Source organism: Streptomyces altiplanensis (genome assembly GCF_053591575.1).
The window spans coordinates 1-50765 of the sequence record NZ_JBSFUB010000049.1 but is presented as its reverse complement, the minus strand read 5'-3'; the positions used below and the strand labels follow the sequence as shown (position 1 = coordinate 50765).

49 protein-coding genes and 5 pseudogenes are annotated in these 50765 nt (G+C 70.3%); 26 read left to right on the top strand and 28 right to left on the bottom strand.

All coding sequences use genetic code 11. From position 1 onward, the window contains the following. Positions 1-494: 494 nt before the first annotated feature. Both ACWD0Y_RS21455 and ACWD0Y_RS21450 read left to right on the top strand, forming a co-directional pair. Positions 495-806, top strand: coding sequence for a hypothetical protein (locus tag ACWD0Y_RS21455; protein WP_450261926.1), 312 nt, complete (start codon positions 495-497; stop codon positions 804-806). Between the two features lie 206 nt (positions 807-1012). Further along, positions 1013-1531, top strand: coding sequence for a DUF2716 domain-containing protein (locus tag ACWD0Y_RS21450; protein WP_450261925.1), 519 nt, complete (start codon positions 1013-1015; stop codon positions 1529-1531). Positions 1532-1725: 194 nt separating this feature from the next. On the opposite strand, the gene ACWD0Y_RS21445 is transcribed toward ACWD0Y_RS21450, so the two are convergent. Continuing rightward, positions 1726-2109, bottom strand: a complete 384-nt coding sequence (locus ACWD0Y_RS21445; protein WP_450261924.1) for a VOC family protein — start codon at positions 2107-2109, stop codon at positions 1726-1728. A gap of 281 nt (positions 2110-2390) precedes the next feature. Further along, entirely contained in the window at positions 2391-2756 is a 366-nt protein-coding gene (locus ACWD0Y_RS21440; RefSeq protein ID WP_450261923.1) for a hypothetical protein, read from the bottom strand. Between ACWD0Y_RS21440 and ACWD0Y_RS21435 the strand changes: the two genes are divergently transcribed. Further along, entirely contained in the window at positions 2749-3219 is a 471-nt protein-coding gene (locus ACWD0Y_RS21435; RefSeq protein WP_450261922.1) for a MarR family transcriptional regulator, read from the top strand. The two genes, ACWD0Y_RS21440 and ACWD0Y_RS21435, sit on opposite strands and share 8 nt — an antisense overlap. Positions 3220-3855: 636 nt before the next feature. Next, positions 3856-4050, top strand: coding sequence for a hypothetical protein (locus tag ACWD0Y_RS21430; RefSeq protein ID WP_450261921.1), 195 nt, complete (start codon positions 3856-3858; stop codon positions 4048-4050). A 930-nt stretch (positions 4051-4980) separates the two neighbouring features. Here ACWD0Y_RS21430 and ACWD0Y_RS21425 read toward each other — a convergent pair. The 3 genes from ACWD0Y_RS21425 to ACWD0Y_RS21415 all read right to left on the bottom strand — a co-directional run bounded on the left by ACWD0Y_RS21425 (position 4981) and on the right by ACWD0Y_RS21415 (position 7925). Further along, the gene (locus ACWD0Y_RS21425) at positions 4981-5946 is read right to left on the bottom strand and encodes a LysR family transcriptional regulator (protein WP_450261920.1); all 966 of its coding nucleotides are present in this window, start codon (positions 5944-5946) and stop codon (positions 4981-4983) included. A 497-nt stretch (positions 5947-6443) separates the two neighbouring features. Beyond that, positions 6444-7148: a type 1 glutamine amidotransferase domain-containing protein gene (locus ACWD0Y_RS21420; protein ID WP_450261919.1), complete on the bottom strand. Its 705-nt coding sequence runs from the start codon at positions 7146-7148 to the stop codon at positions 6444-6446. A 363-nt stretch (positions 7149-7511) separates the two neighbouring features. Next, on the bottom strand, positions 7512-7925 hold the full coding sequence (locus ACWD0Y_RS21415; protein ID WP_450261929.1) for an arsenate reductase ArsC: 414 nt from the start codon (positions 7923-7925) through the stop codon (positions 7512-7514). Positions 7926-8020: 95 nt separating this feature from the next. On the opposite strand from ACWD0Y_RS21415, the gene ACWD0Y_RS21410 reads away from it, so the two are divergent. The 4 genes and pseudogenes from ACWD0Y_RS21410 to ACWD0Y_RS21395 form a co-directional block, all read left to right on the top strand. Further along, the gene (locus ACWD0Y_RS21410; RefSeq protein WP_450261918.1) at positions 8021-8329 is read left to right on the top strand and encodes an ArsR/SmtB family transcription factor; all 309 of its coding nucleotides are present in this window, start codon (positions 8021-8023) and stop codon (positions 8327-8329) included. After that, positions 8326-9441, top strand: coding sequence for an ACR3 family arsenite efflux transporter (gene arsB, locus ACWD0Y_RS21405; protein ID WP_450261917.1), 1116 nt, complete (start codon positions 8326-8328; stop codon positions 9439-9441). Before ACWD0Y_RS21410 ends, arsB begins: the two co-directional genes overlap by 4 nt. Further along, positions 9438-9578, top strand: a complete 141-nt coding sequence (locus tag ACWD0Y_RS21400) for a hypothetical protein (protein ID WP_450261916.1) — start codon at positions 9438-9440, stop codon at positions 9576-9578. The genes arsB and ACWD0Y_RS21400 overlap by 4 nt, the downstream gene beginning before the upstream one ends. 91 nt (positions 9579-9669) lie before the next feature. Then, positions 9670-9922 (top strand): annotated as a pseudogene (locus tag ACWD0Y_RS21395) (MerR family transcriptional regulator); the annotation flags it as partial. A gap of 77 nt (positions 9923-9999) precedes the next feature. Here the strand turns inward: ACWD0Y_RS21395 and ACWD0Y_RS21390 are convergent. The 4 genes and pseudogenes from ACWD0Y_RS21390 to ACWD0Y_RS21375 form a co-directional block, all read right to left on the bottom strand. Then, the gene (locus ACWD0Y_RS21390; RefSeq protein ID WP_450261928.1) at positions 10000-10485 is read right to left on the bottom strand and encodes an N-acetyltransferase family protein; all 486 of its coding nucleotides are present in this window, start codon (positions 10483-10485) and stop codon (positions 10000-10002) included. Positions 10486-10542: 57 nt separating this feature from the next. Next, on the bottom strand, positions 10543-10917 hold the full coding sequence (locus ACWD0Y_RS21385; RefSeq protein ID WP_450261915.1) for an ArsR/SmtB family transcription factor: 375 nt from the start codon (positions 10915-10917) through the stop codon (positions 10543-10545). 43 nt (positions 10918-10960) lie between these two features. Next, positions 10961-11086, bottom strand: a complete 126-nt coding sequence (locus tag ACWD0Y_RS21380; RefSeq protein ID WP_450261914.1) for a hypothetical protein — start codon at positions 11084-11086, stop codon at positions 10961-10963. Positions 11087-11410: 324 nt separating this feature from the next. Next, a pseudogene (locus tag ACWD0Y_RS21375) lies at positions 11411-11683 on the bottom strand (FAD-dependent oxidoreductase); the annotation flags it as partial. Positions 11684-12136: 453 nt separating this feature from the next. Between ACWD0Y_RS21375 and ACWD0Y_RS21370 the strand changes: the two are divergent. From ACWD0Y_RS21370 to ACWD0Y_RS21355, 4 genes are all read left to right on the top strand, one after another. Continuing rightward, positions 12137-13540 (top strand): NAD(P)-binding domain-containing protein, encoded by a 1404-nt coding sequence (locus tag ACWD0Y_RS21370; protein ID WP_450261913.1) that lies wholly within the window; start codon positions 12137-12139, stop codon positions 13538-13540. A 1006-nt stretch (positions 13541-14546) separates the two neighbouring features. Continuing rightward, positions 14547-14831, top strand: a complete 285-nt coding sequence (locus ACWD0Y_RS21365) for a polyprenyl synthetase (RefSeq protein ID WP_450261912.1) — start codon at positions 14547-14549, stop codon at positions 14829-14831. Continuing rightward, positions 14809-15876, top strand: coding sequence for a polyprenyl synthetase family protein (locus ACWD0Y_RS21360; RefSeq protein ID WP_450261911.1), 1068 nt, complete (start codon positions 14809-14811; stop codon positions 15874-15876). Before ACWD0Y_RS21365 ends, ACWD0Y_RS21360 begins: the two co-directional genes overlap by 23 nt. Positions 15877-15902: 26 nt before the next feature. Beyond that, a complete protein-coding gene (locus ACWD0Y_RS21355; RefSeq protein WP_450261910.1) occupies positions 15903-17066 on the top strand; it encodes an oxygenase MpaB family protein in 1164 nt (387 codons plus the stop codon). Positions 17067-17337: 271 nt separating this feature from the next. Here the strand turns inward: ACWD0Y_RS21355 and ACWD0Y_RS21350 are convergent, their stop codons facing one another. Next, a complete protein-coding gene (locus tag ACWD0Y_RS21350; RefSeq protein WP_450261909.1) occupies positions 17338-18318 on the bottom strand; it encodes an alpha/beta fold hydrolase in 981 nt (326 codons plus the stop codon). A 42-nt stretch (positions 18319-18360) separates the two neighbouring features. Between ACWD0Y_RS21350 and ACWD0Y_RS21345 the strand changes: the two genes are divergently transcribed. The 6 genes and pseudogenes from ACWD0Y_RS21345 to ACWD0Y_RS21320 all read left to right on the top strand — a co-directional run bounded on the left by ACWD0Y_RS21345 (position 18361) and on the right by ACWD0Y_RS21320 (position 23845). Beyond that, a complete protein-coding gene (locus tag ACWD0Y_RS21345; protein ID WP_450261908.1) occupies positions 18361-19161 on the top strand; it encodes an inositol monophosphatase family protein in 801 nt (266 codons plus the stop codon). A 273-nt stretch (positions 19162-19434) separates the two neighbouring features. After that, entirely contained in the window at positions 19435-20130 is a 696-nt protein-coding gene (locus ACWD0Y_RS21340) for a L,D-transpeptidase (protein WP_450261907.1), read from the top strand. A gap of 152 nt (positions 20131-20282) precedes the next feature. After that, a pseudogene (locus tag ACWD0Y_RS21335) lies at positions 20283-20627 on the top strand (class II glutamine amidotransferase); the annotation flags it as partial. A gap of 1015 nt (positions 20628-21642) precedes the next feature. Then, positions 21643-21855, top strand: a complete 213-nt coding sequence (locus tag ACWD0Y_RS21330) for a hypothetical protein (protein WP_450261906.1) — start codon at positions 21643-21645, stop codon at positions 21853-21855. 190 nt (positions 21856-22045) lie between these two features. After that, positions 22046-22685 (top strand): annotated as a pseudogene (locus tag ACWD0Y_RS21325) (hypothetical protein); the annotation flags it as partial. A gap of 8 nt (positions 22686-22693) precedes the next feature. Then, the gene (locus ACWD0Y_RS21320) at positions 22694-23845 is read left to right on the top strand and encodes a hypothetical protein (RefSeq protein WP_450261905.1); all 1152 of its coding nucleotides are present in this window, start codon (positions 22694-22696) and stop codon (positions 23843-23845) included. A gap of 653 nt (positions 23846-24498) precedes the next feature. On the opposite strand, the gene ACWD0Y_RS21315 is transcribed toward ACWD0Y_RS21320, so the two are convergent. From ACWD0Y_RS21315 to ACWD0Y_RS21235, 17 genes are all read right to left on the bottom strand, one after another. Beyond that, positions 24499-27219 (bottom strand): fumarate reductase/succinate dehydrogenase flavoprotein subunit, encoded by a 2721-nt coding sequence (locus ACWD0Y_RS21315; protein WP_450261927.1) that lies wholly within the window; start codon positions 27217-27219, stop codon positions 24499-24501. Positions 27220-27255: 36 nt separating this feature from the next. Then, positions 27256-28011 (bottom strand): ABC transporter ATP-binding protein, encoded by a 756-nt coding sequence (locus tag ACWD0Y_RS21310; protein WP_450261904.1) that lies wholly within the window; start codon positions 28009-28011, stop codon positions 27256-27258. Next, on the bottom strand, positions 28008-28904 hold the full coding sequence (locus tag ACWD0Y_RS21305) for an ABC transporter permease (protein WP_450261903.1): 897 nt from the start codon (positions 28902-28904) through the stop codon (positions 28008-28010). The genes ACWD0Y_RS21310 and ACWD0Y_RS21305 overlap by 4 nt, the downstream gene beginning before the upstream one ends. Beyond that, on the bottom strand, positions 28901-30253 hold the full coding sequence (locus ACWD0Y_RS21300; protein ID WP_450261902.1) for an ABC transporter substrate-binding protein: 1353 nt from the start codon (positions 30251-30253) through the stop codon (positions 28901-28903). Before ACWD0Y_RS21300 ends, ACWD0Y_RS21305 begins: the two co-directional genes overlap by 4 nt. A gap of 14 nt (positions 30254-30267) precedes the next feature. After that, positions 30268-30495 carry a 4Fe-4S dicluster domain-containing protein gene (locus tag ACWD0Y_RS21295; RefSeq protein WP_125741086.1) on the bottom strand — a complete coding sequence of 76 codons (228 nt, stop codon included), beginning with the start codon at positions 30493-30495 and terminating at the stop codon, positions 30268-30270. A gap of 63 nt (positions 30496-30558) precedes the next feature. After that, positions 30559-31326 carry a GntR family transcriptional regulator gene (locus ACWD0Y_RS21290; RefSeq protein ID WP_450261901.1) on the bottom strand — a complete coding sequence of 256 codons (768 nt, stop codon included), beginning with the start codon at positions 31324-31326 and terminating at the stop codon, positions 30559-30561. A 631-nt stretch (positions 31327-31957) separates the two neighbouring features. After that, positions 31958-32416, bottom strand: a complete 459-nt coding sequence (locus tag ACWD0Y_RS21285; protein ID WP_450261900.1) for an RrF2 family transcriptional regulator — start codon at positions 32414-32416, stop codon at positions 31958-31960. A gap of 82 nt (positions 32417-32498) precedes the next feature. Then, complete coding sequence (locus tag ACWD0Y_RS21280) at positions 32499-33398, bottom strand: TauD/TfdA dioxygenase family protein (protein ID WP_450261899.1); 900 nt, start codon at positions 33396-33398, stop codon at positions 32499-32501. A gap of 15 nt (positions 33399-33413) precedes the next feature. After that, on the bottom strand, positions 33414-33563 hold the full coding sequence (locus ACWD0Y_RS21275; RefSeq protein WP_450261898.1) for a hypothetical protein: 150 nt from the start codon (positions 33561-33563) through the stop codon (positions 33414-33416). Beyond that, the gene (locus ACWD0Y_RS21270) at positions 33560-34921 is read right to left on the bottom strand and encodes an LLM class flavin-dependent oxidoreductase (protein WP_450261897.1); all 1362 of its coding nucleotides are present in this window, start codon (positions 34919-34921) and stop codon (positions 33560-33562) included. Before ACWD0Y_RS21270 ends, ACWD0Y_RS21275 begins: the two co-directional genes overlap by 4 nt. Before the next feature lie 92 nt (positions 34922-35013). Continuing rightward, the gene (locus ACWD0Y_RS21265; protein WP_450261896.1) at positions 35014-35955 is read right to left on the bottom strand and encodes an ABC transporter permease; all 942 of its coding nucleotides are present in this window, start codon (positions 35953-35955) and stop codon (positions 35014-35016) included. Then, positions 35952-36800: an ABC transporter ATP-binding protein gene (locus ACWD0Y_RS21260; RefSeq protein ID WP_450261895.1), complete on the bottom strand. Its 849-nt coding sequence runs from the start codon at positions 36798-36800 to the stop codon at positions 35952-35954. Before ACWD0Y_RS21260 ends, ACWD0Y_RS21265 begins: the two co-directional genes overlap by 4 nt. Before the next feature lie 3 nt (positions 36801-36803). Next, entirely contained in the window at positions 36804-37850 is a 1047-nt protein-coding gene (locus tag ACWD0Y_RS21255; RefSeq protein WP_450261894.1) for an ABC transporter substrate-binding protein, read from the bottom strand. 218 nt (positions 37851-38068) lie between these two features. Then, positions 38069-38152 (bottom strand): putative leader peptide, encoded by an 84-nt coding sequence (locus tag ACWD0Y_RS21250; protein ID WP_106972604.1) that lies wholly within the window; start codon positions 38150-38152, stop codon positions 38069-38071. A gap of 178 nt (positions 38153-38330) precedes the next feature. Continuing rightward, a complete protein-coding gene (locus ACWD0Y_RS21245) occupies positions 38331-39560 on the bottom strand; it encodes an acyl-CoA dehydrogenase family protein (protein ID WP_450261893.1) in 1230 nt (409 codons plus the stop codon). A 13-nt stretch (positions 39561-39573) separates the two neighbouring features. After that, positions 39574-40119 (bottom strand): winged helix-turn-helix domain-containing protein, encoded by a 546-nt coding sequence (locus ACWD0Y_RS21240; RefSeq protein WP_450261892.1) that lies wholly within the window; start codon positions 40117-40119, stop codon positions 39574-39576. A gap of 291 nt (positions 40120-40410) precedes the next feature. Beyond that, on the bottom strand, positions 40411-41445 hold the full coding sequence (locus tag ACWD0Y_RS21235; RefSeq protein WP_450261891.1) for an amino acid ABC transporter permease: 1035 nt from the start codon (positions 41443-41445) through the stop codon (positions 40411-40413). Between the two features lie 688 nt (positions 41446-42133). On the opposite strand from ACWD0Y_RS21235, the gene ACWD0Y_RS21230 reads away from it, so the two are divergent. From ACWD0Y_RS21230 to ACWD0Y_RS21195, 8 genes are all read left to right on the top strand, one after another. Further along, a complete protein-coding gene (locus ACWD0Y_RS21230) occupies positions 42134-43285 on the top strand; it encodes an LLM class flavin-dependent oxidoreductase (protein ID WP_450261890.1) in 1152 nt (383 codons plus the stop codon). Further along, on the top strand, positions 43282-43818 hold the full coding sequence (locus ACWD0Y_RS21225) for a GNAT family N-acetyltransferase (protein ID WP_450261889.1): 537 nt from the start codon (positions 43282-43284) through the stop codon (positions 43816-43818). Before ACWD0Y_RS21230 ends, ACWD0Y_RS21225 begins: the two co-directional genes overlap by 4 nt. After that, a complete protein-coding gene (locus tag ACWD0Y_RS21220; protein WP_450261888.1) occupies positions 43815-44771 on the top strand; it encodes an ABC transporter substrate-binding protein in 957 nt (318 codons plus the stop codon). The genes ACWD0Y_RS21225 and ACWD0Y_RS21220 overlap by 4 nt, the downstream gene beginning before the upstream one ends. Before the next feature lie 22 nt (positions 44772-44793). Continuing rightward, a complete protein-coding gene (locus ACWD0Y_RS21215) occupies positions 44794-45822 on the top strand; it encodes an amino acid ABC transporter permease (protein WP_450261887.1) in 1029 nt (342 codons plus the stop codon). Continuing rightward, on the top strand, positions 45819-46604 hold the full coding sequence (locus tag ACWD0Y_RS21210) for an amino acid ABC transporter ATP-binding protein (protein WP_450261886.1): 786 nt from the start codon (positions 45819-45821) through the stop codon (positions 46602-46604). Before ACWD0Y_RS21215 ends, ACWD0Y_RS21210 begins: the two co-directional genes overlap by 4 nt. 37 nt (positions 46605-46641) lie before the next feature. Continuing rightward, on the top strand, positions 46642-47625 hold the full coding sequence (locus tag ACWD0Y_RS21205; protein ID WP_450261885.1) for an ABC transporter substrate-binding protein: 984 nt from the start codon (positions 46642-46644) through the stop codon (positions 47623-47625). A 98-nt stretch (positions 47626-47723) separates the two neighbouring features. Then, complete coding sequence (gene ssuE, locus ACWD0Y_RS21200; RefSeq protein WP_450261884.1) at positions 47724-48290, top strand: NADPH-dependent FMN reductase; 567 nt, start codon at positions 47724-47726, stop codon at positions 48288-48290. A gap of 36 nt (positions 48291-48326) precedes the next feature. Then, the gene (locus ACWD0Y_RS21195) at positions 48327-49454 is read left to right on the top strand and encodes an MsnO8 family LLM class oxidoreductase (RefSeq protein WP_450261883.1); all 1128 of its coding nucleotides are present in this window, start codon (positions 48327-48329) and stop codon (positions 49452-49454) included. Between the two features lie 399 nt (positions 49455-49853). Here the strand turns inward: ACWD0Y_RS21195 and ACWD0Y_RS21190 are convergent. Then, positions 49854-50681 (bottom strand): annotated as a pseudogene (locus tag ACWD0Y_RS21190) (alpha/beta hydrolase); the annotation flags it as partial. Positions 50682-50765 lie beyond the last annotated feature (84 nt).

Genomic DNA, 50765 nt, shown 5'->3' with positions numbered 1-50765 from the left:
CGGTCTGGAGATCGTCACCGCGGTGTGCGAGGGCTTCGAGGCGCAGCGCGAGCCCTCCGGCAAACGCGTCAAGGCCCGAGTCCCCATCGGGCCCGCGGCCGGCTAGGGCATACCGCCGGTCATCCGTCTCTCGGCAGGCGGTGTTGGTTCGTTCGGCTGAGGTGACAAGGAGCGCCGGGTGTATCCGCCGTGGTGGGGCAGGAGATGGAAATGAGTTGTGGTCCTCGAAGTGGTGCGGCGGGGTGTCCGGAACGGGTGTGGCGTCAGGGGCGTGTCCGCACCGACCGGCCCGGCCCCCGGCGACGCCAAGCGCGAGGAGCTTCTCACGCCCGGGCGGCGGAAGCGGCCCGGGCCCGTACCGAAGACCGCGGACCGACCGACGGGGACGTACAGCGGATCGCGTTCGAGGAGCTCTCGCTCCTGCTCGATCCCCGACAGGCCCGGGCTGCTCTGTGGGAGCACAGGGCGGCTTGGCACGAGAAAAGGGAGTCTGCATGACCACCTACGTCATCTCCATCCCGGGCACGTTTCTGCACGAAGTCACCGAGACCCAACGGACTGCTGTCGTACGCCATCTGCGTCCGGCCGATCCCCAGCACACCGTGCTGGGCCAGTCGGAAGACCTGGACATCCTCACGGTCAATGACAACGGCACGTTCAGCATCCGCCTGGAGGTGGAAGCCGACGACAGCCACGGCGCGGAACAGCACGCCAAGCAAGTGGCCACCACCGCTCTGCGCGAGGCCGGCATCACGGAGGACGATGCCCCGCTGGGCCCGACCGCGGTGACCGGCATCGACACCTAGCCTTCGCGGCGTCCCCAGGGGCAGCCCCCGGCAGGCAGGTGCCACATGCGCGGTTCCCCGGCCCGGCCGACAGCCCGTCCCCGGCTGTCGGCCGGGCCGCTTGGCGTCCCGGTGAGAGAGCCTGAGGGGCTGTATGAATCTGGTTCTGTCCGCGCTTCCGTGAACGATCTCTCAGTGTCCATCGGGCGAATCGATAGGATCGCGACATGATGGAAGTTCCCGTGGCCGCGCTGGCAGAGGCTGAGTACCAACGCGTATGGGACCGCTTCTACGAGGATTTCATCTTCCGGCCGAGTATGAGTTCGTTCATGTGGCCGGCCATCAAGGAGCCCGGCGCGTCGGTGACCTGGAGCCTTGCTGCACTTGACGACGATTCGAGCTACGAGCGTCTGGACCGCCTGGTTGCGGTGGTCGAGCAGGGGCTGTCTTCCTGCGTTGGCCCGACGGACACGCTGCTCGCCCTCGACTGGCAGCACACGTCGTATCGCTTCGCACCGCAGGAGGTCGGCGGCCCCGGGCAACCGGCTTGGCCACTGAGCCCGTACCCCGACGGGGACTACTGCATTTTCCTCGCGGAGGACTTCCGCTTCGGCAGCTTTGGCCACCCTTGGGAAGAGTCCCTCTGCCTGTTCGGTGAGGAACTCCTCCACGTCGCGTCCACGGAAGTCGGCAAGGTTCTTGGCCCGCCGATCCGCAGGTCAGGAAAGGCGGCAGACCCGGCCTGAGCCCGGGCCCGGACTCAGGGCCTCGCGAGAATACGCGCTCGCAGCAGGGCGAGATCCTGCAGCAGGAGGCTGCCGAACGATCGGGCGGCTCCGATCGTGGACTGCCCGGCCTCTTGGATCCATGGGCCGAGCATCGTCTGGCGGCGATGCCGCGCCGTGCCTCACGGGAAAGTGCCTGCGGACGGACACCCCTGTCACAGGGGCTTGAGCCGGGTGTGCAGGAGGCAGAACTCGTTGCCCTCGGGGTCGGCCAGGACGTGCCAGTTCTCGGTACCGGTCTGGCCGATGTCGACGGGCCTCGCACCGAGAGCGAGGAGTCGTTCCAGCTCGGCATCCTGGTCGCGGTCGGTGGCGTTGACATCGATGTGCAACCGGAGCTTTCCCGTCCGGGGGGCACTGGTCGGGCTGAGGATGAGGGTGGGCTGCGGGCCGCCGAAACCGACGTCGGGCGGGCCGATCTCGATGCTTCCGTCGCTCTCCCGGCCGAGTTCGACGTAACCGAGGACGTCGCTCCAGAACGCGGCCAGTCGGTCGGGGTCCGCGGCGTCGATGACCAGTTCACTGATTCGGCATGCCATGGCCGTCACTTTACGAGATGACGTGACGGGCTTGGCCGCTTCGGGAGGACTGGTAAAGGTCACAGTCCTCCCGAAGCGGTGCCTCCAGCACTGCGGGAGCGCGAGCGGCAGCCGCGTCCCTTTGCAGTGAGCGGGGCGGTGGGCTTCCGGTCGCCGACGTGCTTCTTCAGGGCCTGGTTCTCGTGGCAGAGGTTCGTGATCACCGAGGTTTACGGTCGCCGTCGCGAGGGTGCCGAGCCTGTCGTTCAGTTCGGCGATCGAGACGAGACGGGAGCGTGGCCTCACGTGATCACGGAGTTGCGGCAGCGGCCGGGCTGACCGGCGCCCATCAGCGGTGCCCGGCCCCGTTGGCCGACCGGCAGCTCGTTCTGGCGCTCGGCCTGCGGAGCGTCGAACATGCAGTGGTCGACGGCCCCGGTGCAGGTGGGGAACTGGGCGGCGAGCAAGGCGGCTTCGGCTCGTCCGTCGGCAACCCGGGCCTGCGGGACGGAGCCGTCGTCCATGGCCGAAATGACCCGGTCGAGGTCTGCGTGGAGACGTTCGGCGCCAGGCCCGCCCGCGAACTCTCTTGATCTCAAGCTGACTTGGGGTTTTACGGTGATCACGTTCCAGCGGTTCTCGAAGTCTTGAAGGAGGCGCATGAGCATGGCAATCAAGGTGTACTCGCACGAGGAACTGGCCGCTCAACCCATCGGGGCGTGGAGCGGCGAGGCATACCGGCAGGTGGTCGGGGCCCTCCGCGGCCAGTTGGCAGTGGAGGATCTGACGCAGCCGCATTGGTGGACGCTCAACCATGTGGCCGGGAAACCTGGGGCATGGACGCGTGCCACGCTGACGGAGCGGCTGGCGTCGTACGACGACCTGGGCATCGACTTCGACGGCGTCTTCGACGACCTGGTCGCCCGTGGCTGGATGACGGAGGAGGCGGGGGCGGGGGCCATGACGTTGACGGAGGCCGGAGAGGCCGGCCGCCTGCGGGCCAGGGAACGTAACCTGCGTGTCCACGAGCAGATGCATGAAGGCATTGATGCGGCCGACTTCGTGACGACGGTCAACGTCCTGCGTCGGATGGTCGCGAACCTGGGCGGCAACGGCGGCCTGCCCGACTGAAGGGTGTCGGGAGGCCCCTGGGACACCCCACCGGGCACCGGGCATCAAGCGCCCCCTTCCCTCAGGTGCGTTCCTGCCTGTTCAGCCCGGTGACCGGCCCCAGGACGGCCCGGCGCCCAGGGACCGGTCGCCCTCGGTACGGCGCAGGTTCCCGGCAGGGGCGGTCTTCGACGGAGGACGACCAGGCGCCATGACCTTCGCGAGGACCGTGCGCTGGTGCGCTCCGGCCGGAGCACGCCCCTCTCCGAGGGGGCAGTGGTGCGTTCCTCCCTGGCGCCGGCGGGATCGCGGACTGTCTCGGAGAAGCCGGTCGGCAGGTGCTTCCCTCCCAGGGCGAGCCCACCGCGTGGGCCGGTGGTGAGGCCGGGCCGCGCTTCAGTCGGAGGTGCTGCCGACTGGTTGACGATGTCGGGCAGTCCCGTACGGTGCGCGACCGAGGACGACAGCCGGCGCCTGCATGAGGCGGTGGTGGAAGCCGTACGAACGGGCGCTGCGGCCGGTGTGCCGGCGCCCGACCGGCGAGCGCCCCTGAGAGTCTCACCGAGTGCGGGCCGAGGGGTGCGAGAGCAAGATGAGCGTGAAGAGCCTCCCGGGAACCGCCATGCTGCCGGGACGCACTACCAGCGAGGAGTGACGATGAACGAGCCCGACAAGCGGGAGAAGAGCGGCGAATCACCTCTGGAGCGGGTTACCGGTGAGAAGGACATGACACCGGAGGAGGAGCGCCGGGCATCGGAGTCCGGCCGGCGAAGCCGTGCGTCCGAGAGGAAGGGCGACGTGGACCCGGGAGCGGAAGGCGCCGAGGGCACGCGCCCGCCGAGGTCCTCGTAGCCCCTTTCCGCCGGGTGCCTGGCCGGCATGTGCCTGGAAGCGGTCGGCGCACCGCGTCAGGCACAGCGCCGGCCCGTTCCTGCTGCACTCCGGACGGAGGAGGTACGCGCCGGCGGGACAGCCTCTGTCCGGCAGCTGACTCCCGCTTTGTTGCCCTGGCACCGTCTCGTACCGATGCCGGGACGGACGGGGCCGGCCTGGGCTTCTGCCGCCACGGGGTGAGAAGCATCTGCACACCCCGTTGGGAAAGCCCGGGCCCCGGAGCTGGTGTGAGAGCCGGCAGCGCGGCGGCAGACCGTTCCCCGGCGGTGAATCCGTGTCCGGCCGGCACAGACCCTTTTCATCCTGGGCGGACGAAGCCGCCCAGGATGCCGAGTTCCTCGGCCTGGTGCTCAGGAGGGCCAGTGTGGCGGCCCGTAGCCGTGTTGCCGCCTCTTCCACTGACATGCGGTCCCGCCCTGTCTTCGTCGCCTGCTGCGTGGCCGAGAACGGTGACTGCGGCCACCGGCCGGGTGAATGGCTCCGCGGGGGCGAACTCGCCTGACCCCTTACCCTCCTCGATCAGTCGGATGAACCGGGCTGTGACGGGCTCATGCTGGACTCATGCCGGGCCAGGGCGGTGTCGGCGCCGACGCGGGTGCTTCCGAGCCGGAGGAGCACCGGGTTACGTTCGAACAGCCGCCGGTCGCCAGCCTGCAGCCGCAGTAGCGCGTCCTGGGCGGAACCACTCTTCTCTTCCGCTACGAGAAGACCGCAACCGTCTGCCTGGCCGGACCCCACATCGCAGGCTGCGGTCGTCGTCGACTCAGCGGGTGCCGTTCGTCGCGACCGCATGTGGACGTGCGGTGGCCTGCGTCACGGCGGCAGCGAGCCGCGGTCGTCAGCGGCATGACGTCCGCCACGGCATCCCGGCGGGGCGGGGGGACGCGGTCACAGGCTGTTCCAGCTGCGAGCTGCCTGCTGGAGTTGGTCACACAAGACGGTGACAGCCGGATTCCCCGGAGCGCCGCGCCGGACGGTCAGGTACAGAGTGTTCAGCGGTGCGGCCTGGGGGTGATGCAACTGCACCACCTTCCCCGTTTCCAGTGCGGGGGCGGCGATGTAGTGCGGCAGGACCGACAGCCCGGCGCCCGCGATCACTGCTTCGAGGACGGCTCGAAGGTCGGTGACGGTCATCGCCACGGGGTTCGGCGGACGTCGCCCGAATTCGCTGCGCCAGTATCGGCGCACTATGGGCAGGTCCGAGTTGTATGCCACCACGGGAAGGTGCGCCAGGGCGGCTACCGGGTCGGTCCGCAGCCGTTCGGCATCGATGGTGTGAGCCAGCGCGGGGCAGGCGATCAGGACGAACTCCTCGTCGACGAGTGTCTGTGCCACGACAGCCGCGAGCTTGGGTCTGACGGCCGAGACGACGACGTCCAGGCGGTCGGCGGCCAGCGCGGACAGCAGGTCGTCGGCCAGCCCAAGGGTGACATCCACCCGAACCCCCCGCCTGGTCAGATGGGCCAGTGCCGGCATCACCCGCAGAGTCATCAGCTCGGCGGCTCCGCCGATCCGCACTGTGCCCGCCAGGAGTGGTTGCGCGTCCCCGGGGGTCACCGCTTCGCGCAGTCCGTCCACGTGCACGCCGACGCGTGAGGCGAGCACCGCTGCCCGTGCCGTTGGCGTCACCCCTTTCGAGCTGCGCACGAAGAGCGGCTCTCCGAGCTGTTCCTCCAGTCGCGCGAGCTGACCGCTGACAGCCGGCTGGGTCACCCCCAGGCGCTGAGCCGCCGCTGACAGGGACCCTGCCCGGTAGACCTCCAGGAACGTCAGCAGCAGATCAAGTCTCGGCGCACTGACACGTTTCTCGTTGATCACTCGCAAAGAAAACCACGCAGTGGACCACAGCAGCACCGCGCCCTGTGCTACGAGCCTCAGATGACCGGCCCAGGCCGGTACCAGCTGCCGACGGGCGTTGTCCGGGGCGCCCGCCGGTGGGGCTGTCGCATCCCGTGGGCCCGATGCCGGGTCTGGCCACGCACCCGCGGGAGCGGCTGTCGGACAGGCAGGCGGTGGTCCTGATCCGGTGTTGCCTGACCACCCGGTCAGTGGTCGCACGGCCTGCCCATGACAGTCCGGCGGCGGGCTTTCCTCCCGGCGCGTGCGAGTGACCGCCCGGTGCACGCCCCGCGCTCCGCTCCTGCGCGAAGCGGAACCCCGGGCCGCAGGTGTGAACTCCACCGAGGTGCCGAGGTCGCGGGCGCGGATGGCGATGCGGTCGAGCCCCTGGTTCAGGGCGTGGCGGTCAGCGGCAGAAAAGAGAGGCGGCAGAAAAGAGACACCGTGCAGGAGCTGCGCCGCGAGGGGCGCATGCAGCCATGCGCCCCTCGCGGTGATGGTGCCCGGGGGCCTCAGCGGTCCGCGAGGGCCTTGAGGACCCTCTGGGCGGTGGAGGTGCTGGACTGCGGGTTCTGGCCGGTTATCAGGTTGCCGTCCGCGACGACCGTGTCGCTCCATGCGGCACCGGTCTCGACGACGGCCTTCCGCTCGCGCAGCCGGCTCTCCACGAAGTACGGGGTGTTGTCGCCCAGGCCGCCCTGGCGCTCTTCTTCGTCGGTGAAGGAGGTCAGAGCGCGACCGGCGAACGTGAAGGAACCATCCGGCCCGGCGGCGCTCAGCAGGGCGGCGACTCCGTGGCACAGGGCCGCCACGGTCCGGCCCTGCGCGTCGGCGTCGTTCAGCAGCCGGCCGAGGTCGGCGTCGTGCGCGAGGTCGGCCATCGGGGCGTGCCCACCGGGGATGTAGATGGCGTCGTAGTCGCCTGCCCGTACCTTCGCCAGGGACAGCGGAGTACCGAGCTGGCCGGCGATGCCGTCGAGGTAGGTGCGAAACCGCTGCGCGTCGCTCGGGGAGACGCCGCCGCGCTCGTCGAGGCTGAGCGCGTCGACGGTCGGCGGTACACCGCCCGGCGTCGCGATCACCACCTCGGCTCCGGCGTCGGTGAGGACCTCATGGGAGGTGGCGACCTCCTCTGCCCAGTAACCGGTGGGGTGGGCGGATCCGTCGGCCAGTACCAGGCTGTTCGCGCCCGATACGACCATCAAGACCTTCGGCATGAGTTTTCCTCCTGAACGGGAAGGTGCGGCGCTCGGCGCCGTGGGCTCCGCGGCGGAAGACCGCGGTGCCGGGACAACACCAGCATCGATGAGGAATAGTTCAGCAGCGCAGGCTTCACCATAAGATTTCTTATGGGCAGGAGGTGGGCGTGGATGCCGAAGTGTGCCGGGTCCGGCGCGGCAGCCGGCCTGCGCCAAGGCCGTCATCCGCAGGTCACGCCGGGATGCCTTCCCACGTCCGGTTGCTCTCCTTGCCCCGGTGTCGACCCGTGTGGTGGAGCGGTTCTCACCTCGCGGGCGGTGGAGAGAGTGCCGGTGTGTCCGGCGGGGCCGGAGCCGATGGTGAGACCTCGCGTATCTCGCTCACACCGTCTTCTCCGGGGCGATCCCGGCGATCAGGTCCTCGACCAGGGTCTTGATCTCGTCGCGGATCGGGCGTACGGCCTCGACGCCTTGGCCGGCCGGGTCCTCGAGCTTCCAGTCCAGGTAGCGCTTGCCGGGGAAGACCGGGCAGGTGTCGCCGCAGCCCATGGTGATGCAGACGTCCGACTCCCGGACTGCGTCGATGGTGAGGATCTTCGGCGTCTCGGCGGAGATGTCGATGCCGACCTCGGCCATGGCCTCGACGGCGGCCGGGTTGACGGCAGTGCCCGGGTTGGAGCCGGCCGAGCGGACCTCGACGCGGTCGCCGGCCAGGTGGGTCAGCCACGCGGCGGCCATCTGGGAGCGGCCGGCGTTGTGGACGCAGACGAACAGGACGGACGGCTTGTCGGCCATGGTGATCGTTCTCTCTCGTCGCATGGCGGAACCCGGCCGCCCATGACTTCGGCTCCCGCTGGTATCAGCGGGCGATGATGTGAGAGTATCAGTGCATGCTGACTTCAGTCGATCCTGATGTGATCCGGGTGCTGGGCGATCCGCTCCGCCTGAAGATCGTGACCCTGCTGGCGCGCGAGACGCTCTGCACGACGCACCTGGTCGAGGAGACCGGAGCCAAGCAGACCAACCTGTCCAATCACATGAAGGTGCTGCGCGAGGCGGGGCTGGTGGAGACCGAGCCGTGCGGCCGGTTCATCTACTACAGGCTCAAGCCGGAGGTCCTGGCCGGCCTGTCGGAGCAGTTCGCCGAGCTGGCCGCCTCCGCCCGTACCGCCGCCGAGAACAAGAGGGCCTGCCCGTGACCTCCGCCGAGCCCATCACCGCCGCCCCCGGTCCGGCCGGCGGCGGGGACGACTCGATCGTCAAGAAGCTCTCCACTCTCGACCGTTACCTCGCCGTGTGGATCCTCATCGCCATGGCCGTCGGCCTCGGGCTCGGGCGGATGATTCCCGGCCTGAACGACGCGCTGGCGAAGGTGGAGATCGGCGGGATCTCCCTGCCGATCGCCCTCGGCCTGCTGATCATGATGTATCCGGTCCTGGCGAAGGTCCGTTACGACAAGCTCGACGCCGTCACCGGCGACCGCAAGCTGATGATCTCTTCCCTGGTCATCAACTGGGTCCTCGGACCCGCGGTGATGTTCGCGCTGGCCTGGATCTTCCTGCCGGACCTGCCCGAGTACCGCACCGGGTTGATCATCGTCGGCCTGGCCCGCTGTATCGCCATGGTCATCATCTGGAACGACCTCGCCTGCGGCGACCGGGAGGCCGCGGCCGTCCTGGTGGCGCTCAACAGCGTCTTCCAGGTCGTCGCGTTCGGCCTGCTGGGCTGGTTCTACCTCGACCTGCTGCCCGGCTGGCTGGGCCTGGGCGACGGCGAGCACCTGGACATCTCGATGGGGGAGATCGCCCTGAACGTGGTGTTCTTCCTCGGCGTCCCGCTGCTGGCCGGCTTCCTGACCCGCCGGGCCGGTGAGAAGAAGATGGGCCGTGAGGGCTACGAGCAGCGCTTCCTGCCGAAGATCGGTCCGTGGGCGCTGTACGGGCTGCTGTTCACGATCGTCATCCTCTTCGCCCTCCAGGGCAGGACCATCACCTCCCAGCCGCTGGACGTCGCCCGGATCGCGCTGCCGCTGCTGGTCTACTTCGCGGTCATGTTCTTCGGCACGTTCCTGCTCGGCAAGGGCCTGGGCCTGGCCTACGACCGCACCACGACCCTGGCGTTCACCGCCGCGGGCAACAACTTCGAACTGGCCATCGCCGTCGCCATCGCCACCTTCGGCGTCACCTCCGGGCAGGCCCTGTCCGGCGTCGTCGGACCGCTCATCGAAGTCCCGGTGCTGATCGGACTGGTCTACGTCGCGCTTGCCTGGCGCAAGAAGTTCGGTCCCGCATCCCTGGCCACGGCCCCGTGACGCAGTACGTGGATGTGGTGGTGGCCGGTGGCCGGGCGGAGCTCGCCGCCGGCCACCACCTGCGGCGCCAGGGCCCCGGCTTCGCCGTTCTGGACGCCGACCCGGCGCCGGGCGGGTCCTGGTGGCAGTACATGTAGGGCTCGCTGCACCTGCTCTCCCCGGGGGAGCACCCCTCGCTGCCCGGGCGGCTCATGCCCGCCCAGCGGCGAGGTCACCGCGCGCACCGAGCTGTCCCTGCGTACCGTCCGGCACCGTGAGGAGACCGGCCTCGTCGCCCCCTCAGCGCACTTCCAGGGTGGTTTCCGTCTCTGCACCGAGTACGACGGCCGCCCGCCCCATGGTCGTCCGGCGTGTGGAGCCGCTCGGCTTCGCTGAGTGCGTGCGCGGGTACGAGCAGAGCGCGGCGGAGCAGGCGGAGAAGCTGCGCGTGCGGCTCTCCCGCGCCGAGGACTTCGCCGCCACGCTGCGTGCCCGGCTGCCGGCTGCCCGAGCGCGTGCCGGCCCGTCCCTGACCGTGCGGGCGCCGGCGGGGCTGCCTCCGGTGGTCCTGTGGGCGAGTCAGGTGACGGCAGGGCTGCGGCGCTCGACAAGGACGACGTCGCGCCAGACACCTCGATGGCGTCCGATCCGTTCCCGCGTGCCGATGATCCGGAATCCGGCCCGCTCGTGGAGTGCCAGGCTCGCGGTGTTCTCGGGGAAGATCCCGGACTGGATGGTCCAGATCCCGGCCGCCTCCGTGGAGTCGACCAGCGCCTTCAACAAGGCGGCTGCGACGCCGCGACCGCGCGCAGCGGGGTGGACGTAGACGGAGTGCTCGACCACGCCCGTGTACGCGCACCGGTCCGAGACCCGGCTCGCGGCGGCCCAGCCCAGCACTGTCCCCTGCTCGTCGAGGGCGGCGAAGCGGTGCTCGGGCAGCTTCGCGGCGTCGAACGCCTCCCAGGACGGCGGGCTGGTCTCGAAGGTGGCGTTTCCCTCGTCGATGCCTGCCTGGTAGATCGTCAGGACCTGCTCGGCGTGGACCGCCGTCAGCGGCACGACCACCCCACTCCACGTCCCACTCGCCACTGCTTCCCCCTTTCCCCTTTGTCCGTCCGGGCGTCAGGATGCGGCCGGCATGGCCAGCAGTTTGCCCATCGCGGCGAGGACCGACGGCTCGACCCGGTAGTACACCCAGGTGCCGCGCCGCTCGGAGGTCAGCAGACCGGCCTCCTTCAGCTTCTTCAGGTGGTGGGACACCGTGGGCTGGGAGACGCCTACGTCGGAGATGTCGCACACGCACGCCTCCCCGCCCTCGTGAGAGGCCACTGAGGAGAACAGCCGCAGGCGCACCGGGTCACCGAGCGCCTTGAACATCCGCGCGGCCGTCTCGGCCTCGTCGGCGGTCATCGGGCGTTCGGTCAGCGGCGGGCAGCACGACGCCACACCCTGGCCGCCGGCGGGCTCAAGCAGCGGCAGCACCTTCACATTCGACATGCGTCTATGTTGACATACGTCGAACCAGTGCGAGGAGGTCCCGTCACCGGCGCGCGAGACGGACGGCCAGACGCCAGGTGAGGCGGTCCGCGTCCCGGCCCACCTCGCGCAGCGAGTCCGACGACAGACTGCGCTGCCACTCCAGCCCGACGAACGCCGGCCCCGGCACCCCGACCGCGATCCCCTCCCGCTGCCGGGGTCTTCCGGCAGCGTCCAGGGCGCCGTCGAGGTGGCCGAGGTAGGGCAGGGTCGGGTCGGTGGCCCGTGGCGAGCACGACCGCGTCCACCTCCTCCCGCTCCCCGCCCGGCCGGTCGGGCTCGGGCCCCTCGGTGTGAGTGAACATCGGCCGTCGTCGAGTACCGGCTGTACCGGCGGGCGAGGGGGATTCGGCCGAGCGGGGCGGTGTCCAGGCGGGTGTGGGCAGTCGGAAGTGCAGGAGTGCAGGAGTGCAGGAGTGCGGGTCGCGGTCAAGGAGCCGTTGTGCCGCGAACTTCACGGGCCCCGGGTGGCGAGTCTGACGCGGGCGGCCCCGGCCGGCTCGGCGGCGATCTGCACCGTGGAGCCGCCGGCCCCGACCCCGACCATCCGGCGGCCGGTGAACGGGGTCGGGCTGTGGTGGTCGGCGGAGTGCAGTACCTGACCGGTGAACTCCTTTGGGTCGGACGGCACGGCCCGGTACGGGCGCGCGAACGGCCCGGTGGCCACCGCGACGGCCCGCGCGGACAGTCGGCCGCCCTCCTCCAGCTCCACCTCGAAGGCATCGTCGGTGCGGCGGACCGCGTTGACGCGGCAGCCGGTGTGGACGTCGGTGTCCGGACGGTCGGCATGGGCCGTGAGCTAGGCAACGGCCTCGTCGCGGTGCGGATGGCGGCCCGGATGGCGCTCCGAATCACCGCCGGGGAACGGCACCCCCGGCAAGGAGCTGTACCGGGCGGGTGAGGGCAGTGTGAGGCTGTCGTGGTAGCGCGGCCACGACCCGGCCGCGCGGTCGAGCGCCTCCAGCGCCATGGGTCGCAGTCCGCAGTCCGCAGCCCGCAGCCCGGCAGAGCGTGGGCGGGGGTAAGTCCGGACTGGCCACCGCCGATCACGAGGACGTCGATGTACTCCATCGGCAACCCTCGCGACTTCGACATTTGTCTATGTTGACGGACGTCGATACGGGTGTCATGGTGGGTCGCGCAAGTCATCGACAGATGTCGAAACAAGCAAGGAGTCGCCGTGAACGCGCCCGCCACCACCGAGCTGCCCGTCGTCGTGATCGGAGCCGGACCCGCTGGTCTGGCCGCCGCCGCCCACCTGGTCGGCCGGGGCATCGAGCCCCTGGTCCTGGAGGCCGGGCCCACTGCCGGCGCCGCGGTGCGCGGCTGGTCGCACGTGCGTCTGTTCTCCACCTGGAGCGAGGTCGTCGACCCGGCCGCCGAGAAGCTTCTTGCCCCGACCGGCTGGACGCGCCCCGACCCGGCCACCTGTCCCTCCGGCGGCGACTGGGCCGAGCTCTACCTGCAGCCGCTGGCCGACGTCCTCGGTGACCGCGTCCGTCTCGGCGCCACCGTCACCGGTGTCTCCCGGGCCGGGCGGGACCGGATCGTGGACGCCGACCGGGACAAACAGCCGTTTGTCGTGCACACCACCCATGCCGACGATCGTGAGGAACGGCTCTTCGCCCGCGCCGTCATCGACGCCTCCGGCACTTGGGCCACCCCGTCCCCGGCCGGCGGCAGCGGTCTGCCCGCCCTTGGAGAGAAGGCCGCTACGGACCGGGTGACCTACCGCGTCCCCGACCTGAAGGACCCCGCCGTCCGTGCCCGGTACGCGGGCAAGCGCACCGCCGTCATCGGCTCCGGCGCCTCCGCCTTCACCGCCCTTGCCTACCTCGCCGACCTCGCGAAGTCCGACGGCGGGGCGGGGACGAAGGCGGTGTGGATCCTGCGCCGGGGCATCTCCGGTTCCACCTTCGGCGGAGGCGAGGCCGACCAGCTCCCGGCCCGCGGCGCCCTCGGGCTGGCTGCGAAGACCGCCGTCGACGAGGGACACGCGGACGCGGTCACCGGCTTCCGCACCGAGACGATCGAACGCGACGCCGACGGCCGCCTGGTCCTGACCGGAGAGGACGGGCGCCGCCTGGACGCGGTCGACGAAGTGATCGTACTGACCGGCTACCGCCCCGACCTGACCTTCCTTGACGAGCTGCGCCTGGACCTCGACGAGCGCCTCCAGGCACCGGTCGGGCTCGCGCCGCTGATCGACCCCAACCAGCACTCCTGCGGCACCGTCTATCCCCACGGCCACCGCGAGCTCTCCCACCCCGAACCCGGCGTGTACCTGGTCGGCATGAAGTCCTACGGCCGCGCCCCGACCTTCCTCGCCATGACCGGCTACGAGCAGGTCCGCTCCGTCGCCGCCGCGATCGCCGGTGACCTCGACGCGGCCGACCGCGTCGAACTCACCCTGCCCGAGACCGGAGTCTGCGGTGGCGCCGGCCTCTTCGACGCTCCGGAGGCCGCTCAGGCCGACGGCGGCGGCTGCTGCGCGCCCACGCCGCAGCTCGTCCAGCTCGGTGTCCCCGCCGCGGTCGGGGCGGCTGCCGGGGAGGCCCCGGCAGGTGGTTGCTGCGGCTCGTGACCGGTCTGGGCAGCCCTGCACGCGGGGCCGCGGCCGGAACAGGGGACTGGCCGCGGCCCCGCACCACCCTGCCCGTCCCCTGCGCCACGCAGACCGTGAGGTGGGGCATCGTCTACTCCGCCTTCGCCGTCCTCAACCCGCAGTTCACCGCCACGACCGGCCAGCCGGCCGTGGCGACCACTGCGGCGTTCTCACTCGGCCTCGCCGTCTCCGCCCTCGCCGGGATCCGCGTCGGGCACATCCTCCACCGGCGCGGCCCGCGCCGTCATGACCGTCGGCTCTGTGCTCGGCACCGCCGGTCTGCTGATTGTGGCCACGTGCAGCCACGTGCAGCCACGTGCAGCCGCGTCTGCGCGGGTGCCCGGGTACGAGAGCACCCCCGGGCACCCGGCAGCACGGTAGTTGCGCGCTGCCGGGCCTGATGCGGGGGCTTGTGAACGTAGACCGTCTTCTTGAGCCGATGGCGCTCGGAAGCGGCCAAGGTGAACCACACGGCATGAGCCACGGGCACGGAAGGGAAGCGGCCGACCTCGGGGGATGGTTCGGGGCGCGGGCCGAAGGTCACGGGCCGGCCGCCGGAGACGTACGCCGGGCCGCGTTCGAAGGGCCCTCTTCTTCCGCTCGACACCCGACTGGCGTGCGCCGCTCTGCGGGAGTGCCGCCCCCGATGGTGGGCCAACGGATAAACCGCAAGTAACCACGATGAAGCGCTAATTGACTGATGGTCAGGTTCTCGCGGGAGGAAGGCGTTCCTCTCGGAGAACTGCTGTGGGCGCGAAGGGCGCAGGCGCTGGACACCGCTCTGACCTGTGAGGTGCTGCATGGTCTCAACCGAGTACCAGGAATTGTGTTCTTTATAGAAAGATCACTCGATAGTGCATATAGGGCCCATGGGGAGCTGATCGGCGGTCACACTCGAAGCGCATTGTGCCGAACGCCGTCTGCACTCTGCTCTTTGCCGAACGGCCGGAGCCGGGGCGGACATTGCCTTCCAGGGGGACATGCTGTGACACATCACGACGGCCGCGGGTCAGGCCTGACCGGGGATGCCGTTGCTCTGGCGGCGGGACTGGCCGATCTGGCGGTCCGCGGTCTGAGCAGCGCGGTGGGTGGTGTCAGTGGTCTGCTGCGCCGCGCCGACCTCGGTGAGCTGTTGGCTGACGGCCGGGAGGAGACCAAGGCGCGCGGCCGCCTGGTCCTGGACCGGTATGCGGCCACGCCGCCGGCTCACCTGGAGGTCCTCGCCCGCACCGTCACCGCTCGCGCCCATGCGGAGAGCGGCAGTGAGTGAACTGGACGAGCACGCCTTACTGAAAAGCCGCATCGACCAGGTCCTCGACGAGTTCGTCACTGCGGAAGCGCAGGCGCTGGCCGACATCGACGCCTCTCTGGCGATGGTCGCCGAGCAGATACATGCGGCGACGGAGCACGGGAAACGCTTCCGGGCGGCGTTTTGCTACTGGGGCTGGCGCGGGGCCGGCCAGCCCGACAGCGAGGCGCTGGTACGCGCCGCCGGCGCGATTGAGCTGGTGCACGCCGCCGCCGTCGTCCACGACGACCTGATCGACCGCAGCCGTACCCGACACGGCCGCCCCACCGCGCACATCGCCCTGCGCGAGGCGCTTACCGATCATGCGCGGCCGAAAGCCGGTGCCCGGGCCCTGGCCATGCTGACAGGCAACCTGCTGATGTCACTGGCCGGCCAGTTGTTCACCACCTGCGGTCTGCCCGGGGCCTATCTGAACAGAGCCCGGCCACTGTGGGGGGTGCTGGCCCGTGAGCTGGTGGCGGGGGAGTGCCTGGAGATCCTGCGCACCGGCGCCGAGCCGGACCCGGACGCCTCGGTGAAAGTCGTCCGCTACAAGACCGCCAAGTACACCGTCGAACACCCTCTGCACATCGGCGGCCTCCTGGCCGGCGCCCCGCCGCGGCTGCTTGGAGCGTACAGCGACTACGGTCTGCCGCTGGGCGAGGCATTCCAGCTGCGCGATGACCTGCTGGGCCTGTTCGGCGACCCCGCACGAACCGGAAAGAACCCGGCCGACGACCTGGTCGGCAACCGGCCCACCGCCCTGATGGCCCACACCCTGCGGTCCGCCGCCCCGGGAGAGCGCCGCGAACTCCACCACCTGCTGGGACAGGGGAAACCGAGCGAGCGGCAGGTGGAGCGGGTACGGGAGATCGCTCGCCGCACCGGAGCCGTCACCCGCGTCGAAGACATGATCACCGCCCGGCTGCGTGCGGCCCACGAGGCTCTGGCCGACGCCGGCCTGACCGCCGAAACCCACCACGCCCTGTCCGGCCTGGCGACATTCGCCGCCGCCCGCCACCACTGACCGCCGCATCCCCGGGAGCAACACCGATGACCTACACCCAAGCATCCATGGACGCACTGCGGCCGGCCGGCGACGAACTGGCCGACGCGACCGTGGCGACGCTGTTCGAGCGTGGCGAGATGGGCAAGTTCAACACCCTCATGCGGTACGTCTCCACCGTCGGCCAGGAACTGCCCGAGGGCCTGCCGGACGTGGCCCACCAGTACCTGCACGAGACCAGCACGCCGCCCGCCTGGGTGGACTGGGGCGAGATGGAAAGGGCCCGGCTGTTCTTCATCGACAACAACGTGCACATCTCCACCGCCCTGTCCTTCGCCTCCATGCCCGCCTGCTATGTCCTGCCGCACGTGGCGAAGCTGCTGTCGGCCACCCATTCGCTGAAGTACCCGTCCAAACGGATGGCGGAGACCGGGCAGTTCACCGTCTATCTCATGCAGCCCGACGCGTTCGAGGCCGGCAGCCGCTTCATCCCGGCCGCCCAGAAGGTCCGCCTGCTGCACGCCTCCATCCGCCACCATCTCGAGCGCGAAGGCCGCTGGGACATCGCCGGCCTCGGTACACCGATCTGCCAGGAGGACATGATCGGCGGGCAGATGATGTTCTCCATCCAGGTCCTGGACGCCCTGCACCGCCTGGGCATCCACATGAGCACCGAAGGCGCCGACGCCTACTACTACGCCTGGCGGGTCGTGGGCGCCATGCTCGGCATCGACCAGAACCACGTGCCCAAGGACCTCCAGGCAGCCCGGGAGTTCTCCGACCTGTACATGACCCGGCACATGGGCCCGTCCGAGGAGGGCGCCCAGCTCACCCGCCAGCTCATCGGCCTCTACGAAGAAGTCGTCCCCGGCACCTTCTTCGACCCCGTCGTCGGCGCCCTCATCCGCTACCTCATCGGCGACACCTGCGCCGACTGGCTCCAAGTACCCCGCACCCCCTGGGACACGGCAGTCAAAGCCGCCCCCGCCCTGCTCAATGTCTTCGAGACGATCGAGGACAACTCCCCATTCGGAGCCTGGGCCCTGGACCGTCTCGGCCACTTCACCACCCTCTTCGAACTCAGCTCTCTCACCCGAGGCCGCGTCATGCACTACGCCATCCCCGAGCAGCTCAAGAACGACTTCGGAGTCAGCAGCACCATCCCGCCCAAAAGCCGCTGGACCCCGCCCCCGGCAACCGTCAGCGGGTAAGAAGGCCGGCCGGGAGCCGGGGCGGGAGGTCTGCCACACATCGTCGCCGGGGCGCCGGAGTTCCGCGGAGGACGGTGAGCGAGTCCTCGTACGCCCGGACGCTCCAGCCCGACGAGAAGCCGCAGCGGTGTCGTTCCCTGCCGGACCGGCCGGCCGTCAGTGCTGGAGCGGTTTGCAGCCGGAGGACCGTTTCGGCCGTTCCCCCAGGGAGCCTTCTCGGACGGCGCGGATGTTCACGTGGTGCGACAGCGCCGGGCGGCACGCGAGTGCGTCAGGCCGGCAGGGCGGCAAGCCAGTCGGTCAGGAGGCGGCTGACTTCGGCGGGGCGTTCTTGCTGGATCCAGTGGCCGCAGCCGTCGAGGACGTGGGAGGAGACCAGCCCCGGTAGTGTGAACGGGTGGGCCTTGATCGCGTCGGCGAGCCATGTCGTGGAAGCGTCCAGGCCACCGCCGATGAACAGGGACGGCTGGGTGAGGGGAGCGCCGTCGAAGTCGGCGAGGTCCTCCCAGTCGCGGTCCATGTTCCGGTAGCGGTTGAGCGCTCCGGTAAAGCCGGTGCGTTCGAACTCCCCGGCGTAGACGTCGAGGTCCCTCTCGCTGAGCCAGGCGGGCAGCCGGCCGAAGGGGAACCGGTCACGCAGCGTCCCGGCCCCGGTGACGAAGTGCGGATCGGGAGCGCCGGGTGCGGGCATCGTGTCGGCGGACAGGGCCGCGTAGAAGCCCGCGAGCCAGCTCCGTACATCGGGTTCGATCTCGGCCTCGGCGCGGCCCGGTTCCTGGAAGTACGAGACGTAGAACTCCTCGTCCCCGCCCATCCGGGCGAAGACCTCGCTGGGACGGGGCCCGCCGCGCGGGGTGTAGGGAACGCTCAGCAGTCCCACCGCCCGGAAGACCTCCGGTCTGAGGAGGGCCGAGTTCGCGGCGATGGTCGCGCCCCAGTCGTGGCCGACGACCGTCGCCGACTCCTCGCCCAGGGCGTGCACCACCGCGACGTTGTCCTCCACCAGATCGAGCATCCGGTACGCATCCGTCGCGGCCGGCCTGGAGGAGCGGCCGTAGCCGCGGACGTCAACGGCGACCGCGCGGTATCCCGCCGCCGCGAGGGCCGGCAGCTGGTGGCGCCAGGAGTACCAGGATTCCGGGAAGCCGTGTACGAGCAGCACCAGCGGTCCGGCTCCCTGCTCCGCGAGATGAATCCGGCCTCCCGGCGAGGGAACCAACCGATGCGTGATCTCCGCTGCGTACTGCGGCATACGTTCTCCTCCGGCCTGGCTCCCCTCGATAGTCTGCACGGCATGACCCCCTCATACGTGAGTTCCGACGATGCCGAAGTCGCGATAGCCGGGGTGCGGGCCGGCGCGGGCGTGGTCCGCGACATGTACGGCCGGCGGCTCAACCGGATCGACAAGGGCGCCGGGGACTTTGCCACCGCCGCCGATGTGGAGGCCGAGGAGGCGATCCTCGACGCCATCCGTACCGCACGGCCCGATGAGGCGGTGCTCGGTGAGGAAGGCGGGCAGCAGGGCGCCGCCGGCGCTCTGCGTCAGTGGCTGGTGGATCCCCTGTGCGGCACGCTGAACTACGCCGTCGGCAACATGCTGGTGGCCGTCAACGTGGCGCTGCACGAGGGGGCGGCGGCGGTGGCCGATCCGTTCAGTGGCGAGGTTTTCTTCACTGACGGGACGGCCGCCTGGGTGCGGCGTGACGGGGCCGGGGACGCACTGCTGACGCCCTCGCCCGCTACTCGACTGGTGGACGTCAACCTGGATCCGCCGTTCCCGAGTGCGCCCGGATTCCGGGCCGTGGATCTGCTGGCCCACCCTGATTTCGTCGGACGTTTCCGGCCTCGGGTCGTGTCCACGACGCTGGCACTGGCCTGGGTCGCCGCCGGCAGGCGCGCCGCGTATGTCACCGACGGCGGAGACCTTTCCAGTAGCGTGCACTTCGCGGCCGGCATCGCTTTGTGCCGGGCCGCCGGCTGCGTTGTCACCGGTATCGACGGTGCCCCGCTCGGTGAGGCAGGGCGTGGGCTTGTGGCCGCCGCCGACGACGAAACCCACGGGCTGCTGATGTCGATGACGCGCAGCCGAAGCTAGTGCTGTGACCGCGCGGGGTTCGCCGGGCTGGGGCGGGCTGCGACTTGGAGGGGCCTGCCGCCCCAGCGGATGCCCTTCTCCCTGCGGATCCGGCAACGGTTGCCGCAGGGCCGACCGGGGAAGGCACCCCCGATCGCGAAGAAGACGGCATTCGCCGTCCGGCGGGTACGGGCGTAGTTACGTAACTGTCGCTTTTCTCCGTGCAACTCTCGCATCCCGCCCGCCGTCTATTAAGCAAAACGTGAATCACGTGCGCACGAGGAAGGGATAACGGTGAGGAACATAACCCGACGAGGAGTCGTCGCAGCCGGAATTACCGCGCTGGTGGCCCCGCTCACTGTAGCCATGGGAAGTACGCCGGCTCAGGCCGCGTCGTGCACCACGCAGACCGGGGCCTACCAGAAGCAGGTCGAGAAGTTCCTCGGCCGCCCGGTGGACGGAAGGCAGTCGGCCGCCGACTGCAAGGCGATCAAGGCATTCCAGACAAAACACTCCATCAGTCCCAATGCCGGACTGGCTGGTCCCATCACCTGGGGCGTCATGGACCTGATGAACCGGCAGAAGGCCGTGGGGAAGAACCCGAACAGGGCGGGCAAGTGCCCCACGAACAAGGGCCGTATCGCCTGCGTCGACCTGACGCTCCAGCTCAGCTGGATCCAGGACGGCAAGGAGCTGGCGTACGGACCGGTCCCGGTGCGCACCGGACGCAACGGGTACGAGACCCGCACCGGCCTGAAGAAGGTCTACTGGCGCAACATCGACCACGTCTCCAGCCTGTACCACGTGCCGATGCCGTACAGCCAGTTCTTCGACGGCGGTCAGGCGTTCCACTCGGTCGGCATCAGCGTCTGGGCCCCGCCCGGCTCGCACGGGTGCGTCAACATGACCAAAACCGACGCTTCGAAGTACTGGAGCATGCTCCGCAAGGGCGACGACGTCTTCGTCTACGGTCGCAAGTCCGGCACCTGAGCCGCCTCGCGCGCAGTGGTGGAACACTTCTTTCGGTCATGGTGACGCGGAGGCCGCTTTTGCTCATGGTTTCGCCTGTTTTGCCCGCGTGAGGCGGGGCGTCCCCGGGGCATGCCGCTGTCGCAGGACGCCGAGCGGGAAAGGGTGCTCCGATGTGCCGATGGCTCGCCTGCTCCGGAACACCTGTCCTGCTCGGCGACATCCTGCGCAGGCCCGCCCGCTCCCTGGTCGGCCGGAGCCCGCATTCGCGGGCGGGTGTCGAGATCGCCGACGAAGACGGCTCCGGCACCGGCCGGTACGGCTCCGACGCGCGTGCGCCGGCCGGTGTCCGGGACACCGGACCTGCCTGGAACAACCGCAGCCTGCAGGAGACGGCGGACCACGTCCGCTCACCGCTGTTCTTCGCTCACGTCCGCGCCTCGATGGGGACGGCCGTACAGCGGACCGGCTGCCACCTCTTCCACCACGGCCGGTGGATGTGGAGGCACAAGCAGGCCAGGTGAGGCCGGCGTCGATGGTGGCCCGGGAGACAGCGGCTGCCTGCGGCATGGACGTCGAGGAGATCGAGGTTCCGTGGAAGAAGGTGTGTCCCGCACCGGGCGTGGCCGCCGCCTGGCAGATGCGCCCCGCCTCTGATGCACAAGTACGTCCCCGTACCGGTTCCGGGGCATCCGCGCCGCAGGGTGAGACCGGCCGGGGCGGTCGCCTTCATGGTGCCCTCAGCCCCGGCTCGGCCACCCCACGCCGCGCCCTCGGGCGCGGCGTGTCCACGCTCGTCCCGCAGGCCGAGCAGGCAGCGTCCGCGCTCGCGGTGGTCCACACCGTTCCCGTGCACGTGGGAGTCCTCCGGACCGCCGTGCTGCTGCTGGAGGAGACGGGACGCACCAGCGACGGCGGCACGGTGAAGGCGACGGCAGCCATGAGGGTCGTGATGCTCCGTACGGCGACGGAGCAGGACACCCGCCGTCACCAGACGGCGGATGACGTACTGGCCGCCTGTCTGCGGTTCTCTCCCGTGGGTGCAGTCATCGCGGGTATGGCGGGAACCGCTGCCGACGCACCGGAAGAGGGTCTGCGCCCGCTGGACCTGCCCGCCGGCTCTGGCTTGCTCACCGGGGAGAAGCGGAGCATGCCCGCGCTGGGGCCGCCGCCCCGATGCCTACCGGGACATACTGATCGGTGTCGCCCACACTGTCTCGTTCACCGGCCCGTCGCTTCCCGAATCGGTGGGGGATGCTGTGGGCGCGGACCCGCAACCAGGTTCCGTGGCTGCGATGGTGAGGAGCGACTTCGGATGACGTTCTACCGCATCAGGTGCGGAGTGCGTCTCGTGCAGTGCGCGAGAGTGCTGCGCCGCTATCCGCTCGAGTTCCACACCCGTGTGGTGAAGAAGAGCGTGCTCCACGCCGAGTACGCCGACGTGTACACGCTCCGGATCTCGACTCGCGGTGAGAGCGGAGCCGCCACCATGCTGGCCATCAACGCCGCCGGAAGGCGCCGCTGGCCGGGGGCGTGGAGAACGGCGCGTGGTTCGCGGGTGATTTCGCTTTCGGCGGCGTACTGGTGGAGCCAGGCAACGGCACCTTGCTGTTCCTCAACCCGGAGGACTGGGAGAAGTCGGCCAGGAGGCGCGCCGAGGCCGGCGCCGAACGTATCGCGCGAGCGGAACAGGCAGGGCTCGACAAGAGGAACTGGAAGCAGCCCATCCCGTGGTACGGGGGATGACCGCTGGAGCACGACAACGCCACCGGGTGGCCCCCCCCCACGAGGGCCCGGCGCCATCGACGTGAGCCACTGGCCTGTCCGGTGAAGCAAAGCGCGGGCGCGGCAGACGACGTCCAGGGCCTGCATGGGGTTGTGATCAGCTGCTGGGTTCTGCCCTCTTCGCGAGGTGGAACTTGGCAGGACATTGGCCGTGACGCGCAGGCCACGGACCGATGCCCCGTGGAAGTTCATCGAGCCCCACCTGCCGATCAGCAGGTCCGGCCCCTTTGTCACCGTCTACGGGCGCTCTCGGGCCTGGCGGGATGCCGGCGTCTTCCAGGCCTTGCCGGAGGGCGTCATTGCCGAGGCCGCGCGGCAGGGTGAAACCGACTTGTCGCTGGTCAGTGTGAGCTCCACCACTGCCTCCATCCATCACGGCGCCGCCGGGATGCATGGAGGCAAGGACCTCATGGAGGCCCTGGAAGAAGCTGCGCGCGAGCAGGAGAAGGCCCGGCACGAAGGGGCGGACCGGAGGAACGGAACGGACAGGCCGAACGGCGGCGCGTCCGACACAGACACGAGCTCCGCCTGAAAGAGGCCCGGCCGGGCCCGGCAGGTCCAGGGGTGGGCCGACCAGCACGGTTCATCTCGCCGCGGACCGCAAGTGTCGTCCGCCCGCGTTCGCCCTGCCCGTCGGGCAGGCCGCGGACAGCCCGCAGTTCATCCCGGTACTCCGGATTCCATCTCCGCGTCTCAGTGATCTGGATCTACGGCCTCCTGAAAACCACCCACTGATCACAACCTCCCACAGGTCCTGGGGCCATACTGGTCGGGCCCCGATCCTCCACAGAACGATTCCATGGCCAAGAACAGCAGCTCTTCGACCATCGCCCCCGACACCGCGTGGCTGGGACGCGGGCGCCACCTCGGGCCCGAGCCCGAGCAGGACGTCCGGCGCAACCTGATCGCCCTCAAGGCGGCCGGGGTGCTCGACGGCTTCCTGGACCTCGACCCCGTCGAGGCCGCCCGCTCCACCGTCCTGCACCCGCGGGACGAGTCCGCCGACCCCGGTCCGTCGGCCCGTCGCCTCTTCGAGGCCCGCTGGCGCGTGGCCGACGGTGTCACGGTGCGTGCGCAGTTGACCACGTACGACTCCGAGACCCGCCGCAAGGAGAACGAGGGCATCATCTGGGTCCTCGCCGCCGAGGCGGAGCTGGCGTGGGACCCGCGGTGGCCCTCGCCCGCCACTATGTTCTGGCCCGACAGCGGCCGGGTCGCCTGGGACCACGACACGGTGCCGGGCGCGCGCCTGCGGGCGGCGAACCACCTGCCGAAGGACGACGACGAGCTGCGCCACCTGCTGCGGGACTGCTCCCGCAAGAGCTGGTTCATCCATGTCGTGGTGCACGAGGCGATGACGCCGGACGCGAGGGGGCAGCAGCCGGTCTCCACGTTCCTGCCGCCGAGCCTGCGGCACCGGGTGGTCGAGCACCGGGGCACGCCGGAGCAGGCACAGATCGCCGACTTCGCGATGAAGCGGGAGCTGAACGTGCGGATGCCGCGCGGCGGCGCCGTCGTCCTGCCCGCGGAGCCGCGGAGCCCGGATTACGACGCGGAGCGTTTCACGGTGCGCACCGTCTTCCTGGACGGCTCCGAACCGACAGAACTCCTCGACGCCATCAAGGAGTTCGCCGCGCTGCCGCGGCCGCTGTCCGACGAAGCCGAGCGGGCCCTGACGCGGCTGCGCCAGGGCTGGCACCTGCTGACCCCGGACGAGGAGCTGGACCATGCCCGGAGCATGGCCGTCAAGTACGCCGAGGCGCTCGACGCCATGACGAAGTCCTGTGACCTGTACCGAGAGGCGGCCGAGGCGGCGCATGCCGCGCTGGCCGAGGTGACCGGTGGCGACGGTGTACCCCGGCCGCCCTCGCCGGACGCGGCCAAGGCGGGCGGTTCACCGCTGAACGCCCTCACGAAGGCATTCGGCCGCTTCCGGGACCCGAACAAGTAGGGCACGCCGGCGTCGTTCCTCCGCCCCGCTCCAGGGACTCCCGCGAAGCGGTTTGCCGTACGAGGGGACGGCGGAGGCTTCGGCCGGCTGAAGGCGGCCCTTGTCCGGCGCGGGTCCCGGAACCTGTGCGCGAAGGTCCTGTGGGCCATGTCCTGGCGGACATGGCCCACACGGCCCGGAGGAGCTGTCGTTACCCGCGGCGACGCTGAATCCGGCACACCGTCCCCGAACGTCCCGGCCAGCGCAGACACCGGCAGAACCGAGGTTCCCGAGGCGGCCGGCCCACCGGCTTCGACAGCGAGCGCTACAGGAAACGCAGCACCGTCGAACGAGCCGTACATGAGCCGAGAAACAGGATTCAGTAGTCGTCACACCCCCCGCTCAAGGGGGTGACGGGCTTCGAGATACGCAAGGTCCGCAAGGCGCAGGGGCCTGTGAAGCCCCGCGCCGAGCGGGGGTTGACTGGCGTGTGTCCCACGGCCCCATCCGTCGAGATGCCCGGGGTGTGGGGAGTTCCGGTGCCGGATTCGCTTCCGCTGCCGGCATGAGCCGGGCGTCGGATCCGGCACAGCCCCCGTGGCCGCTGGGCCGGGCGCCGCATGCCCTGACCAGCGTGGTGGAAGTGGCGTCGGCCGTCGCCGTCGGCGCGGTGGTCAGGAGGCCGCGCGGGACGCGTAGGCGCGGATGTCGGCGTCGGGATCGGTGGTGGCCGCTGCGAGGGCGGTGCGGGCTTCGGCGTCGGCGTGGTGGGGGAGGAGGGAGAGGACGGCGGCCTTGCGGACATCCGCGTGAGGGTCGGTCAGGGCCTTGGCGAGAGCGGGGACGGCCTGGGCGGACGGGGCCGCCCGGAGGGCGGTCGCGGCGCCGGCTCGGACCTGCCAGGCGGGATCGTCGAGGGCGGCCGCGGCCGACGCGGCGTAGCGGGGCGGGCAGCCGGTGGCGGCCAGCGCGGCCAGCGCGGCGCCCCGGACGAGCGAGTCGGCGTCGTCCAGCAGCGGGTCGAGCGGTGCCGGGACCGGGGCGTGCACAGCCGCGAGGCCGCGTGCCACCGCGACCCGGACCTCGCGGGCCGGGTCGGCGGCGGCCACCGCCAGTTCCGCGACCGCGTCCACCGATACCAGGGCCCGGACGGCGGTGATACGGACCTCGATGTCGGTGTCGGCGAGCGCGGCGGTGTACACCCCGGCGTCGCCCAGCCGCAGTGCGCGCAGCACGTCGAGCGCGGCGGCCCGGACGGCCGGGTCGGCGCCGCCCAGCGCCTCCCGCAGCCCCGACCCCAAATCGGCCTCGGCGGGCAGCACTTCGACCAGCTCGCGCAGGGTGGCCGCGGCGGCGGCCCGGACCTGTGGCGCGGTGTCCCGCAGGCACTCGGCGAGCGCGGGCCCGGCGCCGGCCGGCACCGTCTCGCCGAGGGCGGCCACGGCGGCTGCCCGCACTGCCGGGTCGGCATCCGCGAGGTAGGGGCGAAGCGCCATGAGGTCGGGAGAATCCTCGGAGAGGGAGAGCAGGCGGAGGAGGGAGGGGCTGGGCGCGGAGGCCTCCCCGGTCTCGGTCTCGGCCGGAGCCGCCGCGGGGACTGCCGGACGGGCGGCCGGGGCAGCGTCCCGCGGGCCGGCCGTGGCCACCGGGACCAGTGCGACCTCGCCGAGGAACCGTTCCGGCCCCGGAGCCGGGGCGAACTCCGGCACCGGGACCACGTACGGCTCGACCGGCCGCTCGGTGAACTCCATCGCCCCCGACGCGGACTTGCGCAGGTCGAGGTGGTGCAGCCAGCCCTCGTCGTCCCGCTCCGGATGGTCCAGTCGCTCGTGGTACAGGCCCCACCGGGACTCGGTCCGGGCCAGCGAGGCCCGGGCGGCCATCTCCGCGCAGTCCCGGATGAAGGTGACCTCCGCGCATCGCATCAGTTCGTGCGGGGTCCGCGCCCCCATCCCGGCGATCTCCTCCGACATCCGGGTGAACGCCTCCACCGCCAGGGACAGCTTCGCGCCCGTCTTCGGCGGTGCCACGTAGTCGTTGACGAACCGCCGCAGCTTGTACTCCACCTGCGGCTGCGGCGGCCCGCCCGGGTTGCGCAGCGGCCGGTAGACGAGGTCGTGGGCGGCGGCCAGCTGGTCGCGGGGCAGCTCTCCCCCGTAGGCCCGGTACCGCGAGGCGTCCTCACCGGCCAGGTCGCCGAAGACGAACGCGCCGATCATGTAGTTGTGCGGTACGCAGGCCAGGTCGCCGGCCGCGTACAGCCGGGGCACGGTGGTCCGGGCGTGCGCGTCGACGCGCACCCCGGAGGCGGAGTGCCCGCCGCACAGTCCGATCTCCGAGATGTGCATCTCGACGTCGTGGGTGCGGTAGTCGTGGCCGCGGCCCTCGTGGAACGTGCCGCGGGTGGGCCGCTCCGTCGTGTGCAGGATCGCTTCGACGGCGGTGACGGTCTCTTCGGGCAGGTGACTGAGCTTGAGATACACCGGGCCCCGGTCGGAGGCGAGTTCGGCCGCGAACTCGGCCATCATCTGCCCGGACCAGTAGTCCGACTCCACGAACCGCTCGCCGTGCCGGTTCACCTGGTACCCGCCGAACGGGTTCGCGACGTACGCGCACGCCGGCCCGTTGTAGTCCTTGATCAGAGGGTTGATCTGGAAGCACTCGATCCCGGTGAGCGCGGCCCCCGCGTGGTAGGCCATGGCGTAGCCGTCACCCGCGTTCGTGGGGTTCTCGTACGTCCCGTACAAGTAGCCGGAGGCGGGCAGACCGAGCCGGCCGCACGCCCCGGTGGCCAGGATCACCGCGCCCGCCCGGACGGTGACGAACGCGCCGGTGCGGGTGTCGAACCCGGCCGCGCCGACGGCCCGGCCGTCGTCCGGGTGGGTGAGCACCCTGACCGGCATGACCCGGTTCTCGATGCGGATCCGCTCCCGCATCTCGCGACGCCGCAGCTGCCGGTAGAGGACTTTCTTGACGTCCTTGCCCTCTGGCATCGGCAGCACGTACGAGCCGGAACGGTGCACCTGACGGACGGCGTACTCGCCGTGCTCGTCCTTCTCGAACTTCACCCCGTACGACTCCAGGCGCCGGACCATGTCGAAGCCGCGGGTCGCGGTCTGCCGGACGGTGGACTGGTCGACGACGCCGTCGTTGGCGCGGGTGATCTCGGCGACGTAGTCGTCGGGTTCGGCCCGGCCCGGGATGATCGCGTTGTTGACCCCGTCCATGCCCATGGCGAGCGCGCCGGAGTGCCTCACGTGCGCCTTCTCCAGCAGCAGCACCTGCGCGCCGCGTCCGGCGGCGGTCAGCGCGGCCATGGTGCCGGCGGTGCCACCGCCGATGACGAGGACGTCGCAGGACAGTTCGGTTGCGTCGGAGAGGGCGGGGATGGCCATGGGGGTGTCCGCCAGGGTGTCCACGGGAAGTGCCTTTCAGAGGGATTCGATTATGCGGCGGCGTAGTTCGGCGGTGCCGGGGGCGTGCCGCGCCTCGCGGTCACGCGGGTGTGGCACGTCCAGCACCTGCCCGGAGGCCGGCAGGGCGACCCGGTCGCCGAGGTGGAGGGCCTCGTCCACGTCGTGGGTGACGAAGACGACGGTCGCGCCGGTGCCTTCCAGGATGTCCACCAGCAGGTCCTGCATCCCGGCGCGGGTGTGCGCATCGAGGGCGCCGAAGGGTTCGTCCATCAGCACCGCCCGGGGCCGGCCGGCCAGGGCGCGGGCCAGTTGGACACGCTGCCGCTGCCCACCGGACAGCTGGTGCGGGAGCTTGTGGGCATGCCCGGCCAGACCGACCCGGTCCAGCCAGCCGGCCGCTGACCGCCGCCGCTCGGCCCGGGGGACCCGGCGGATCGCCAGCGGCAGTTCCACGTTGGCGCGGACGGTCCGCCAAGGCAACAGGGCGTCGTGCTGGAAGACCAGCGCCCGGTCGGCGGCGGGCCGGCCGACCGGCACACCGTCCTGGGTGACCCGCCCGTCCAGCGGAGGCAGCAGGCCGGCGAGGGTGCGCAGGAGAGTGGACTTCCCGCAGCCGGAGGGCCCGACCACGGCAAGCAGTTCCCCCGGCGTGATCCGCAGCGAGACCCTGCCGGGGACGGCGGCGCCGTCCGAGTGACCGAGCAGCACATCGTACAGGGCGAGTTCGGCTCCCGCCGGCGCGGATACGGCGGGCAGGGTCGCGGGGCTCATGGGACCGGCTCCTTCCGGGGAACGGCTGTACGGTCAGCGGCGTGCGCGAAGGGGACGGCGCCGGTGCCCGCGGGCGTGCGGCCGGCCCGGCGGAACGCCGTACGCGGTGCGTCGGCGGCTCCCCGCGCGGCCGGGCGGGGCAGCCAGGAGGTGACGCGGCGGCCCAGCAGTTCCACCGCGGTCGAGGTGAGCCATCCGAGGGCACCGATGGTGGCCATGCCGACGAATACCGCCGGGTAGTCGACGATCGTGTAGTCCTGCCAGGTGCGGTAGCCCACCCCGTACTCGCCGGAGATCATCTCCGCGGAGATCACGCAGATCCACGAGACGCCGAGCCCCACCGACAGGCCGCCGAAGACACCCGGCAGGGCACCCGGCAGCACCACGGAGAACAGCACGCGCAGCCGGCCGGCGCCCATGGTGAGCACGGCCTCTTCCCAGACCGGGGTGAGCGCCCGTACCGCGTGCCGGGTCGACACCACCACCGGGAAGAAGGCGGCGGTGAAGGTGATGAACACGATGCCCTGCTCGTTGGTGGGCAGCAGCAGGATGGCGACCGGAACCAGGGCGATGGCCGGCACGGGCCGTACCACCTCCACCAGCGGACCGAGCAGGTCGGCGGCCCACCGGGACCGGGCGACGGCCGTTCCGGCCGCCACTCCCAGCACCGCGGCCAGGAGGAAGCCCGCCACGATCCGACGCAGGCTGTGGCCCAGGTCCTGCCAGTACGGGCCGGTGCCGAGCCGGTCGGCGAAGGCGGAGGCCACCTCGCCGACGGTGGGGAACTGCTCGAACCGCAACCACAGGTTGACGTCCAGGGAGGTCAGCAACTGCCACGCCCCGAGGGCCGCGGCCAACGAGGCCACGCGGAGCAGCCGGCGGCCCACGCTCATGACGCCAGCCTCACGGCGTCCGCGTAGCGGATGATCCGGGACCCGGCGTTGCGTCCGGTGAACTTCTCGGCACTTGCCAGGGTGACGAAGGCGCGCAGCTCGGCGCCGTCCGCGACCCATACCGCCTTGTCCGCGAACCACGGGGTGCCAGTCAGCGCGTCCGGCACGTACGCGGCCCGCACGTCGGCGGCCTTGGCGGCCTTCAGCAGTTCCTTGGGGCTGTCGAAGGTACGGGTGGCGGTCCGGCCCTTCAGCCACAGTTCGGGCTTGGCGGTGCCCGCCTTCGGGTGGGCGGGGGACCGTACGGCCCGCTTCAGCGGCGCCGGGTCGACGAAGGAGTCCACGTCGACGTCGCCCACCAGACCGGCCGCCTTCAGCACCGGCACGTCCTCCTTCAGCGCGGCGATCAGCTCCGGGCGGAGCTCCGGGTCGAAGGTGGCGATGCCGTTGGCGCCGTTGTAGAGGTAGACCACCTCGGCCGGAAGTCCGGTCTTCGCGGCCACTGACTCGGCGGCGGTGACCGGCTGGGCGCGCAGGTAGTCCGTGGCCCGACGCTGCGCCCTGAGGAAGTCGTCGAGGACCCCGGCCCGTTCCTTCGCGAACTTTTCCCGGACCGTGACCCCGTGGAAGGTCGGCAGGTTCAGTTCGGCTCCGTCGTACAGAACGGTGGCCCGGCCCTCGAAGGCCAGCTTCCCGGGCCAGGCGACGAACTGGGACAGCGCGTCGGCGCTGCCCGCGGCCAGGGCCGAAGCACCCACACTGGGTTGCTGGTTGAGCTTCCGGATGCCCTTGTCCGGGTCGATGCCGGCCCGTTGCAGGGCCCGGACCAGGGTGCCGTCGGCGGCCGAGCCGACGCTGGTGGACACCTTCTTGCCGCGCAGGTCGGCCAGCGACCGCAGGGACGAACCGGGTGCGGTGACGACGGTGTTCAGGCCGCCGCGCACGTTGTATCCGGTGACCGAGACCAGCCGGGTCGGCTGCCCCAGCTGCTTGCCGCGGGCCGCGTTGATCAGCAGCGGGAAGTCGCCCATCGAACCGATGTCGATCTTCCCGGCGGTCATCTGGGCGGTGATCGGGGCGCCGGTCGCGTAGTCCTGCCACTCGACCCTGTAGGTGGTGCCGTCCTTCTTCCCACGGGCCGCGAGCTCCTCCTCGAAGTAGCCGAGGGAGCGCAGCAGGGTGCCGGCGGTGACGGTGTTGATGGTCTTGGACTGGTAGCCGACGGTCACGGTGACCGTCTTCTCGCCGGCGCCGCCCTCGGCGCCGGCCGCGCCGCCGCAGGCGGTGGCCGACGGGAGCAGCAGAGCGACCGGGAGGAGCGGCAGGAGGAGAACTCTCTTGCGGGACACGGGGGTTCTTCCTTTCACCGGAGCAGGTAGGGCATGTTGACGGTGACCGCGCCGGTGGGGCACCGGGCCGCGCACGGGCCGCAGTACCAGCACTCGTCCACGTGCATGTACGCCTTGCCGTTGTCCTCGCGGATCGCGAGCGAATCGAGCGGACACATGTCGACGCAGAGCGTGCAGCCGTCGATGCACTTGGATTCGTCAATGGTCACGGGCACGTCGGCGCGCTGCGGAACGAGAGGCATGGTTGTCTCCAAGGGACCCGGCACGGCCGGGAAGAGCGGGGAACGGAAGGGGGAGCTCGGGGATCAGACGGAGCGGTGCAGCACGCCGCTCATGGTGATGCGGTCGCCGCGGAACCGGATGAACTCCAGGTCCACCGGCCGCCCGTCGGGCAGACAGGTCAGCCGTTCCAGCATCAGTACGGCGGCCCCGCGCGGGGCCTGGAGCACCGCGGCGGAGTGCGCGTCGGCGTTGACGGCCTCCAGGGTGATCTCGGCATGCCCCAGCGGGCCGCCGGTCAGCGATTCCAGGAGCCGGAACACGTCCGTGTTCTCCAGGTCGCAGCGGAGCAGTTCACCGCCCACGTCCATGGGCAGGTAGGACAGGTCCAGGGAGAGCGGCAGCCCGTTCAGGCGGCGCAGCCGCTCGATGCACAGCACGTCGGTGTGCTCGGGCAGGCCCAGCCGATCCGCCACCGGGCCAGGGGCGGTGACCGGTCCGACGGTGCGGACCTCATTGGTGACCCGGCCGTGCTCGTGCAGGGTCTCGGCCAGGCCCTGGAGGCGGTCCAGCCCGTGCGGGTACTTCTCGCAGACCACCACGGTGCCGACGCCCGGTTGGCGGTTGATGAGTTGCTCGCCGCGCAGCAGGTCCAGGGCCTGCCGGACGGTGTTGCGGCTGGCCCGGTAGTCGGCGGCGATGACGTCCTCGTGGGGCAGGACCCCGCCGGGGAAGCCGCCCGCCAGGATCTGGTGCCGCAGCAGGTCGGCGAGCTGCCGGGCCCGGTCCGCACGCAGCCGGCGGCGGCGCGCGGCGGCGACCGGGCGGGCTGCGGGGGCGGGTTCGGTTGGCATGACAGGGAACGTACAAGGAGAACCGCTCCGATGGTGTTGCTACCGTATTGCGCCACCTGACGCCCCGTGCACACTCATCTGACCTGCGATTTCATCCACCGAGTACCGAGATCCGCCACTCTGCCGCTCATAACGTGGACTCCGGGTGCCCACGATGCGGTCGGTGACCCCGTCGTCGCACACCGCGCTGCACTCATGGGGCATGGCCCACACCGTCCGGCATCTGCGGCGGAAGGGTCACATGGATCTGCTCCGTTACGCGGGCTGCGCGTGTCGTCCGTCCCGCTGAACTCGCCTCTTCTTCCGCCGACGGCGGCCCCGGCGAGGGTGACAAACCCACCCGGAGTCACATCGAGCGTGATGCCGTCCAGCGCGAGCCGCTGTCCGGCGGGCGTGCGGTTCAAAGCCCGGAGCGAGGCGGGTCCTGCGGCGTCGGAAGGGCCGGCAGATGTACTGGGCATACGGCCGAGGCCGACGTGACGACACGAGGCCGGGAGGGGCGGCACCGGGCTGTGTGTGCGGTCGGACGATCCCCTGGCCACCCCGTAGATCTCCGGTTTCTTGCCTGGGGGATTCGCATGACGGACGCCGCTGTCCCGATTCTGGGACCGGTGACGATCGGCCCCGCGTGTCAGGGGTTTATCCAGGCGCTGGGAGCTTTGGTCAAGTCGGATACGCAGTCGGGCAGTCGGGCCGAGGCGACGTCGGCGAGCGACACGCCCTCGAGGACCTCGCGCACGTTGGACCGCAACGCGATCCACAGGGGGAGCAGCGACTCGGCGGGGCCGGTGTAGGACAGCTCCGGGGGGCGGACCCCGCGCACCGACACCAGCGGTCCGTCCACGACGCGGATGACGTCGGCGATGCTGATGGACTCGGCGGGCTTGGCCAGCCGGTAGCCGCCGTTGCCGCCGCGCTGGCTGAGCACGAGGCCGCCCCGGCGCATGTCGTTCAGGATGCCTTCAAGGAATTTGTGCGGAATGTCCTGAGCGTCGGCGATGGCCTCGGCTTTCAGTGGTCCGTCGTCCCGTGACGCGGCGAGCTGCAGTGCGGCACGTACCGCGTAGTCCGCCCTGGCTGAGATCCGCATGCGCACATTATCCCGTACGGCTTCGGTCGGTGTCCGTCGCGGGGACCGCCGGGCAGGTGTTCCTGCCCGGCGGCCCCGGGGCTCAGGCCGCGCTGGGTGTGTAGTGGGAGGCGTCGTCGCCCTCGACGACGTGGCTGAGGGTGCCGTCGACAGCGGCGGGGACGTCGCCCGCGACGGTCACCCGGTGCAACAGACGCGGCAGGTCGCCGTAGTCGTCGGGGGCGTAGTGCTGGGTGATGCGGTTGTCGAAGAGGACGAGGTCGCCCGGCGTCCAGGCCACGCGCACGATGTTCTCGGGGCGGGTGACGTACGACTGGAAGATGCGCAGCAGATCCCGCGAGTCGGAGGGGCCGAGGCCGACGATGCTCTGGGCGAAGCCGCCGATGAACAGCCCGCGCTCCCCGGTCTCGGGGTGGACGCGGACGACAGGGTGGGCGGTGCGGTACTTCCGGGAGACGAACCGCCTGCGGTGCTCGGCCGCCTTCTCGTTCTTCGGGGCGGCGTAGTCGTAGTCGTTGGTGTGTACGGCCCAGAGCTTGTCGGCCAGCTCGCGCAGCGGCTCGGGCAGGTCCCGGTAGGCGGCGGCCGCGTTGGCGATGAGGGTGTTGCCGCCGTACGGCGGGACCAGGATGCTGCGCAGCGTGGATGCCTTCGGGGGCGTACGGACGAAGGTGACGTCGGTGTGCCAGTGGTTGGCGCGGATGCCCTCGTCGCCGTCGACGGGCAGGATGTGGGCCTGGCCGTCCACGGAGGGGACGGTGGGGTGCGCGGTGGTGAGTTCGCCGAAGAGGGAGGCGAAGCGGAGCTGGCCCGCGTCGTCGAGGTTCTGATCTCGGAAGACGAGTGCCTTGTGTTCCAGGAGCGCGGAGTTGATCTCGGTGACGACGGCGGGGTCGAGCTCGGTGGAGAGATCCATGCCGAGGATCTCGGCGCCGATACGGCCGCCGGTCCTGCGGATGTCGAAGCCGGTGCTGGTGGTCATGTGCGGGTGTTCCTTTCAGGAGGTGATCAGCGGAGAGGTGATCAGTCGGAAGGTCGTCAGGGGGTGAGGGGCGGTGACGGGCGCCACGCGCAGTGCGTCGGCCGGGCAGACCCTGATGTACTTGGCGCGGGTGATACGGCGTTCCGCCGAGACCAGGCCGGTCATGAGGCCACCTCCAGGGGGGCGGCCGGTGCCGCCGCGGCCAGCCGGTTGGCGGGGCGGGCCAGACCGTAGTGCTCGCGCAGGGTGCGGCCGGTGTACTCGGTGCGGAAGAGGCCGCGCCGCTGCAGGATCGGCACGACATGGTCGACGAAGTCCTCCAGGCCGCCCGGCAGATGGGGAGGCATGATGTTGAAGCCGTCGGCGGCGCCCTGGGTGAACCACTCCTCGAGCTGGTCGGCTGTCTGCTCCGGGGTGCCGGTGAACACCCGGTGACCACGGCCCGGACCGAGGCGGGCGATGAGCTCGCGCAGGGTGAGGCCGTCGCGGCGGGCGAGTTCGGCGACGAGCGTGAAACGGCTCTTGTTGCCGTTGATGTCCCGCTCCTCGGGCAGCTCGGGCAGTGGTCCGTCCAGCGGCAGCCCGGTCAGGTCGGTGCCGAGCATGCCGGACAGCTGGGCGAGCCCGTACTCGGGCACCTGGAGGTCCGTCAACTCCTGTTGCAGGGCGCGGGCTTCCGCCTCCGTCGAACCGATGACGGGGGCGATGCCGGGAAGCACCAGCAGCTGGTCCTCGGCACGCCCGTGGCGAGCGAGCCGTGATTTGAGGTCCTTGTAGAAGGCCTGGCCGTCGGCGAGGGTCTGCTGGGCGGTGAAGACGGCCTCGGCGTACTGGGCGGCGAACTCCTTGCCGTCCTCCGACGAACCGGCCTGCACCAGCAGCGGGTGTCCCTGTGGGCTGCGCGGTACGTTCAGCGGGCCCCGCACCCCGAAGTACGCTCCGCGGTGGTCGATCTCCCGCACCTTGTCGGTGTCGGCGTAGACACCCCGCTCCCGGTCGAGCAGGATCGCGTCGTCCTCCCAGCTGTCCCAGAGCTTCGTGGCGACCTCGACGAACTCCCGTGCCCGCTCGTAGCGCAGCCCGTGCTCCAGGTGCTCCTCCTGACCGAAGTTACGGGCTTCGTTCACGGTGCCGGAGGTGACGATGTTCCAGCCGGCCCGGCCGCCGCTGATGTGGTCCAGGGAGGCGAACTTGCGGGCGGTGTGGAAGGGCTCGCTGAAGGTGGTGGAGACGGTGGCGATCAGGCCGACGTGCTCGGTGACCGCCGCCAGGGCGGACAGCAGGGTGAGGGGTTCGAAGCCGCCGAGGGCGTTGTGCCGGACGTTGCCCCACAGGGCGAGGCCGTCGGCGAGGAAGACCGAGTCGAGCAGGCCGCGCTCGGCGGTCTGCGCGAGCTGCTGGAAGTAGCGCAGGTCCGTGACTCGTTCGGGCTGGGTGCGGGGATGGCGCCAGGCGGCGTCGTGGTGGCCGGCGTTCATGAGGAAGGCGTTGAGGTGGAGCTGACGGGGTCTGGACGCGGTCATGGGGTTCCTCGGATCGGGGCAGTGAGACCAACAGGCAGGATGGGACCAGCGGGCCGGAGACGGGCGGGCGGTGGGGCGCGAAGGCGGCCGGGTCAGCCGCCGGCCGGTACGCGCCAGGAACTGAGCCGTCGTTCCACGGCCACCAGGAACTGGTTGAACACCACGCCGATGGCGGAGATCGTGATGATGCCCGCGTACATCTGCGGGATCGCGAAGTTGTACTGCGAGGCGTTGATCAGATAACCGAGGCCCGCCTTCGCGCCGATCATCTCGGCGGCGACCAGCACCAGGATCGACACCGCTCCGGCCAGCCGGATGCCGGTGAACATCACTGGCACCGCGGACGGCAGGATGACCTTCTGGAACAGGCGCGGCGCAGCCAGGTTCATCGACTTCGCCAGCTTCACCAGGGTCGGGTCGACGTTGCGGACCGCGCTGATGGTGTTGAGCAGGATCGGCCAGGTGCACGCGTACACCACGATGGAGATCTTCGAGGTCTCGCCGATGCCCAGCAGCAGGACGAACACCGGCAGCAGGGCCAGCGCCGCGGTGTTGCGGAACACCTCCAGCAGTGGTCCGAGCAGGTCGGCGACCGGCCGGTACCAGCCGATCAGCAGGCCGAGCGGCACGGCGACGGCCACGGCGAGACCGAATCCGCTGAACGAGCGCACCAGGCTGGCACGTGCGTTGTCGGCGAGCCGACCGTCGGCGGCCAGTCCCCACCAGGCGTGGGCGACCTCGCTGAACGGCGGCAGGAAGGTCCGGTCGACCAGGCCCAGCCGCGGTGCGGTCTCCCACAGCAGCACCAGGGCCGCGATCGCGACGGACTTGGTCGCCCCCTTGAGCAGCAGGTACGGCAGCCGGCGGACCGCCCGGCGGAGTCGGGCCGGCGTGGAGCGGACGTCGCTCACCCTCGACGGTGATGCCTCACGTGGCACGGACGCGGCGGGGGAGGGGGCCGGGACGGGCTCGGCGGCGCTCACCGAGCCCGGTGCCGTGGTCTTCTCGGTGGCCGTGCCGGTCGTGGTGCTCATACGGAAACCTCCTCTTTCTCCCACTGCTGCGCCCTGGCCACCTCGTCGCGCAGCAGTGACCAGATCACGTGCCGGTGCCGCGCGAACTCGGGACTGGAGCGGAGGTCGTCCGTCGCCGTACGGGAGCCGAGGGCGACCGGCACGATCTGCTTGATGCGGCCCGGCCGCGATGTCATGACGGCGACGCGCTGTCCCAGGTAGACGGCCTCGTCGATGCTGTGCGTGATGAAGACGACCGTCTTGCCGGTGCGCTGCCAGATGCGCAGCAGTTCGTCCTGCAGCGACTCCCGGGTCTGGGCGTCCAGCGCGGCGAACGGCTCGTCCATGAGCAGGACATCGGGGTCGTAGGCGAGACTGCGGGCGATCGCCACCCGCTGCCGCATCCCTCCCGACAGCTCATGCGGATGGCGCTGCTCGAACCCGGACAGACCGACCAGGTCCAGGAACTCCCTGGCTCGTGCCGGGCGTTGACGCCGTGGGATGCCGGTGGCCTCCAGGCCGAACTCGACATTGCCCTGCGCCGTGCGCCACGGCAGCAGCGCGTACTGCTGGAACACGATGCCTCGGTCCAGGCCGGGCCCGGTGACGGGTGTGCCGTCCAGCAGGATCCGCCCGCCGGTGGGCTGGGTGAGGCCGCCGAGCAGGTCCAGCAGCGTGGACTTCCCGCAGCCGCTGGGGCCGACCAGGACGACGAACTCGCCGGCCGTGATCTCCAGGTCGATGCCGTCGAGGGCGGTGAACCGGGACGCCCGTCGCGCCCTCGTCCGGTCCTTGACGGTGAAGTCCTTCCGCACGTCCTCGAAGACGATCTTGGGTGTGGTGGGGGACGTGGTGGAGTCCGGCATGGGTCAGCTCCCGCTCTTCGCCGTGGAGGGAGACTTCGTGTTGCCGTTGAAGTCGTTGGTGTAGAGGCCCGACAGCGCGACCTGGCCCTTCTTGATGTCGCCGCGCTCGGCCAGCCAGTCGATCCACAGCTGGAGTTCCTTGCCGGTGATCAGGCCCGCCTTCTCGGCGACGCCGTAGGAGCGCCAGTACTTCAGGGGTGCGGTGTCCTCGTTGCGGCCACGCTTCTTCACGATGTCCGTCATCCGGGCGATGACTTCTTCGTGCGGAGTCGAACGGGACCACTCGACGGCCCGCCCCACGGCGGTGACGAAGATCCGGGCCGTGTCGGGGTTCTGCTTCAGGAAGCGGTCCGTCATCACGTAGGTGCCCGCGCTGAACGCGCCGAGCAGTTCGAAGTCGGTGAACAGCGGGCGGAGGCCCCCGGTCGCCAGTGCCTTGTCGCGCAGGACGCCGCCGAGCACGGCCACGTCGATCTGCTTCTGCCGCAGTGTCTGCTCGGTGTTGACCGGTGGGACCACGAGTGGCTCGACCTTGCCGATCTCCGCCCGGGACAGGCCGCCTCGCTGCAGATAGATGTCGAGCATGGCCTCGGAGTGCGCTCCGAGTGTGTTCATCCCGACCTTCTTGCCGATCAGGTCCCTGGCCGAGCGGACCGGACTGTCCTTGAGGACGTAGAAGCCGTTGTAGGCGTACTTGTCGGAGCCGTAGTAGCTGATGACGGCCTTGACGGGAGCGTTGTTCGCCGCGAGTTTGACGACCGCGCCGTTGAACGCGCCGCCGAAGTCGACCTGACCCGTGGCCGCGGACTGGATGTCCTGCGGTCCGCTGATGGTGTTCCCGACCCACTTCAGCTTCACGTCCTCCAGATAGCCGAGATCCTCGGCCAACTCCGGCAAGGTCACCTGACCCGCCCAGCCCTGGTACCGGATCGTCTTGGTCCGGCCCTTGCCGGGAGTGGCTCCGGTCGCGATCGTGCCGCAGCTCACGGCCGCCGCGGAAAGACCGAGCAGGGAGAGGAACTGGCGTCGGGACGATGCCGTAATGGCCATGGAAAGGTCCTGTTCACACGAATGGGGCCGAGGCGGAATCGATGGCATGGAGAAGCCATGACCGAGAGAGGCGCTCGGCAATTGAGGGCAAGCAAGGCGGACACCGAAGGGAAAAGAGGCCCGCCAGAAATGCCTGCAAGGAATCAGCTGTTCACGCCGGCGACGGTCGTGATGACCGACGGGGAATGTGGAGCGGGAGAGTGGTGCCCGTCAGCGCGTCAGCGGCCGACGGCACAGATGGCGCTGGCCTGGCGTCGCAGATCGACGTGCAGGCGCGCGGCGAGATTCTCGGACTTGCTCACGCCAAGAGAGTTGCAGCGAAATACGGCCAAGTCAATGCTGCTTGTGCGAGCGTCTCATATTCTCGACGGCCCGACATATGAGTGAAGTGCGGCGTTCACAATTGCATGGATGCCGGGTTGCGTGGCGCATGCCGGTCATGCCGATTCCGCCGGCAAAAAGCTGAACGGCATCGCAGGGTCAGACGGGCAGGACGAACGGAGGGTGCGTGCCGTTGAGGAAATAGTCTCCGACATCACGGAGCCGGTGAGTGACGGGCTCGTACAAGGTGTGGGTCCGGGCATTGCGCCAGAAGCGGTCGAAGCCCAGCCGTGAGGACGTGGAGCGGGCGCCGATGATGTCGAGGGCGCGGGCGGTGGACTCCTGTGCGGCCCTGGAGGCGGCGGCTTCGGCCATGGCCACGAGAACGGAGATCTCCGCGTACTCGTCGTAGGTGAGGTCTTCGCCGCGTACGAGCCCGCCGTGCACCGCTTCCCGTGCCTGATCGGCGAGCGCGGACGCGGAGCGCGTGAGGACGGTGAGTTCCCCGTAGGCGGTCAGCACCTGCGGGTCCTGGGGGGAGCCGAGTGGCCAGTCCGGGTGCCAGGGCGAGTGGCCTGCCCTGCTGTAGTCATGGGCTTCGGCGAGCACTCCCTCGGCCATGCCGAGACGGAGCTGGACGGAGAGGAGGCGCCCGACCGGTGATGCCAGTGCGGTCAGGGGCGACAGGACGTCCTCGTCCGCGGACAGAGAGCCGAGTACGTCGTCGGCGGCGACCGCTGCACCGTCGAACTCCACGCTCCCGCCGGCCGCGAGCCGCTGGCCGAAAGGGTCGGCGTCGCCGTCGATCCCCACGCCGTGGCGGGCGGGATCGACGACGACGGCGAGTGGTTCGCCGGTGTCGGCCCGTACGGCCCGCACGGCGAGGCGGTCGGCGACCAGGACCCCGGTGGCGTAGCTCTGCCGGCCGTCGAGCACGTAGCCGGCGGCTGTCCTGGTCAGTGTCAGAGGCGGTTCCTGGCGGGCGAAACCACCGCCCCAGCACCACTGCTCCGCCGCGGACCGCTGCTCGGCCTGAGCGGCGAGAGAGGGCGCGGTGAAGAACTTGGCGCTCCACGACAGGAAATAGTGACAGCCGAGTAATTGACCGATCGCGCCGTCGACGGCCGCGATCTCCCGGACGACGGTGTAGGCCGTGGGCCAGTCCGCGCCGCCTCCTCCGAGCTCGGCCGGTATGAGGAGCGTCAGCAGTCCCGCTTCGCGCAGCCGGGACACCTCGTCGAACGGGGCCTTGCCTGCCTGCTCCCTGGCCACCGCGTCCGTGGCCAGGTCGTCCGCCGTCTCGCGGGTCACGCGCAGCCAGTGCGCACGGCCGGGCCCGGTCCGGCCGGATTCCGAGGCGGAGCCGGACGGCGCAGTGGCAACGCCCATGGTGATGTTCTCCTCAAGGTCGGTGGCCGGGTACGTACTTGTAACCCACGCGCCGTACGGTGACGATCTGGTGCCGGTGAGCGGTGCCGAGCTTGCGGCGCAGCCGCGCGATGTGGACGTCCACGGTGCGGCCGTCGCCGATGTGGTCGTAGCCCCAGATGCCGGTCACCAGCTGCTCGCGCGAATGCACCTGGTGGGGATGGTGTACGAGATGGGCCAGCAGCCCGAACTCCAGGTAGGTGAGGTCGAGTTCCCGTCCGTCCACCTCTGCGACATGTCGCACGGGATCGATACGGACGGCACCGCCTTCCGCTCCCGTCCGGTGCACGGGAGGTGAGTCCGTGGAGGCGACCGGCCGGATCTCCGGCCGTGCCACGTCCTTGGCGAAGAGCTGGGCGGGGTCGGTGCCCTCGGGGACGAGTACGAGGTAGCCGACGAGGGAGGTGGAACCGGTTTCCGCAGTGCCGCTCTGCGCGGCATCGCCCACGAGGCGGAGGCGGCGCATGTCGGGGAGTGGCGAACCCGATGGGGTGGCCTGGGCCAGGAGTGCCGTGGTCATGGCGGTCGTCCTTCAGGGGTATGACGGGCCATCAGGAGCAGTGGATGGATGGGCCTGATCGCCTGGGATGGAGGAGAAGGAGCGGAGTGGCGCGCGCAACGTGTGAGCCGCGTGCCTTACGCGCGACAGCAGGCGGCGCTGACGACGTGACCAAAGTCGACATGCCGACGACGAACGAGTCGTTGCTGTGTGTGGGACATGTACATCATCCTGCGCACCCGTCGGCCGGGTCGTCAATCCTTTCCTAGTAAATCGATGGGAAATGTAGGGAAGGAAACACCGCGAGCGGGCTCACCGGTCACCGCCGGCCGCAGGGCGGGCCCCGGGCGCGGTCGCCCTCTCCAGCCGGGCGCGGAGCGCGGCCAGGCGGACCCTGAGCCTCTGCAGGGGTGTGGGCGGCAGCGCGTGGGCAGAGCCACGTGCGTAGTGGCGCTCGACGTAGAACTGCCCCGCGCTGAGCACGGTGGTGACGGCGATGTACCAGAGAGTCGCCACCATCAGCAGCGGGATGACCTGGTAGGTCTGGTTGTAGACCAGTTGCACCGAGTACAGCAGGTCGTGCACGGCCAGTACGCTGACGATGCTGGTGCCCTTCAGGGTGCCGATCAGCATGTTTCCCGCAGTCGGGACGATGGAGCGCATCGCCTGCGGAATGACGATCCGGCGCAGGGTGCGCCGCCTGCCGATGCCGAGAGCCTGGGCGGCCTCCGTCTGGCCGGCGTCCACCGAGAGGATGCCGCCGCGCACCACCTCGGCGGCGTACGCGGCTTCGTGCAGGGTCAGCCCGACGACAGCGGTGAGGGTGGGGCCGAGCAGGTTGACCGTCTTGACGGTGACGAACTGGGGCCCGAAGGGGATGCCGAGGCCGAGCGCCGGGTAGAGGGCGCCGATGTTGAACCAGAACAGCAGCTGCACCAGCAGTGGTGTGGACCGGAAGATCCACACGTAGCCCCAGCTGAGGGTGCGCAACGCAGGGTTGGCGGACAGCCGCATCACGGCCAGCGGGGTGCCGAGCAGGAAGCCGAGCACCATCACCACGCCGGTCAGCCACAGGGTGAGCAGCAGCCCGTCGAGCACGGCGGCGGTGGTGAAGTACCGGCCGACCACCTCCCACTGGAAGGCGCGGTTGCGCACGACGGAGTTGACCATCATCGCGAAGACCAGCAGCGCGGCGGCAGTGGTCAACCGGCGGCCGATGTGCCGGCGCGGCACGATCCGTGGCAGATCGTCGCCGGGGCCTTGGCCGCTGGAGCCTTCGAGGTGTCCTGCGGGTGGGAGGGCCGCGGAGACGCGGGAGGAATCGGTGATGCCGGATGGCGAGAACATCAGGAGGATCTCCAAGGGAGGGAGGCGCGGGCGTCGGTGACCACCCGGCGGCGTGCGTGCATGCCGCGCAGACACAGACGGGTTCGGAGCGGTGGCTGGGTTTCGGCGTCGTCACGCTCGCCGCGTCCCTCAACGCGGCCGGTGCGGCTGCCGCGCACGGCGGAGCCGGTCCGTCTTCGATCGTATGGGCGCACCACGCGCATGTGTCAACCACGCCCAGAACTGCTCAACGCCGGTCCGGCATCTGGGCCGTGGTTGACGAGAAGCGAGATGTACTGCTCAATTAGCCGCATGAATGCCGAGCAGCGCCTGGTCACGCGTGACCACATCGACTTCGGTCGAGTGTGGTCCGCAGCGTGTTGCGCCTGACGCGGCAGTGGGTCGTCTGACCGGCCCTTCCCTCCCTCGGTGACCCCGTCGCGGGCCGAGTTCCTCCCTTCGTGGCACCGCCGTACGCATGCGCTGAACACACGTTGAATCCGCGTATGGACGGTCCTGCGAGACCTGACACGCACCGCTGCCGCACCACCTCGCCCGAGGCCCGCGCCCCGGCGTCGTCACACCTGTTCACCACATGGTTCCCGGCACCCTGAGGCGCCGTCATACCCGGCCGCACCGAGGGCTGCTCCGCCGTGCCCGCGTGCTGCCCACGCAACGGCCCCAGAGGACTCGAGAAAGGTCACCTCCCATGCCAGTGGAGTTCCTTGGCATCGCCGCCACCAACGACGGATCCGAAACCACCCCGCGCTCCGGCGCCGCCTTCGACAAGGAGTACACGCTCCGGCTCGCCCGGGCACACGAGGACCACGACTGGGACCGGGTGCTGTTCGCCTACGGTTCCGGATCGCCGGACCCGGCGCCGGCGGCCGCCTGCATCGCGAGCAGGCTGGACCGCCTGCAGATCCTGCTCGCCCACCGGCCCAACGTCTCGTACCCGACCTTCGCCGCGAAGACCTTCGCCACCCTCGACCAGATCAGCGAGGGCCGGCTGACCGTGCACTTCATCACCGGCGGCAACGACCGCGAGCAGGGTCGCGAGGGCGACACCCTCACGAAGGACGAGCGCTACGCCCGCACCCGCGAGTACATCCGGATCGTCAAGAAGATCTGGACCACCCACGAGCCCTTCGACCACGAGGGCGAGCACTACCGCTTCCACGATTTCGTCAGCGACGTCTTCCCGGCTCGGAAACCCCGCCCCGACGTGTCGTTCGGCGGCTCGTCGCCCGCCGCGTACGCCGCGGGGGGCGACGAGGCCGACATCTACTGCCTGTGGGGCGAGCCCTTGGCGAAGACCGCCGAGCAGATCGAGGCGGTGAAGGCCGCCGCGAGGGCCGCGGGCCGCACCGATGTGCCGCGTATCCAGGTGGCTTTCCGCCCGATCATCGCCCCGACGGAGGAGCTGGCCTGGGAGAAGGCGCACCGGACGGTCGGCGCGATCAAGGCTCGCAAGGAGAAGGGCGAACCGGTCACCAAACGCCACAACGGGCATGCCCAGTCGCAGGCTGCGACACCTCAAAACGCCGGCTCGCAGCGGCTGGTCGCGATCGCCGAGGCGGGGGAGCGCTACGACCGCGCCCTGTGGACCCCGACCGCCGCCGTGACCGGCGGCGCGGGCAACTCCAACGCACTGGTCGGCACCCCGGAGACGGTCGCCCAGGCGCTCCTTGACTATTACGACCTCGGCGTGGACATCCTCTCCGCCCGGGGATACGACCTGCTGGGCGACGCGATCGACTTCGGCCGGTACGTGATCCCGATCGTCCGTGAGGAGGTCGCCAAGCGCGACGTCGAACGGGCGGCGCGCGGCACGCAGACCCTCGTGGCGGTGAACGCATGACGTCCGTCGTACAGCCGCCGTCGCTTTCAGCGGAGCCGGCGTTCATCCAAGTGGCGGTGTCGGACCCGCGGGTGAAGCCACTGCTGCACGAACTCGGCGACGAGTACTCGTCCCGCTACGGCAGGGACGCCCACGCCGAACTCGCCCGCTATCCCGACGAGGAGTTCACCGCCCCGCGCGGCGGCATCCTGCTCCTGCTCCTCGAACACGGCGAGCCGGTCGCGGGCGGCGCCTTCCGCCGGTACGACGAGAGCACGGCCGAGCTGAAGCGGATCTGGACGCACTCCGTCCACCGAAGGCGCGGTCTGGCCCGACACGTCGTCGCCGAGCTGGAGCGCGAGGCGAGCGCCCGCGGCTACCGGCGGATCTGCCTGACCACCGGTCCGCGCCAGCCCGAGGCCCGCGGCCTGTACCTGGCCACCGGCTACACACCGCTGTTCGACACGGAGGCCGACCCGGAAACCATCGGCCCGCTGCCCTTCGAGAAGCACCTGCCAGTCGCAGCACGCCAAGGAAAGGCAGCCGGCCTGTGAGCGTCCGTGGCACCGGAACACGTCCGCGCATCGCCGCCACCATCGCGCTGCTGCCCGTACTGGCGCTGACCGCCTGTGGCTCCGCCGACACCTCCAGCACCACACCGGCGGGCGTTCAGGCATCACCCGCGCCGGCCGGCGACCCGATCGCCGCCGTACGCAAGGTGGACTCCGTCGCCGCCCTGCTGCCCGCCGGCGTCCGCGAGTCCGGCACGCTGCGAGTCGGCAGCTCGATCGGATTCCCGCCCGGCGCGTACTACCCGAACGGACAGGACAAGCCGCCCGCCGGCCAGGACATCGACATCGCCGACGCGGTGGCCAAGGTCCTCGGCGTGGAGCTGGAGCGGCAGGATGCCTCCTTCGAGACGATCCTGCCCGCCCTCGGCAGCGGCAAGTACGACGTCGGCACCGGCAACTTCGGCGTCACCACAGAACGACTGAAGACCGTCGGCTTCGTCACCTACATCAACGACGGTCAGGGCTTCGCGGTGAAGAAGGGCAACACCAGGCTCACGACGAAGGTCACCGACCTCACCCAGCTGTGCGGGCTGACCATCGGCACCGGAGCCGGCACCACCTTCGAGGCGACCCTGACCGCGCAGAAGGGCGTATGCGCGAAGGAGGGCAAGGAGCCGTACGACGTCAAGGTCTACTCGGAGAACGGGGCGACACTCACCGCGCTCCAGCAGGGCCGGATCGACGTGATCATGTCGACCATCAACGGCCTGCGTTACCAAGCGGCACAGCCCGCCTCACAGACCACCTTCCTCGGCGAGTACCACCGCCTCGACGTCGGCTTCGCCTTCAAGAAGGGCTCCCCGCTCACCAAGGCGTTCCAGGCCGCCGCCAACGAGCTGATCAGGAACGGCACATACGCCCGGATCCTCAAGAAATGGGGCACCACCGCCTCCGCGATCGAGACATCGCGAATCAACCCGCCCGATCCCGCATAAGAGCTGAGCAGGAACAACCACGATGGGACTCATCACCGATTCCGCCTCCGCGCCACCCGGCGCGGCCTCCCCGGGCGCCGGCCCCGGAGCCCCGCCCGCCCCGGACGACCAGGCCTCGCTCAAGGTCGTCCCCGCCCGCCACTACGCCCGTTGGGCGGCGGCCGTCGCTGTGATCGTGCTGGTCGCCCAGTTCGTGCACGGGCTGGCCACCAACCCGGTCTGGGAGTGGGGCGTGTTCAGCGAGTACGTCCTCTCCGAGACGATCGTGCAGGCGGTGTGGGTGACCCTCCAGCTCACCGCCCACGCCACGGTGCTGGGCTTTCTCCTCGGCACCGTCCTGGCCTTCATGCGGCTGTCGCGCAGCCCGGTGCTGCAGACCGTCGCCTGGACCTACATCTGGATCTTCCGGTCCATCCCGATGATCGTCCAACTGGTGTTCTGGTTCAACCTGAGCGCGTTGTACGACGAGTTGGGCGTCGGTATCCCCTTCGGACCGGTCTTCTGGTCCGTCGAGAGCAACAACCTGATCGGCACCATCGGTGCTGCCGTCATCGGACTGACACTGCACCAGGCCGCCTACGCGGCCGAGATCGTGCGCGGCGGCGTCATCGCCGTCGACCACGGGCAGTCGGAGGCCGCCGCCGCACTCGGCATCCCCCGGCTGCGGCAGATCCGCCGGATCGTGCTGCCGCAGGCCATGCGCGCCATCCTGCCCACCGCAGGCAACGAGATCATCGGCCTGCTCAAGGGCACCTCGGTGGTCTACGTGATGTCCATCGGCGAGCTGTTCTACCAGGTGCAGGTGATCTACGGCCGCAACGGCCGGGTGATCCCGCTGCTGCTGGTCGCTACCGCATGGTACGTGGTGCTGACCTCCCTGCTGTCGGTCGCGCAGTACTACGTGGAGCGCCGCTTCGCCCGGGGCGCCGACCGCACCCCGCCGCCCACCCCGTTCCGGCGCGCCCGTCGCTTCGTACGCAACCTGCGCGCGGCGGCGGCCCGGCGCAACCAGCCCGTCGTACCCCTGAAACCCTTGGGAGACAGCCGATGAGCGACGTGACGGTGGACGCCGACGACGTGATGGTGGACGTCCACGGCGTCCACAAGAGCTTCGGCCCGCTGGAGGTGCTGCGCGGCGTCGACCTGAAGGTCCGCGCCGGCGAGGTCACCGTCGTCCTCGGCCCGTCCGGCTCCGGGAAGTCCACGCTGCTGCGCACCATCAATCACCTGGAGAAGGTCAGCCGCGGCTGGGTCAGCATCGACGGCGAGCTCATCGGTTACCGCCGCTCCGGCGGCAAGCTGTACGAACTGAAGGAGAAGGATGTTCTGAAACAGCGCACCCACATCGGGTTCGTCTTCCAGAACTTCAACCTCTTCCCGCACCTGACCGCGCTGGAGAACCTCATCGAGGCACCCGTCTCCGCGCTGCGCCGCCCACGCAAGGAGGCGGAGAGGACAGCCCGCGGGCTCCTCGCCCGGGTCGGCCTCGCCGACAAGGCCGGCACCTACCCGCGGCAGCTCTCCGGCGGCCAGCAGCAGCGCGTGGCCATCGCCCGCGCACTCGCCCTCGAACCGAAGGTGCTGCTCTTCGACGAGCCCACATCGGCGCTCGACCCGGAACTGGTCGGCGAAGTCCTCGACGTCATCAAGAACTTGGCCCGCACCGGAACCACCATGATCGTCGTGACCCACGAGATCGGCTTCGCCCGCGAGGTGGCCGACACCGTGGTGTTCATGGACGGCGGTGTCGTCGTGGAGCAGGGCCCGCCCGCGGCCGTACTGGACGACCCGCGGCACGAGCGCACCCGCGCCTTCCTCTCCAAGGTCTTCTGACCACCCTCATTCCTTTCCATGAGCAAGGAGCACGACTGTGTCCACCTCGATCACCCGCCGCACGACCGCAGCCGCGCTGGGACTGGCCGCCGCCCTCGCCCTCGCCGCGTGCAGCGACCCCTCCGACGGCGACACGACCGAGATCGCGGCCGCGCCGGGCGGCAAGACGAAGATCAACATCGGCCCGGACCAGAACCGCATCACCACGGACAAGGTCGACTCCATAGCCGCCGAGGTCCCGGAGGAGATCCGAAAGAGAGGCACCCTGGAGATCGTCGACTCGTCCGGCTCCGCGGCGCCCCTGACCTTCCACGCCACCGACAACAAGACCGTCATCGGTGTCGAGCCCGACATCGCCTCTCTGGTCGCCGACGTGCTCGGCCTCGAGCTGCACATCAACACCGTCTCCTGGGAGAACATCTTCGTCGGCCTCGACAGTGCCAAGTACGACGCCGGCTTCAGCAACATCACCGTCACCGAGGAGCGCAAGGAGAAGTACGACTTCGCCACCTACCGCGAGGACAACCTGGGCTTCGAGGCGAAGAAAGGCAGCGGTCTGAAGATCACCGGGCCCGAGGACGTGGCGGGCAGGACCGTCGCCGTAGGCAGCGGCACCAACCAGGAGAAGCTGCTGATCGAGTGGAGCAAGGAGAACGAGAAGGCCGGCCGCAAGCCGGTGGACATCAAGTACTACCAGAACGACAGCGACACCTACCTCGCTCTCCGGTCCGGCCGGATCGACCTCTACCTCGGCCCCAACCCGACCGCCGCCTACCATGCGGCCACCACCGGGAAGACGGAAGTCGTCGGCACGTACTCCGGTGCCGGCTCCGCCCTCCAGGGCCTGATCGCGGCCACCACCAAGAAGGACAGCGGACTGGCCGAGCCGCTCGCCGACGCACTCGACCATGTCATCGACAACGGTACGTACGCGAAGGTGCTGAAGCGCTGGGGCCTGTCCGACGAGGCTGTGACCACGTCGGAGATCAACCCGCCCGGCCTGCCCAGGACCAGCAAGTAGCCGTCGCAGGAGGCGGGGCCGCAGTCCGCCGCGGTACGGGGCTCTCCCCCTCCCCACACCAGTCCCACGAAAAATCCCACGCTCCCGAAGGATCCGCCATGGCCATCGTCCTGTCCGTCTCCGGAAGTCCTTCCGTCACCTCCCGTACTGCCCGGCTGCTGCGTCACCTGGATGCGCGGCTCACGGCCCACGGACACGAGGTGATTCCCCTGGACATCCGCACCATCCCCGCCGAAGCCCTGCTCGGCGCCGACTTCCGGCACCCGGCGATCGTCGAGGCGACCGAATTGTTCGCCCGCGCCGACGGGATCGTGATCGGCACGCCCGTCTACAAGGCCGCCTACTCCGGACTGCTGAAGTCCCTGCTGGACCTGCTGCCGCAGTACGGCCTGGTCGGCAAGACAGTCCTCCCGCTGGCGACCGGCGGAACCACGGCGCACGTCCTGGCGATCGACTACGCCCTGCGCCCGGTGCTCAGTTCCATGGGCGCCGCGCACATCGTCCAGGGCTGGTTCACGCTCGACAAGGACATCGCGGTGGGCGACGACGGCACGCTAACCGTTGCGCCGGGTCCGGCCGAGGCCCTCGCCCAGGTCGTCGACCAGTTCTCCGAAGCTCTCGGCAGCCGTGCGGCCGTACCGGCGGCCGCCGGACGAGCAGCTTGACCGCGCCCACCGACCGCTGAGGAGCAACACCCGACCATGTCCGGCATCCCCCTCGGAGTCCTCGACCTCGTCCCGGTCCCGTCCGGCTCCACCGCCGCAGAGGCACTGCGCAACACCATCGACCTCGCCCGGCAGACCGAGCGTTTCGGCTACACCCGCTACTGGTTCGCCGAGCACCACCTCAACCCCGGCGTGGCCGGAACCTCTCCCGCCGTCGTACTTGCCCTGACCGCCTCCGCGACCTCCACGATCAGGATCGGGTCCGGTGCCGTACAACTCGGTCACCGCACCGCCCTGTCCACCGTTGAGGAGTTCGGGCTGATCGACGCCCTGCACCCCGGGCGGCTCGACCTTGGCCTCGGCCGCTCGGGCGGACGGCCCCCCGGACAGACCGCAGGAGGCCGGCCCGCCATGACCCCCGTCGTCGGCGGGCGAGCCCCCAACGGGTTGAAGATCCCATCACGATTCTCCTCCGAGCACCTGATCGGCTCCCCCCGCTTCCTGCTCCAGCAGCAGCTCCTGCACCAGCCCGGCGCCTGCCCCCAGGACTACGGCGAGCAGGTCGACGACATACTCGCGCTCCTGCGCGGTGACTACCGCTCCGCGGACGGGACCGAAGCACACGCCGTCCCCGGCGAGGGTGCCGACGTGCAGGTGTGGATCCTCGGCAGCAGCGGCGGACAGAGCGCCGATGTCGCGGGCCGCAACGGTCTGCGTTTCACCGCCAATTACCACGTCAGCCCGGCCACCGTACTGGAGGCGGCCGAGGGCTACCGCGCCGCGTTCCGTCCGTCCGACCACCTCGACAAGCCCTACGTCAGCGTCTCCGCCGATGTCGTCGTCGCCGAGGACGACGAGACCGCCCGCGAACTCGCCACCGGCTACGGCCTGTGGGTCCGCAGCATCCGCACGGCCGAGAGCGCCATCCCCTTCCCGTCCCCGGAGGAGGCATGCGCCCATGCCTGGACCGAAGCCGACCGGGCCCTGGTCGCCGACCGGGTCGACACCCAGTTCGTCGGTACCCCTGGGCGCGTCGCCGACCAGCTCGAACAACTGCAGGAGGCCACCGGGGCCGACGAACTGGTCATCACCACCATCACCCACGACCACGCCGACCGGGTGCGCTCCTACCGGCTCCTGGCAGAAGAGTGGCAACGTCGATGAGCCGGTCGCGGCCCGGCTTCGGATGCCGAGCGGCAGGCACGCCGGCTTTCGCCGGCCCCGCCGCTCGGTACCGCCGGGCGAGGCGGCGATCGGGTACTCCGACCCGGCGGCCGCAAGCCAGGGCCTCGGCGCGGCCCGGGACCGGCGCCGGTGCTGCTCCCACCCGGTCGACGCCCGGTTCGGCGAGGGAGGCGAGCCGGGCGTCAGTGAGCTCCTCGCGCCTCGATCCGGTGTTCGGGACTCACGAGCCCGGCCTCACGACCACTGCCCCGCCCTCGCCGCCGGCCGTGATTTTCTGACTGTGTCCTTCTGGCGCCGGCCGGTTGGCGCTCTCCCGCCGCACCCACTGCGCGAGGGCTGTCGGCCTTGCCCCCGGCGGCTGGGGCGGCAGACTTCCGGCTATCCCGTCAGTGCTGCGAGCTCACCCAGGACCCGGGCCGCTGGTGCCGGGTGGACCAGCCACTTCAGGTGGCTGCTCTCAAGGGTACGGACGTCGTACGGGTTGTCCGGCGTCAGCGCGTTGCCCTCGCGGATCAGCCGGTCCTGTATCGCGAGCGGCAGGCTCGCGTCGCCGGCCAAGCGAACGTAGGTCTTCGGGATGCGGCCCCAGGTCTCGGCCTGCGCCCGGTCGGCGGAGGTGCCGGTGTCCAGGTTCTCGTCGGGCTGGAAGGTGTTCAGGAAGGTCAGGAACTCCTCGTCGGTGCCGTCGGCGAGGAAGGCCGCCTTGAAGGCCGCGAGGGCGTCCGGGTTCGCGGTGCGGAAGTTGACGCGGAGCAGGCCGAGTTCGGCCGGGTTCCCGGCCAGCGCCAGCCCCAGGGAAGCGGCATCCACCGTGGCCATCTCCGGCTCGGCGTAGTAGTCGTTCACGTCGAGATCGACAGGGCACCAAGCCGAGACGTAGACGATGCGGTCGATCAGGTCCGGCCGTACGTTGGCTGCCGCGGTGGCCGTCACGCCGCCGCGGCTGTGGGAGACGAGGATCACCGGCCCGTTCTGCTTGGCCCTTTCGAGGATTCCGATCAAGTGCGCGGCATTGTCGGCGAGCGTGACGCCCTTGATCGAGCCGGGTGCCGTGGCGAGCCCTTCGAGATCTTGTGGCGCCTGATAGGCGCGCGTGCAGGTCGCCTCGAAACCGTGGCCGGGCAGGTCGACGGCGACCGAACGGTGCCCGAGGAGGCCGAGTTCGGCCTGGAGCGGTGCGAAGGAGAAGGAGTTCGAAAAGGCTCCCTACGTTGTTCTGCGGGATGCGGTGAGCCCTTCGTATGGTTGACCCGCCCAGGGGTGCCGGGTGTGGTTCAAAAGGCTCTGCCG

Excerpts from the sequence above, each read along its gene's own strand:
- ACWD0Y_RS21455 (WP_450261926.1), top strand. The coding sequence starts at position 495 with ATGACCACCTACGTCATCTCCATCCCGGGCACGTTTCTGCACGAAGTC.
- ACWD0Y_RS21450 (WP_450261925.1), top strand. The coding sequence starts at position 1,013 with ATGATGGAAGTTCCCGTGGCCGCGCTGGCAGAGGCTGAGTACCAACGC.
- ACWD0Y_RS21445 (WP_450261924.1), bottom strand. The coding sequence starts at position 2,109 with ATGGCATGCCGAATCAGTGAACTGGTCATCGACGCCGCGGACCCCGAC.
- ACWD0Y_RS21435 (WP_450261922.1), top strand. The coding sequence starts at position 2,749 with ATGAGCATGGCAATCAAGGTGTACTCGCACGAGGAACTGGCCGCTCAA.
- ACWD0Y_RS21440 (WP_450261923.1), bottom strand. The coding sequence starts at position 2,756 with ATGCTCATGCGCCTCCTTCAAGACTTCGAGAACCGCTGGAACGTGATC.
- ACWD0Y_RS21430 (WP_450261921.1), top strand. The coding sequence starts at position 3,856 with ATGAACGAGCCCGACAAGCGGGAGAAGAGCGGCGAATCACCTCTGGAG.
- ACWD0Y_RS21420 (WP_450261919.1), bottom strand. The coding sequence starts at position 7,148 with ATGCCGAAGGTCTTGATGGTCGTATCGGGCGCGAACAGCCTGGTACTG.
- ACWD0Y_RS21415 (WP_450261929.1), bottom strand. The coding sequence starts at position 7,925 with ATGGCCGACAAGCCGTCCGTCCTGTTCGTCTGCGTCCACAACGCCGGC.
- ACWD0Y_RS21410 (WP_450261918.1), top strand. The coding sequence starts at position 8,021 with ATGCTGACTTCAGTCGATCCTGATGTGATCCGGGTGCTGGGCGATCCG.
- ACWD0Y_RS21385 (WP_450261915.1), bottom strand. The coding sequence starts at position 10,917 with ATGTCGAATGTGAAGGTGCTGCCGCTGCTTGAGCCCGCCGGCGGCCAG.
- ACWD0Y_RS21360 (WP_450261911.1), top strand. The coding sequence starts at position 14,809 with ATGCGGAGAGCGGCAGTGAGTGAACTGGACGAGCACGCCTTACTGAAA.
- ACWD0Y_RS21355 (WP_450261910.1), top strand. The coding sequence starts at position 15,903 with ATGACCTACACCCAAGCATCCATGGACGCACTGCGGCCGGCCGGCGAC.
- ACWD0Y_RS21350 (WP_450261909.1), bottom strand. The coding sequence starts at position 18,318 with ATGCCGCAGTACGCAGCGGAGATCACGCATCGGTTGGTTCCCTCGCCG.
- ACWD0Y_RS21345 (WP_450261908.1), top strand. The coding sequence starts at position 18,361 with ATGACCCCCTCATACGTGAGTTCCGACGATGCCGAAGTCGCGATAGCC.
- ACWD0Y_RS21320 (WP_450261905.1), top strand. The coding sequence starts at position 22,694 with ATGGCCAAGAACAGCAGCTCTTCGACCATCGCCCCCGACACCGCGTGG.
- ACWD0Y_RS21315 (WP_450261927.1), bottom strand. The coding sequence starts at position 27,219 with ATGGCCATCCCCGCCCTCTCCGACGCAACCGAACTGTCCTGCGACGTC.
- ACWD0Y_RS21310 (WP_450261904.1), bottom strand. The coding sequence starts at position 28,011 with ATGAGCCCCGCGACCCTGCCCGCCGTATCCGCGCCGGCGGGAGCCGAA.
- ACWD0Y_RS21305 (WP_450261903.1), bottom strand. The coding sequence starts at position 28,904 with ATGAGCGTGGGCCGCCGGCTGCTCCGCGTGGCCTCGTTGGCCGCGGCC.
- ACWD0Y_RS21295 (WP_125741086.1), bottom strand. The coding sequence starts at position 30,495 with ATGCCTCTCGTTCCGCAGCGCGCCGACGTGCCCGTGACCATTGACGAA.
- ACWD0Y_RS21290 (WP_450261901.1), bottom strand. The coding sequence starts at position 31,326 with ATGCCAACCGAACCCGCCCCCGCAGCCCGCCCGGTCGCCGCCGCGCGC.
- ACWD0Y_RS21285 (WP_450261900.1), bottom strand. The coding sequence starts at position 32,416 with ATGCGGATCTCAGCCAGGGCGGACTACGCGGTACGTGCCGCACTGCAG.
- ACWD0Y_RS21280 (WP_450261899.1), bottom strand. The coding sequence starts at position 33,398 with ATGACCACCAGCACCGGCTTCGACATCCGCAGGACCGGCGGCCGTATC.
- ACWD0Y_RS21275 (WP_450261898.1), bottom strand. The coding sequence starts at position 33,563 with ATGACCGGCCTGGTCTCGGCGGAACGCCGTATCACCCGCGCCAAGTAC.
- ACWD0Y_RS21270 (WP_450261897.1), bottom strand. The coding sequence starts at position 34,921 with ATGACCGCGTCCAGACCCCGTCAGCTCCACCTCAACGCCTTCCTCATG.
- ACWD0Y_RS21265 (WP_450261896.1), bottom strand. The coding sequence starts at position 35,955 with ATGAGCACCACGACCGGCACGGCCACCGAGAAGACCACGGCACCGGGC.
- ACWD0Y_RS21260 (WP_450261895.1), bottom strand. The coding sequence starts at position 36,800 with ATGCCGGACTCCACCACGTCCCCCACCACACCCAAGATCGTCTTCGAG.
- ACWD0Y_RS21255 (WP_450261894.1), bottom strand. The coding sequence starts at position 37,850 with ATGGCCATTACGGCATCGTCCCGACGCCAGTTCCTCTCCCTGCTCGGT.
- ACWD0Y_RS21245 (WP_450261893.1), bottom strand. The coding sequence starts at position 39,560 with ATGGGCGTTGCCACTGCGCCGTCCGGCTCCGCCTCGGAATCCGGCCGG.
- ACWD0Y_RS21240 (WP_450261892.1), bottom strand. The coding sequence starts at position 40,119 with ATGACCACGGCACTCCTGGCCCAGGCCACCCCATCGGGTTCGCCACTC.
- ACWD0Y_RS21235 (WP_450261891.1), bottom strand. The coding sequence starts at position 41,445 with ATGTTCTCGCCATCCGGCATCACCGATTCCTCCCGCGTCTCCGCGGCC.
- ACWD0Y_RS21230 (WP_450261890.1), top strand. The coding sequence starts at position 42,134 with ATGCCAGTGGAGTTCCTTGGCATCGCCGCCACCAACGACGGATCCGAA.
- ACWD0Y_RS21225 (WP_450261889.1), top strand. The coding sequence starts at position 43,282 with ATGACGTCCGTCGTACAGCCGCCGTCGCTTTCAGCGGAGCCGGCGTTC.
- ACWD0Y_RS21215 (WP_450261887.1), top strand. The coding sequence starts at position 44,794 with ATGGGACTCATCACCGATTCCGCCTCCGCGCCACCCGGCGCGGCCTCC.
- ACWD0Y_RS21210 (WP_450261886.1), top strand. The coding sequence starts at position 45,819 with ATGAGCGACGTGACGGTGGACGCCGACGACGTGATGGTGGACGTCCAC.
- ssuE (WP_450261884.1), top strand. The coding sequence starts at position 47,724 with ATGGCCATCGTCCTGTCCGTCTCCGGAAGTCCTTCCGTCACCTCCCGT.
- ACWD0Y_RS21195 (WP_450261883.1), top strand. The coding sequence starts at position 48,327 with ATGTCCGGCATCCCCCTCGGAGTCCTCGACCTCGTCCCGGTCCCGTCC.